This is a genomic window from Sphingobium scionense (assembly GCF_014197035.1).
Taxonomy (GTDB): Bacteria; Pseudomonadota; Alphaproteobacteria; order Sphingomonadales; family Sphingomonadaceae; genus Sphingobium; species Sphingobium scionense.
On the sequence record NZ_JACIEU010000026.1, the window covers coordinates 1 to 55,722 of the forward strand.

The 55,722-nt window shown below is 63.0% G+C and carries 58 protein-coding genes (1 of these 58 only partly in view); 20 read left to right on the top strand and 38 right to left on the bottom strand.

All coding sequences use genetic code 11. The annotated features are described in order from the left end of the window. Both GGQ90_RS29415 and GGQ90_RS22715 read left to right on the top strand, forming a co-directional pair. The coding region (locus GGQ90_RS29415) for a hypothetical protein (RefSeq protein WP_246428388.1) at positions 1–212 on the top strand (212 nt) is incomplete at its 5' end. Continuing rightward, positions 212–466: a hypothetical protein gene (locus GGQ90_RS22715; RefSeq protein ID WP_246428389.1), complete on the top strand. Its 255-nt coding sequence runs from the start codon at positions 212–214 to the stop codon at positions 464–466. The genes GGQ90_RS29415 and GGQ90_RS22715, both read left to right, overlap by 1 nt. A gap of 2 nt (positions 467–468) precedes the next feature. Here GGQ90_RS22715 and GGQ90_RS22720 read toward each other — a convergent pair whose 3' ends face one another. From GGQ90_RS22720 to GGQ90_RS22825, 22 genes are all read right to left on the bottom strand, one after another. After that, the gene (locus GGQ90_RS22720; protein WP_159365833.1) at positions 469–4,212 is read right to left on the bottom strand and encodes a conjugal transfer protein TraG N-terminal domain-containing protein; all 3,744 of its coding nucleotides are present in this window, start codon (positions 4,210–4,212) and stop codon (positions 469–471) included. Between the two features lie 8 nt (positions 4,213–4,220). Then, positions 4,221–5,660, bottom strand: a complete 1,440-nt coding sequence (locus GGQ90_RS22725; RefSeq protein WP_159365834.1) for a conjugal transfer protein TraH — start codon at positions 5,658–5,660, stop codon at positions 4,221–4,223. Positions 5,661–5,706: 46 nt separating this feature from the next. Next, a complete protein-coding gene (locus GGQ90_RS22730; RefSeq protein ID WP_188084070.1) occupies positions 5,707–6,312 on the bottom strand; it encodes a hypothetical protein in 606 nt (201 codons plus the stop codon). Beyond that, positions 6,309–7,205, bottom strand: coding sequence for a conjugal transfer protein TraF (locus GGQ90_RS22735; RefSeq protein ID WP_159365836.1), 897 nt, complete (start codon positions 7,203–7,205; stop codon positions 6,309–6,311). The genes GGQ90_RS22730 and GGQ90_RS22735 overlap by 4 nt, the downstream gene beginning before the upstream one ends. Further along, a complete protein-coding gene (locus GGQ90_RS22740) occupies positions 7,202–7,798 on the bottom strand; it encodes a S26 family signal peptidase (RefSeq protein WP_188084071.1) in 597 nt (198 codons plus the stop codon). The genes GGQ90_RS22735 and GGQ90_RS22740 overlap by 4 nt, the downstream gene beginning before the upstream one ends. Beyond that, complete coding sequence (locus GGQ90_RS22745) at positions 7,770–8,600, bottom strand: type-F conjugative transfer system pilin assembly protein TrbC (RefSeq protein WP_246428390.1); 831 nt, start codon at positions 8,598–8,600, stop codon at positions 7,770–7,772. Before GGQ90_RS22745 ends, GGQ90_RS22740 begins: the two co-directional genes overlap by 29 nt. Positions 8,601–8,649: 49 nt before the next feature. Beyond that, complete coding sequence (traN, locus tag GGQ90_RS22750) at positions 8,650–9,711, bottom strand: conjugal transfer protein TraN (RefSeq protein WP_380766425.1); 1,062 nt, start codon at positions 9,709–9,711, stop codon at positions 8,650–8,652. Between the two features lie 29 nt (positions 9,712–9,740). Then, positions 9,741–11,672, bottom strand: a complete 1,932-nt coding sequence (locus tag GGQ90_RS22755) for a hypothetical protein (RefSeq protein WP_159365839.1) — start codon at positions 11,670–11,672, stop codon at positions 9,741–9,743. Next, a complete protein-coding gene (locus GGQ90_RS29420) occupies positions 11,669–11,857 on the bottom strand; it encodes a hypothetical protein (protein ID WP_234893134.1) in 189 nt (62 codons plus the stop codon). The genes GGQ90_RS22755 and GGQ90_RS29420 overlap by 4 nt, the downstream gene beginning before the upstream one ends. Positions 11,858–11,994: 137 nt before the next feature. Continuing rightward, a complete protein-coding gene (locus tag GGQ90_RS22765) occupies positions 11,995–13,008 on the bottom strand; it encodes a TraU family protein (RefSeq protein WP_159365840.1) in 1,014 nt (337 codons plus the stop codon). After that, positions 13,005–13,613 (bottom strand): conjugal transfer protein TraW, encoded by a 609-nt coding sequence (locus GGQ90_RS22770; RefSeq protein WP_159367926.1) that lies wholly within the window; start codon positions 13,611–13,613, stop codon positions 13,005–13,007. Before GGQ90_RS22770 ends, GGQ90_RS22765 begins: the two co-directional genes overlap by 4 nt. 25 nt (positions 13,614–13,638) lie before the next feature. Then, positions 13,639–13,875: a hypothetical protein gene (locus tag GGQ90_RS22775; RefSeq protein ID WP_159365841.1), complete on the bottom strand. Its 237-nt coding sequence runs from the start codon at positions 13,873–13,875 to the stop codon at positions 13,639–13,641. After that, positions 13,872–14,225: a hypothetical protein gene (locus GGQ90_RS22780; protein ID WP_159365842.1), complete on the bottom strand. Its 354-nt coding sequence runs from the start codon at positions 14,223–14,225 to the stop codon at positions 13,872–13,874. Before GGQ90_RS22780 ends, GGQ90_RS22775 begins: the two co-directional genes overlap by 4 nt. Beyond that, on the bottom strand, positions 14,222–14,551 hold the full coding sequence (locus GGQ90_RS22785) for a hypothetical protein (RefSeq protein ID WP_159365843.1): 330 nt from the start codon (positions 14,549–14,551) through the stop codon (positions 14,222–14,224). The genes GGQ90_RS22780 and GGQ90_RS22785 overlap by 4 nt, the downstream gene beginning before the upstream one ends. Next, a complete protein-coding gene (locus tag GGQ90_RS22790; protein WP_159365844.1) occupies positions 14,548–17,094 on the bottom strand; it encodes a TraC family protein in 2,547 nt (848 codons plus the stop codon). The genes GGQ90_RS22785 and GGQ90_RS22790 overlap by 4 nt, the downstream gene beginning before the upstream one ends. Then, positions 17,091–17,693, bottom strand: a complete 603-nt coding sequence (locus tag GGQ90_RS22795) for a TraV family lipoprotein (protein WP_188084073.1) — start codon at positions 17,691–17,693, stop codon at positions 17,091–17,093. Before GGQ90_RS22795 ends, GGQ90_RS22790 begins: the two co-directional genes overlap by 4 nt. A gap of 24 nt (positions 17,694–17,717) precedes the next feature. Beyond that, positions 17,718–19,064 (bottom strand): TraB/VirB10 family protein, encoded by a 1,347-nt coding sequence (locus GGQ90_RS22800; RefSeq protein WP_159365846.1) that lies wholly within the window; start codon positions 19,062–19,064, stop codon positions 17,718–17,720. Further along, on the bottom strand, positions 19,061–19,837 hold the full coding sequence (locus GGQ90_RS22805; RefSeq protein WP_159365847.1) for a type-F conjugative transfer system secretin TraK: 777 nt from the start codon (positions 19,835–19,837) through the stop codon (positions 19,061–19,063). The genes GGQ90_RS22800 and GGQ90_RS22805 overlap by 4 nt, the downstream gene beginning before the upstream one ends. Further along, complete coding sequence (locus tag GGQ90_RS22810; protein ID WP_159365848.1) at positions 19,821–20,456, bottom strand: TraE/TraK family type IV conjugative transfer system protein; 636 nt, start codon at positions 20,454–20,456, stop codon at positions 19,821–19,823. The genes GGQ90_RS22805 and GGQ90_RS22810 overlap by 17 nt, the downstream gene beginning before the upstream one ends. A gap of 5 nt (positions 20,457–20,461) precedes the next feature. After that, positions 20,462–20,728 (bottom strand): type IV conjugative transfer system protein TraL, encoded by a 267-nt coding sequence (locus tag GGQ90_RS22815; protein ID WP_008827576.1) that lies wholly within the window; start codon positions 20,726–20,728, stop codon positions 20,462–20,464. Positions 20,729–20,860: 132 nt separating this feature from the next. Continuing rightward, positions 20,861–21,175: a hypothetical protein gene (locus tag GGQ90_RS22820; RefSeq protein ID WP_029547519.1), complete on the bottom strand. Its 315-nt coding sequence runs from the start codon at positions 21,173–21,175 to the stop codon at positions 20,861–20,863. Positions 21,176–21,371: 196 nt separating this feature from the next. Then, positions 21,372–22,160, bottom strand: coding sequence for a DsbC family protein (locus tag GGQ90_RS22825; RefSeq protein WP_223178404.1), 789 nt, complete (start codon positions 22,158–22,160; stop codon positions 21,372–21,374). Here GGQ90_RS22825 and GGQ90_RS22830 point away from each other — a divergent pair. The 7 genes from GGQ90_RS22830 (at position 22,159) to GGQ90_RS22860 (ending at position 26,953) form a co-directional block, all read left to right on the top strand. Beyond that, positions 22,159–22,461, top strand: coding sequence for a hypothetical protein (locus tag GGQ90_RS22830; protein ID WP_169859719.1), 303 nt, complete (start codon positions 22,159–22,161; stop codon positions 22,459–22,461). The genes GGQ90_RS22825 and GGQ90_RS22830 overlap by 2 nt on opposite strands. Positions 22,462–22,629: 168 nt before the next feature. Beyond that, entirely contained in the window at positions 22,630–23,052 is a 423-nt protein-coding gene (locus GGQ90_RS22835) for a hypothetical protein (RefSeq protein ID WP_159365851.1), read from the top strand. 141 nt (positions 23,053–23,193) lie between these two features. Next, positions 23,194–23,604 (top strand): helix-turn-helix domain-containing protein, encoded by a 411-nt coding sequence (locus tag GGQ90_RS22840; RefSeq protein ID WP_159365852.1) that lies wholly within the window; start codon positions 23,194–23,196, stop codon positions 23,602–23,604. A 3-nt stretch (positions 23,605–23,607) separates the two neighbouring features. Next, positions 23,608–24,240 carry a GntR family transcriptional regulator gene (locus GGQ90_RS22845; protein ID WP_234893135.1) on the top strand — a complete coding sequence of 211 codons (633 nt, stop codon included), beginning with the start codon at positions 23,608–23,610 and terminating at the stop codon, positions 24,238–24,240. A 166-nt stretch (positions 24,241–24,406) separates the two neighbouring features. Then, on the top strand, positions 24,407–24,541 hold the full coding sequence (locus GGQ90_RS22850; RefSeq protein WP_146037182.1) for a benenodin family lasso peptide: 135 nt from the start codon (positions 24,407–24,409) through the stop codon (positions 24,539–24,541). Between the two features lie 58 nt (positions 24,542–24,599). Next, a complete protein-coding gene (locus tag GGQ90_RS22855) occupies positions 24,600–25,274 on the top strand; it encodes a lasso peptide biosynthesis B2 protein (RefSeq protein WP_159365853.1) in 675 nt (224 codons plus the stop codon). Beyond that, entirely contained in the window at positions 25,271–26,953 is a 1,683-nt protein-coding gene (locus GGQ90_RS22860) for an asparagine synthase-related protein (RefSeq protein WP_159365854.1), read from the top strand. Before GGQ90_RS22855 ends, GGQ90_RS22860 begins: the two co-directional genes overlap by 4 nt. Positions 26,954–26,964: 11 nt before the next feature. On the opposite strand, the gene GGQ90_RS22865 is transcribed toward GGQ90_RS22860, so the two are convergent. From GGQ90_RS22865 to GGQ90_RS22900, 8 genes are all read right to left on the bottom strand, one after another. Beyond that, entirely contained in the window at positions 26,965–28,995 is a 2,031-nt protein-coding gene (locus tag GGQ90_RS22865; RefSeq protein WP_159365855.1) for an Atxe2 family lasso peptide isopeptidase, read from the bottom strand. Between the two features lie 44 nt (positions 28,996–29,039). Further along, positions 29,040–31,643 carry a TonB-dependent receptor plug domain-containing protein gene (locus tag GGQ90_RS22870; protein ID WP_246428391.1) on the bottom strand — a complete coding sequence of 868 codons (2,604 nt, stop codon included), beginning with the start codon at positions 31,641–31,643 and terminating at the stop codon, positions 29,040–29,042. 43 nt (positions 31,644–31,686) lie between these two features. Next, a complete protein-coding gene (locus GGQ90_RS22875) occupies positions 31,687–32,724 on the bottom strand; it encodes a FecR family protein (RefSeq protein ID WP_159365857.1) in 1,038 nt (345 codons plus the stop codon). Then, positions 32,721–33,281, bottom strand: coding sequence for an RNA polymerase sigma factor (locus GGQ90_RS22880; RefSeq protein WP_234893136.1), 561 nt, complete (start codon positions 33,279–33,281; stop codon positions 32,721–32,723). Before GGQ90_RS22880 ends, GGQ90_RS22875 begins: the two co-directional genes overlap by 4 nt. 565 nt (positions 33,282–33,846) lie before the next feature. Next, on the bottom strand, positions 33,847–34,191 hold the full coding sequence (locus GGQ90_RS22885; protein WP_159365858.1) for a MarR family transcriptional regulator: 345 nt from the start codon (positions 34,189–34,191) through the stop codon (positions 33,847–33,849). A gap of 5 nt (positions 34,192–34,196) precedes the next feature. Continuing rightward, a complete protein-coding gene (locus GGQ90_RS22890; RefSeq protein ID WP_159365859.1) occupies positions 34,197–35,108 on the bottom strand; it encodes a phytanoyl-CoA dioxygenase family protein in 912 nt (303 codons plus the stop codon). 12 nt (positions 35,109–35,120) lie between these two features. Next, complete coding sequence (locus GGQ90_RS22895; protein ID WP_159365860.1) at positions 35,121–35,747, bottom strand: acyl-homoserine-lactone synthase; 627 nt, start codon at positions 35,745–35,747, stop codon at positions 35,121–35,123. Positions 35,748–35,834: 87 nt separating this feature from the next. After that, a complete protein-coding gene (locus tag GGQ90_RS22900) occupies positions 35,835–36,590 on the bottom strand; it encodes a helix-turn-helix transcriptional regulator (protein ID WP_159365861.1) in 756 nt (251 codons plus the stop codon). Between the two features lie 173 nt (positions 36,591–36,763). Between GGQ90_RS22900 and GGQ90_RS22905 the strand changes: the two genes are divergently transcribed. Continuing rightward, a complete protein-coding gene (locus GGQ90_RS22905; RefSeq protein WP_159365862.1) occupies positions 36,764–37,042 on the top strand; it encodes a hypothetical protein in 279 nt (92 codons plus the stop codon). A gap of 137 nt (positions 37,043–37,179) precedes the next feature. On the opposite strand, the gene GGQ90_RS22910 is transcribed toward GGQ90_RS22905, so the two are convergent. The 4 genes from GGQ90_RS22910 to GGQ90_RS22925 are packed head-to-tail and all read right to left on the bottom strand — an operon-like array spanning position 37,180 to position 39,198. Further along, positions 37,180–37,812 (bottom strand): JAB domain-containing protein, encoded by a 633-nt coding sequence (locus GGQ90_RS22910; protein ID WP_159365863.1) that lies wholly within the window; start codon positions 37,810–37,812, stop codon positions 37,180–37,182. Beyond that, positions 37,755–38,249 (bottom strand): hypothetical protein, encoded by a 495-nt coding sequence (locus GGQ90_RS22915; RefSeq protein WP_234893137.1) that lies wholly within the window; start codon positions 38,247–38,249, stop codon positions 37,755–37,757. The genes GGQ90_RS22910 and GGQ90_RS22915 overlap by 58 nt, the downstream gene beginning before the upstream one ends. Next, positions 38,246–38,590 carry a hypothetical protein gene (locus GGQ90_RS22920; RefSeq protein ID WP_159365864.1) on the bottom strand — a complete coding sequence of 115 codons (345 nt, stop codon included), beginning with the start codon at positions 38,588–38,590 and terminating at the stop codon, positions 38,246–38,248. Before GGQ90_RS22920 ends, GGQ90_RS22915 begins: the two co-directional genes overlap by 4 nt. Continuing rightward, a complete protein-coding gene (locus GGQ90_RS22925; RefSeq protein ID WP_169860748.1) occupies positions 38,491–39,198 on the bottom strand; it encodes a LuxR C-terminal-related transcriptional regulator in 708 nt (235 codons plus the stop codon). Before GGQ90_RS22925 ends, GGQ90_RS22920 begins: the two co-directional genes overlap by 100 nt. 442 nt (positions 39,199–39,640) lie before the next feature. On the opposite strand from GGQ90_RS22925, the gene GGQ90_RS22930 reads away from it, so the two are divergent. Next, complete coding sequence (locus GGQ90_RS22930) at positions 39,641–40,519, top strand: DUF7146 domain-containing protein (protein ID WP_169860749.1); 879 nt, start codon at positions 39,641–39,643, stop codon at positions 40,517–40,519. A gap of 57 nt (positions 40,520–40,576) precedes the next feature. On the opposite strand, the gene GGQ90_RS22935 is transcribed toward GGQ90_RS22930, so the two are convergent. Beyond that, positions 40,577–40,852 carry an HU family DNA-binding protein gene (locus tag GGQ90_RS22935; protein ID WP_159365866.1) on the bottom strand — a complete coding sequence of 92 codons (276 nt, stop codon included), beginning with the start codon at positions 40,850–40,852 and terminating at the stop codon, positions 40,577–40,579. Between the two features lie 153 nt (positions 40,853–41,005). Here GGQ90_RS22935 and GGQ90_RS22940 point away from each other — a divergent pair, with 153 nt between their 5' ends. Beyond that, the gene (locus GGQ90_RS22940; protein WP_185706771.1) at positions 41,006–43,036 is read left to right on the top strand and encodes a ParB/RepB/Spo0J family partition protein; all 2,031 of its coding nucleotides are present in this window, start codon (positions 41,006–41,008) and stop codon (positions 43,034–43,036) included. A 42-nt stretch (positions 43,037–43,078) separates the two neighbouring features. Here the strand turns inward: GGQ90_RS22940 and GGQ90_RS22945 are convergent, their stop codons facing one another. Continuing rightward, positions 43,079–43,744: a UPF0149 family protein gene (locus tag GGQ90_RS22945; RefSeq protein ID WP_159365868.1), complete on the bottom strand. Its 666-nt coding sequence runs from the start codon at positions 43,742–43,744 to the stop codon at positions 43,079–43,081. A 112-nt stretch (positions 43,745–43,856) separates the two neighbouring features. On the opposite strand from GGQ90_RS22945, the gene GGQ90_RS22950 reads away from it, so the two are divergent. After that, positions 43,857–48,152, top strand: a complete 4,296-nt coding sequence (locus GGQ90_RS22950) for a strawberry notch family protein (protein ID WP_159365869.1) — start codon at positions 43,857–43,859, stop codon at positions 48,150–48,152. A 96-nt stretch (positions 48,153–48,248) separates the two neighbouring features. Here GGQ90_RS22950 and GGQ90_RS22955 read toward each other — a convergent pair whose 3' ends face one another. Then, entirely contained in the window at positions 48,249–49,319 is a 1,071-nt protein-coding gene (locus tag GGQ90_RS22955) for a Ros/MucR family transcriptional regulator (RefSeq protein ID WP_185706774.1), read from the bottom strand. 192 nt (positions 49,320–49,511) lie between these two features. Between GGQ90_RS22955 and GGQ90_RS22960 the strand changes: the two genes are divergently transcribed. The 4 genes from GGQ90_RS22960 (at position 49,512) to GGQ90_RS22975 (ending at position 52,249) form a co-directional block, all read left to right on the top strand. Further along, positions 49,512–49,997 (top strand): hypothetical protein, encoded by a 486-nt coding sequence (locus GGQ90_RS22960; protein ID WP_159365871.1) that lies wholly within the window; start codon positions 49,512–49,514, stop codon positions 49,995–49,997. Continuing rightward, the gene (locus GGQ90_RS22965) at positions 49,990–50,604 is read left to right on the top strand and encodes a hypothetical protein (RefSeq protein WP_159365872.1); all 615 of its coding nucleotides are present in this window, start codon (positions 49,990–49,992) and stop codon (positions 50,602–50,604) included. The genes GGQ90_RS22960 and GGQ90_RS22965 overlap by 8 nt, the downstream gene beginning before the upstream one ends. 97 nt (positions 50,605–50,701) lie before the next feature. Next, the gene (locus GGQ90_RS22970) at positions 50,702–51,400 is read left to right on the top strand and encodes a hypothetical protein (RefSeq protein WP_159365873.1); all 699 of its coding nucleotides are present in this window, start codon (positions 50,702–50,704) and stop codon (positions 51,398–51,400) included. Positions 51,401–51,463: 63 nt separating this feature from the next. Then, positions 51,464–52,249 (top strand): N-6 DNA methylase, encoded by a 786-nt coding sequence (locus GGQ90_RS22975; RefSeq protein WP_246428392.1) that lies wholly within the window; start codon positions 51,464–51,466, stop codon positions 52,247–52,249. On the opposite strand, the gene GGQ90_RS22980 is transcribed toward GGQ90_RS22975, so the two are convergent. Continuing rightward, on the bottom strand, positions 52,231–53,988 hold the full coding sequence (locus GGQ90_RS22980) for an ABC transporter ATP-binding protein (protein WP_188084074.1): 1,758 nt from the start codon (positions 53,986–53,988) through the stop codon (positions 52,231–52,233). The genes GGQ90_RS22975 and GGQ90_RS22980 overlap by 19 nt on opposite strands. Positions 53,989–54,210: 222 nt before the next feature. Between GGQ90_RS22980 and GGQ90_RS22985 the strand changes: the two genes are divergently transcribed. From GGQ90_RS22985 to GGQ90_RS22995, 3 genes are all read left to right on the top strand, one after another. Further along, on the top strand, positions 54,211–55,389 hold the full coding sequence (locus GGQ90_RS22985) for a DUF932 domain-containing protein (RefSeq protein ID WP_425506122.1): 1,179 nt from the start codon (positions 54,211–54,213) through the stop codon (positions 55,387–55,389). 84 nt (positions 55,390–55,473) lie between these two features. Further along, positions 55,474–55,689: a hypothetical protein gene (locus tag GGQ90_RS22990; RefSeq protein WP_159365877.1), complete on the top strand. Its 216-nt coding sequence runs from the start codon at positions 55,474–55,476 to the stop codon at positions 55,687–55,689. Then, on the top strand, positions 55,686–55,722 hold the 5' portion of the coding sequence (locus GGQ90_RS22995; protein ID WP_234893139.1) for a PRTRC system ParB family protein. Its footprint extends 1,706 nt past the window's final position; only the first 37 of its 1,743 coding nucleotides appear in the window; it begins with the start codon at positions 55,686–55,688; its stop codon lies off the right edge, out of view. The genes GGQ90_RS22990 and GGQ90_RS22995 overlap by 4 nt, the downstream gene beginning before the upstream one ends.

Sequence of the window (55,722 nt, forward strand, 5' to 3'; positions counted from 1 at the left end):
GGGCTTCATCTTCGTTCCTTCGTCACTACGACGAAGCCCAGATCCTCCTTAAATCACAACCTCAAATCTGTGCCATTGGTGCTGACGGCGGACAGAACCGGCAGAAGAGGCACCACCACCATCGCCGCGCGCCGCCGACTGGTTCTGGCGCCCTTGGTACGCCAAGCTCTATCTGGCCTTGGCTGTGCTTTACTGGATCGGCCTCGAACTGATGATCACCCTCCCGTATGACCAATGGAACATTCCCTTGGCCAATACGATGGTCCTGCTGATCTTCGTGTTCAATCCGGTCACGGTGGTTGCGGTCCTGGGATATGGCTTCCTGAAGGCCAAGGTCGCGTGCGGGGAATGGGTGATTACGCCGGGACCGCCGTCGCAACGGCCGATCCTTGACCCTTACACCGATCCGTCCGATCCACGATCGGGGGAAATTCATCTTCGACACATCGGAGTGATCCAGGATTAACATCATGGATCCCGTCGCTCTTTGAAGTTTGAATCCCCGTCAGCCATCCCGTTATCGCGATCGAACATCAGTCGTCCCGAACTGAGGATCGACGACTGCTCCATGGATGTGATCGGACCGGTTACATCGACGGTACCGCGACCAGCATCTGCCTGATTCAAATACCGGTTACGCAGGCCGTTATTGCCAAGCACACGTTCGCCCAGTTCACGGGTAAAAACGTCCTCTGGACGACTAGAGCGAGCGGCTGATTTCTCGGCGGACGCGATTGCCTCCCGAACATCATAGTTCACGATGTCGATCGAAGAGCGGGCCGAGACCGCCGCAATTCCTCGATCCGAAATGTCGGCGCTCAACTTGCCCGTCAACGAGCCTGTAGCGCTACCTTTGGCGTCACCTTTTTCCTCGCCGCCTTTGCTGCCCGAGCCAATTCCGCGCGAAGTTGAAGCTGTTAGATCGCCAGAGATACTCTGGCTGTCGGCTGTGGAATGCTCAGCCGACCGCGACAACGACCGTTGCCATCCCGTCTGCGCGATGATCGCGGTGACGTCGCGTTCCAGCGTATCGGCTACCTGCGGCTTCAGCCGCCAGTTGCCGCGCCGGTCCATCTCGAACCCGCCACGCAGCCAGTTGGCCATGGCAGCCTGACCCTCCGGGCCACTGCCGAGGAAATGCTCGATCGTGTCGGGGCCCGCCTGTTTGCCGGCCTCGAAGCGGGTGCTGGTGTCATTGCGCGCGGACCGGCTGAACCCGGTGCTGCTGGAGACGAGCAGGTCGTTGTGCGCGAAGCTGAACCTGGCATGCCCGCCGCCGGCGATGGCGCCAAGCTGGCTCTCGTTGATAAGGCCACCGCGCCACATCTGCCCCGCGAGTTCGGGCGTCAGATTGAGGCTGAGATCCCCGTTCTGGTCCATGGCAATCTGGCGCTTCGACATCTCGACCCCATGCGCCCGCAGCAGCGCCTGGGTGCGGGTAAGACGCTCCCGCTCGACGATCCCGGTCAGGCGTTCGTTGCGCGCGCGATCGGCGATGCCTTCCGCGCCGCCCTCGGCCATGTCGACCTGGTTGCCGGCGGTACCGGCAAGCGCGCGGATGAAGGAATCGAGACGCGCGGCTTCTCGCACCGATACACCGGCCGCCGCCGCCCCTTCGGCAAAGCCCGCATTGTCCGCCTGCCGCCGCTGTTCGCCGATCTGCGCGTTATCGCGCACGCCCTCTGGCCCGATCTCGCGCTGGGCGTCGAGCTTGCCCGATCGCTCGGCGAAGTCGTAGCCCGCGGCTTCGCGCGTGCGCCCATAGACACTCGTGCCCTCGCGCGCCGCCTCGGCGCTCGCACCATCGGCGGTCCCGACCTGGACGGCGGCATTGTAGCTCTCCAGTCCGCGCAGCACCTGCGCTTCGCTCCGCCCGGTCGCGCGGGAAAGCTGGCTGATCGCCGTCGAACGCGCTTCTCCCGAGAGGGCATTGATGAAGCCAATGCGCCGACTGGTCTCGGTGACGGACAGCCCGAGCATGGCTGCTGCCTGGCGCTGGCCCTGGTTGCCGCCGGTGCGATGCGCCTGCTCGGTCGCGACATTGCCGCGCTCGATGGCGGCGACCCGGTTCCCCGCATAATCGCGTCGTCCCTCCATTGCGCCGACCTGCTTCTCAGCCGCGGTCAGGTCGTTGCGCAGCATCTGCTCCTGGTCGAAGGCGTTGGCGGTCAGCTTGGCGAAGGTCGGATCGGCCCCGGCCTGGGCGATCACGGTCGATGCCTTGAGCGCCGCGTCCTTCGCGTCATAGCCGCTGCGCTCAAAGTGCCGCTGCGCGCCCGACTGCATCATGTCGTAAGCGCGCTGGTCGCCGAACGCCTTCCACTGCACCATGTTCTGCGCGAAGGCGGCAAAGGCCCGTTCGCCCGACTGGCCTTCCCCGAAATACGTCGTGCCCAGCTTTCGCAAGGCATCGCCCTGGGCGAAGTTATGGATGGCCGATGTCGCGGCATTGGCGCGAACGGCGCGGGCCGTCGCCGGATCGCTGAGGTCCCGCCCGGCGAGAGCAGGGGAGAGACCACCCAGTTCGCGCGCGGCGTCGGTCCGGCCAAGCCCGAACGCGGCTGTCCCGCTTGCACCGCCACCCTGTTCGCCGAGCACGGTGCCGGAGGAGGCGAATGCCCGGTCGAGACCGAAACTGCTGCGCTCGCCGAAGTCGCCGAACCCGGAGGATGCCGACCGCCGTGCAGCCGTCCCGCTCGCCGACGCCTGCGCTTCAAGTGCGGAGGCGTAGCCCTCGCTGGTCCCGACCGTCGCCGCTGCCATGCTGCCCTGGCCCTGAACCCCGAGCATGCCTGAGGTGAAGGCGGTGAACATGTTGCCCGAGAAGCGGAACACCGTGAACACGAACGCGCCCGCCAGGCCAGCGGCAGCAGTGCGGAACGAGCCGAAGATGGCGAGCGCCTTCATCGCCGCCGAGGGCGCGAGAATCCAGCTGTCGGCGGCGACATTGGTCGCGCGCAGTTCGGCCAGAACATCCATCGCCCGTCCCAGGGTGAGCTGGTAGATGCCGGCATCGATCACGCCCCACAGCGCGACGAAGACGAAGAGGCCGAGCGCGAAGCTTGCGACCCTGAGGTTGATCGGCGTCAGGATGAACAGCAGCGCGATCGGCATCATCATCAGCATGATCGCGAAGACCGAGGCGCGGATGGTCGGCATCCACTCGTTGGCGGTCGAGAGCGTGGCAAGCCCGTTGGACTCGATCGCGCGGTTGGCCATCACCCGCGCGGTGGCCGCTGGCGAATCCTCGAACAGCACGTCGCCCACGGTCTGGCCGAGCAGGATGTTGGTGAGGAACTTCTGCCGGCTCATCGACTGGCCCAGCATCATCTCGCCCAGGCCGTCGATCTGCTGGCGGCAGCGATCGCGCTGGGCCGTCTGGGTCACATCGAAGCCGGTGCGCGCGCAGACCTGTTCGCTGTAGGCATCGAACAGCGTGGAATCCGACAGGCGCTCGGAGATGTGGCTCCACGCCGCCTCGCAGCTCACCGTCGTTCCCGCCTTGTCGCTCGCCGTGAACACCGTCGAGAAGGTCGCAGGGCCCGCCATTGCCGCGAAGGATGCGGGAAGATCGGTGGAGGTCCGGAAAAGCTGATCGTCGTCGACGCCGTAGGCCGGGGAGACGCGCGCCACCGGATAGCACTGGCGTACATAGTCCTTCACCGTCGCATCGAGGAAGGTGTCGACCATCGGGCTTCGCGGAGAGACCGCGTTCAGGAAAAGGTCGAACGCGTGACCACCCGCTCCGAACTCGAGCTTGGCGTTGGGATCGGTGGTGTTGTCGTCGATCGTCTCGGCAAGCGCCCGCTCCATCAGGTTGGTGACGCCGGCGACCAGTACGATGAGATTGGGGACATCGCCGACCGGCTGGTAGGCGTTGCGCACCCGGTCGTAGACATGGACCGTGCCGGTCGTGGCTATCATCCCGGCGAACAGGCCGATGCCGACCAGCATCTGGAAGCCGAAGGCGACGAGCCCCATGCCCGAGCCCCGGATGCTGGCGATCACCGCGCCGAAGGCGATGCCCGTCACCGCGATGATCACCACCAGCGTCTCGTAGCGCGGATCGCCGAAGATCATCGCGATCAGGTGAAAGGCATCGACCGTCTCGGAAAAGCCGTCCCAGGTGTAGTAACTGGAATCGATCGCCAGCGCGGGCGTCGCGACAAGCGAGCCGGCAAGGATGATCAGCAGGCGAAGAAAGGAGCGCATGGCGGGCCTCACCGGTTACGATTGGCGTTGGCGCCCGCGGCATCGCGGGCGTCGCGGTCACGCTGGCGCACGACACCGGCATAGCTGGCGGAGAGGTTCGCCTGGTTCATCGCGGCCATGTAGGACTGGCGCATCTGCGCGCGCTGGCGCAGCACCTCGTCACGCAGTTCGCGAAGCTGCTCGATGCCCTTGGTGAGGATGCGCGTCTGGCACACGTTCGTATTCGCCGAGTCCGCCGCGCCCGCCGTAGTGACGCCGCGCTCGGCGTTCTGGAGGGCGAAGTCGATCGAGCGGGTCAGGTCATTGAGCATCTGGTAGGCGAGGGTGAGCGCCACCAGTTCGTCGGTGTCGGCGATGACGCTGTCGGTAAGGCCCTGGCGAACACCCCATTCGAGCAGGCGATAGACCGGCAGGGTCCGCACGTTGGCGACAAACTGCTTCTCCTCGCTCGTCAGCGCCGAGCGGGTGCGGATCTTGGCGGCGACCGATTCCATCTTCTCGCGCGCCAGTACCAGCGCGCCGCGACCGGCGCCGTTCACCGAGCAATCCGCGGCGGTGGCGGGAACGTTGAGCGCACGGGTCGGTACACGCCCGGTCAGGAAATCGTCGGCGCTTTCGGTGTCCTGATGCGGGCAGGCGGGAATGGCCGAGAAGATCGGCGCCTTGTCGTTCGCATCCCAGCGCATGTAGACGTCGCCGACCCGGGCCCGCATGACGCCCGCCCAGTCCGAAGCGCCGACCCGGGCGGCGGCATGCGCGAGGAGCGAGCCGGTCTTGAAGATCTCGGTCACTTCCGCCGGGCAATTCTCGAGCGCGTCCTTCAGGTCTTCGGTCGGATTGCCCTTGTTCGCCTGGAGCTTCTCGCGGCTCTGCTGCCAGCTGTTGGCATAGCCCTCGCGGATCGACTTGTAGCCGGTCATCTCCTCGAGGATCCCCGACATGTTGTCGTCGCCCTTGGCGATCTGCACCATGCGGTTGGCGAGGCGGCAGTCGTTCACCTGGATCGAGTTCAGGTAATTGGTCGCTGCCTCCATCTTCGAGATGATATTCCCCATCTTCTCGTCGAGGGTTTCCAGGAGATACTGGAAGGCGACCGCCGGCGCCGCCTGGAGGATCGTCTCCAGCTTTTCGACGAGATATTCCGGATCGAGGAACGACATGCCGCCAAGGAACATGTCGATGCCGCCGCAGCCCGCCTTCACCTTGGGGAGCGTCAGGCTCATGAGATAGTCGTCATGGACATCGACCCGGCCCGACATCCCGCCCGCGGTCACATAGCCGCGGGTCTGGTCCTCGAAGCTTCCCGGCGAGGTGTAGGTGACATTGTCGAACCAGCTTTCTGCCCAGCTCTGCGCATGGGCGGGAACCGCGTGGCCGCACGATGCGACCACCAGGAAGAGCAGGAAGGCCGCAGCGCGACGGTTCAGACGGTGTGGATTACATTCCATGGCGGGCATCCCGGTGAAGTGGAAAGGTGACGCGGCCCCGCCATGATCAGCGTCCCTTCGGGTTGGAGGAGGCCGGCACCCTCACGCCGACGATCCCGGTGAATTTGGACATGGCGCGCACACCGACGGTGGTCCGCGCCCCGGTCAGCATCCGGGTCGCGAGCCAGGCATTGCGCGCGATGTTGGGTCCGTGGTCCGTACCGATCGCGATCGGGACCATGCGGTTCGAATCCGTGGCCGCGCGAACCCACGCGACCGGGTTGCCGACCCAGGGGAGCCCCAGGCGCCCCGAGCGCAGCATCGCCTCCTCGGCGCCGATGGTACGAACCTGCCAGCCATAGCGGCCGCGGAATGCGAGAAGCTTCGTCCAGAGATCGCCGCAGGGCAGGCATCCGGGCGCCGTGCTCATCTCGATCACATAGAGCGATGCCTGACCACGCAGCATGGTCTCGAAGTCGGGCGGAAAATCGCGCGTCACCGGCACGCGCGATAGCCACCGGCGCATGTCGGCGGCCGTCGATACCGGGTGAATGGCGGCCCGCCTGGCGATGTCTCTGTTCGCCGCCTGCTGCGCTGAAGCCGGCTTCGCCGCGCAAAGCCCTGCGGTGATCAGCAGGGCGTATCCGAGGCGAACTCTCCCCAAGCAGTTCATGGCCGCGGCTCCCGTGCATCGACGAGATCGCCGCCGATCACGCGCGGATCGGTCGAGGAGACCGGACCGTTGGCGAGCGCATCGAAGAAGCCGTCTTCCTCGCCCGCAGCGGTCAGCCACTGCTCGGGGCGGATATCGCCGCTGAGCAGCCGGACCGCCTGGTAGGCCATCTGCGCGATGTTGGGGTATGTCTCGACGCCGGCGGCGATGACCATGCGCTGGGCGCTGTTCCGGCGGATGACCATGGTCGTCGGTGTCACCTCCACCCCGAAACGCTGCCCGAGCTCAGGCTTGCGGTCGAGATCCATGAGGCTGACCTGCCAGCCCATCTCGTCCTGGAAACGCTGGACGATCGGCCACTGCACGCGGCAGTAGCCGCAGGACGCGCGCGCGAACATGACGAGCGCGAATTCTCCCGCCTTGGCGCGCAGATACTGCCGGCGCAGTTGGTCCTTCTGCGCGCCGAGCACATCGCGCGCCTCGCCGACCATCGGGTTCGCCGCCCTCGCATTGAGCTCGGGATGTGTGAGCATGGCGAGCTGGGTGACCCCTGCGAAAGCGCGGGCCTTGCGCCGTGCGAAATCCTGCAGCCGCCAGAAATCCGATACGGCCTCGACGGTAAGCACGGTCGCGGCATAGTCGCGCTGCTGTTCTATCAGCGTGCGGATCTTCGGCGGCGTCCAGGTCGCCAGTTCCGCCATTGGCGGGATCACCGGTTTTACCAGCGCGTCCGGATCGGGCTTCTCCTCCTTGGCCTTCTCGACCTTGGGCGGCGCCTGATACCACCAGTAGCCGCGGCTGCCACTTTGCGGGCCGGTACGCCCGGCCGCCTGCGCCAGCGCTGCCTGGGTGGGCAGAAAAAGGGCCGCGGCGAGGGCAAGCCGCCGCCTCACAGCAGCTTCTCCATCCGCGTCAGACGATCGATCGCGACCGGCCCGTAATAGCGGCTGTCATATCCATCGGGATGTTTCGAGCCGACGAAGATCATGCCATCGGGAATGTGCGTGACGCCCGGGCGCCAGTGCGTCAGCGCCTTGCCGCCGCGGCCGACCGGCTTGCTGACGCCCATCAGGCGACCGTGGCAATAGTACCAGCCATTGCCGGGCTGGCCCAGGCGAACGGTCTTCTCGATCATGACGATCGGCTCGCCCGGCATGCAAAGCGCATATTTGGTGACATTTACCGGTCTGGGACCCGCCACCGGGTCTGACAACATGAACGATACGAGATCGCCGCGCCCGATCGGGCCGGGCGCGCGATGCACCACCCAGGCATCGATCGACGGGGTCATCACCAGCGTCATGTGCGGCATCGCCCACCAGGCGAAGAGACCGATCGGGAGGACGATACCGTAGGCTTTGAACAGCTGCTCGGGCCGCGCCGGCTGGCCAAGGCCACTGGCGCCGAGCGCCACGGCGGCGCGCAGCGGCAGATCCATGGCCTCGCGCCAGAGCCGCTTACCGGCGCGCCAGGCGAGCGAGAGCATCCCGCACCTCCTCTCCGCCGCCGAGGCGGCCATATTCCTCGAGCAGCCCGTCAAGCGCCGCGTCGCCGAACACGAGATGCGGCGCGCGCGGGGCCGCTTCGTCGCGCTCGCAATAGGGCTGGGTGGGATCGCCGGGGACCATCGCCAGTGCCGGCACCCGGGTGACGCCATGCTGGCGGAAGACCAGCGGATCGACGATCAGCTGCACGTTACGCATCGCGCAGCCGGGCCCTTCGCAGCCCGGATCGATGCGCAGGATCGCCGCCGACAATTTCGCCATCGGCGCGACCTTCCGCATCCCGCCTGGCATTCCCCGAAACGCCATGACGCCGCCGGCACGCTCAAGTTGGCCCGCATAAGTCCGCAGCGTCGCGACCGGCATGGTGGACGACACGAACAGCACCGGCACCCAGCGCGTCTCACCACCAGCGGAGACCACGCCGGCCAGAGCCGCGGCTTCGGGCTGCTCGAGTCCCAGCGCCTGCGCGACCCGGCGACCGGCCGTTTCCCGCTCGGCGGCGAGCGCTTCGCGCGCGGCCGCGACGTCTCCTTCCGCGCGTTTGACCATGGCGGGATCCGTCTTGCGGCGGCGAAGCCCTTCGAAAGCGCGCCGCTGCGTGGCGGTGTCCGGCTTCGTCGGCAGAACGGGCGAGGGGATGGTGCGGTCCTTCGCCTTGCCGGCTGCGCGCTTTACGCGCTCCATCGCGTCCGCGCCATGGTCCTCGATCCGTGTGCGGGCGTTTTTGTGCTGTGCCTGTTCAGTCGCAACCGGCGGCTCGTTAGCCTCTGCGACGGTCGCCAAACAGGTGGACCCGACCAAGTAGACAGGGCAAGCCACGAGGAGGGCGCGCCTAGTTGCTGATCGTCTGCAAATAGGCATCGATCTTGTCCTTCATGTCGATCTGGATTTCGCTCTGGGCGCGCGCTTCGATCTCCTCGTAATATTCCGAGAGATCCATCCTGCTGAAATCGAGCGCCTGGAATTCTTCCGCGGTGAACCCGCGGCAGTAAGGCTTCTTCGCCGTGCCCCAGCCCTTCTCGGCGAAGCTCTTGAGCTGGGGCCGTCCCTGTTCCTGGATGATGCGGCCAAGCTTGGTGTTGAAGCAGCAGTGGCCTTTCGCCTTCTGCACGCAGATGCCGAGGATCTTCGAGGAGCAATAGCTGCCCACCTCGTGGCACATTCCCGAGCCGCGCAGCATGCCTACTTCCATGTCCTCCTGGTCGCAGCCCTGCAGCAGCACCTCGATCATGAAATTGACGGCAAGGCTGATCGCGATCGAGGTGGGATCGAGGCCGACGATGATCGCATTGGCGCCCGCGCTTGCCGCCTGGCTCGCGGTCGCCCCCGCCTTGAAGGCGGTGTAAGCCGCTTTAAGCCCCGTGAAGACGCCCTTGGCGACGGCGATCTTGGTCGAGATCGACGAGATCGAACCGCCCATGCCGTCCTTGACGATCTTCCCCTTGTCCTTGCAGCAGTTCTGGAACGTGGTGCTGAGACCTGCGGGGCGACAGCGCGCGGCGCGGCCCGAAAAGATCTCGATCGTACCCAGGCAATTGCCGTCCGCATCGACGCCGCCGTCGGCCTCGACCCCGGGATCGTCGAGCGCCGCGTCCTCGACGACAGGATTGGCGCTGGTGTCGATGCAGGTGTTGGCCGAGCAGGCGGCCGCGCCGCCGCTCGCGGGAACCTCGCATGCGTATTGATCGCCGAGCGGGCAGTGGAGCGCGCCTGCCGTGTCCGCCTCGCACGTCGTCTGGCCGATCGGGCACATCCATCCACCCGAAGCGGTCAGATGGCAGGCGGCCGTTTCGCCTTCGTCGGCCGCATCGCCGTTGCCGTCGAGATCAACGGCGCAAAGCTGCTGCGCGGCCGCGCCTGCGGGAAACACCAGCACGCCGGTCATAAGCAGCATGGCCGCTGCAAGGTGGGACCGCACGGCACTCATCGCACGCTGCTCGTGCAGACCATGTCCGCCCCGCCAAGGCGCACCGTCTGCATCATCACCGCCGCCTCGGGAAAATCATCGAGACAGCCGCAGCCCTCGACGAGCTCCTCGCCGTCCCCGGCCGGGCAAACGTTGCTGTCCTGGCAGGTGCGGTAGTAATAGTCCCAACCTGTCGGATCGGTCTGCTTCGATCCGGTTACGCCATCGGGGGCGACTGCCGTGTTCCCTTCCGCCTTGCGGGTCTTGCAGATCGGCTCGCAGGCGCTGACGCTGCCGCGATCGGGCATGGAGAAACTGCGGGTGGTGAGGCTGTAGCTGCCGTCGGTATTCGCCACCCGGTCGGCTAGCAGGGTCTCGGTCGAGTGGTCGATGATATAGGCGCCGCGCGAGAGATCGGGCTCGGCCGATGTTCCCAGATCGACGGTGCACCGGTAGGTTCGCTCGCGCAGGAAGAAATCGCGAGCGACCTGCGCGGTGCAGGCGCCGGTCCCGAACACCCGCGTCTGCGGCAGCGGGGATAGGCCGGTGTTGACGCCGCTGCGAAACGTCGTAACCCCGTCGACCACTTCATCCTGCAGCCGGCAGGCATCGTTTGCCCCATAGCCGGAACAGGTGTCGACGAGCTGCTCGCTCGTCTTGCATCCGGTATCGACGCTGGCATCGATCGCGGCATAGGCTTCGCCGCCTTCGGCCACCGCAACGCGCAGCCAGATGTCATGATCGCCTTGTGTCATCCGCGAGGTCAGATCGAGCGCGGGGTTCAGGTAGAAAGCGCCCTTCTTCTCGCATTTGCCCGGCGGCAATCCGGTCCCGGTCCAGCTCTGCGGCCCGGAACCCAGCAGTTCGCCGTCGATGCGGATCTGCGCCCAGTCATCCGCGCCGAAGCGGGTGAGGAGGACCTGGCGCAGGCGGTCGCTGTCCTTGACCCGCAGTGTCATGTGGAAATCGAAGATCGAGCAGGATCCGCCCGAGAGGCTGTTGTCGGACGGCGAGCCCATGAGGAAGGTGACGTTCTGGGAGCCCGTGACAGAGGTCGCATAGCCACCCGCGACCCGGTCGATGATCTTCTCGATGGTGATTTCTTCCTGGGTGATCTGCCGGGTGATGGTGCAGCTACGGCTGACTTCGGACGTGCCGGTGCCGGTCGAGGAGGCGGCGAGTGCCTGGAATACGCTGCTGGCCTGCGCGGCGGCGGAGGCGTCGCTCGAGATGGCGCCCGGATTGCTCTTGTACGCGGTGGCGCCGACATCGGACTGCGCTGTGCACGAGGTCGTCTGGGCGCCGGTGTAACGGATGACCGGCCCCTCGATCGACGCTTGCGAAACGGCGATGCGCGCGTCCGACGTGGTGAGCGCGCCGACGACGCCGCCGCCGAGGTCCTTCAGCACCGAGGCGATGTTGCCCCACACCAGGTTATTGCCGCAGCTGTTGTTGACGCAGTAACAGCCGGCAAGCTCGGTCAGATCGACCTCGCTGAGCTTGAGCGCTCCCGAAGTCGCGGTATCCCAGCGGAAGAACCGGCAGGCATCCCACGTCCCCGGGGTGCAGGAGATGATCCCGTTCGCGCAGATGCCCGAGGTCACGACGGGTACCGTCAGCGCCTCGTCGAAGCTGCCGTCGAGATCGCTGTCCCGCGAAATGCTGAGCGTCCCGATATCGCCGGTGGTATTCGGCTGCGCGAGCAGTTCCAGATAAGTCGCGGTTTTCTGGCAGGCGAGATCGGGAGTGAACGCTTTGGAGGAGTCCACCGTGGTGATGCTCCGGCCCGCCAACCCCGGCGTCACGTAGTTATCGAGCAGCGCATCGCTCTCAGCGCTTTTGGCGCGCGCGGCGGCGGCCGCGGCGCGGGCGCGGTCCTCCGGCGTCTGCGCGTGCAGCGGCGCGCAAAGCCCGAGTACCGTGACAAGGAGCAGGGCGCGCGCCTTCATGGCTGGATCTCGCCTGGAACCACGCCGCGCGAGCCGCGACGCAAACGAAACAGCAGGACGCCGCCGTCGCTGACCGGCCTCTCGGCCCTGAACACGGCCTGCCCCTCGAAGACGGTCAGCGTGGCCGCGACGACAGACGGCGAGGAGGGGAGCACCGCCTGTCCATCGTCTGTGTTGAAGGCCACGCCGACCGTCCGACCGACACCGCAGGGGGGAAACGGTGCCGGTCTGACCGCGATGGAAACGCTCGGGCTGAGGGGCTGACGGGCAGGCCACCGGCTGATCCCGGGCGTTTTCACGCGGTTGTCGGAAGGCGACCTGCTCACGGCGTCGATACTCCCGCGCAGCAGATCGTCTTTTCAAAGAGCATGAACTGGGCGTTGTCCTTGCCTGGCGCGTGCTTCGCGCTGGTCCAGAGCGCACCGGGCCGGCCGACATTGACGCAGCTGCCGCCCTTGACCGGCTCCATCAACTGGAACTTGTAGCGGCTCTTGGTCCACACCGGTTGGGGGATGAAGGAGCAGCCGTCGGCCGAACTGATTGTGAGCGCGCCGAGCCTCCCCATCATGAAGAGGCCGCGCGCGGCAAGTCCCGCCCAGGCCTCGACGCTGTCCCCGAAATGAATGTCGCCCGCAACCGGATAGGTTGCGCCCCACGAGCCCATGCACCAGAACAGCGGATCGACGACCTTGCCCGCGGCTGCCGCAGCGCTGTCGGCCATGCAGGCAAGTCCCGCGGCCGGATTGCCGAACAGGATCGCCTCGGGCTGGATGATCGCGCCGAGCGTTGCCGATTGCCAGGTTGGCAGGACTTCGGTGATGAGGGCGACGTCGAAGCCGTCGTCCTCGATGCACGGCAGGTCGGTGAACATGTCGAGCATCTTCCAGACCGGCGAGATGTAGTAGTGCATCTGCGCGAACATCTTGCGCGTGTTGGTGCCGTCGGCGAGGCTGCTCTGGCTCCCCTGCAGCTTGCCGCCCGTCGGCATGATGTCCGCGCCGAGCGCCATCATGCAGCCCGGTTCGGTCACCACATCGACCATCCTGTTCGGCGACCAGAAGCTGACTTTCACCCCGAACCAGAAGGTCACGCCCTTGCGACAGGCGCAGAGCGGCTTGGAGGCCGACTGGGCGTCGAGCGCCTTGCCGAGCGGTTCACTGGGGCCGACCTTCACGCCGCCGATGGTGATCGGGAAGATGCAGTTCCAGCGCACCTTGGTGATCGGGTTGAACGCCGTGCCCGCTTCGCATTTGGACGCATGGGCGGGAGCCGCGACCGCCAGTGCGGCAAAGCCGCAACCCAGCGCGAGCAATCTGCGAAGCGACAATAGTTTCATCGCACTGCGCTCCGGTCGGTTTTGCGCCTGTCGACTTCGGTAAGCACGAGCTTCTGGCCGTCCTGCGCGACGATCACCGGCGCGACGGTCAGGCCGAGCCGCGCCTTGACGCGTTCTTCGAGTAGGAACAGCGCGCGGCCGTGCCGTTCGCCCAGGGTGATCACATCGGCATCACCGGGGCCTCCTGCTGCAAGCAGGATGAAATCGGCCGGTCTTGCGGTGCGTAGCGCCCAGTCAAGCTCGCGCGGATGCACGACGATCAGCCGCTGGGGCAGCGACACGTAGGCGAGCGGGTTGAAGCTGTAGCCCTTGGCATAGAGCAGCTTGCCCTCTGGCAGGCGGATATCCTGGTCGAGCGTATAGAAAGGGACCACCGTGCGGGTCCGATCCGCGTGGGCAATTCCGAGCGACGCCGCCTTCATCGCCGACCAGCGCTCGCGCGGGCCGAAGGCCCTCGTCATTTCGGGAACGCGCGCCGCCTGGCCCTCGATCTCGCGCAGCGCGTCGGGTTCTGCGATCGGCCAGGTCCGACCGATGGTGCTGGTCTCCGCAAGGGCCGCTGTCGAGGTCGCGAAGGGAAGGGTCAGCGTCGCCAGCGCGTACACGACTTGGTTGGGGCAATGTGTAGACCTAGCGACCATGACGACGTCTCCATCCAGGCTGGCCGCCATCGCGATCCTCGCCGATCGCCGCGCTGATCAGCGCTGCAGTCGCAATGATCGCGGTAATGACGACGAGCAGGCGGAACCGATCGGGCACGGCGGGCAGCTGCCAAGCGATGCAGGACTGCACCAGCAGCAGGCCCTGGCTGCCGAGCACCAGACGGATAGGCCCCGGGGCCGGTGTCGAGGAGAAGATACCGTTCACCGCTGCCTCCACTGCCGCACCTGCGCCTTGAGGCGCTCGCCTATCTCGTGCCAGGGGACGAGGGTGAGACCGGAACTCGCTGCGCCAAGACCGGCGGTTACGCCGATCGCGACGGCGCTTTGGAACGGAGCATCGAGGGTTCCGGAGAGGGCAAAGGCCAGAAGCGAAGCGTTCGCGATGCTAACACCCAGAAGATTGATGTAGCTCAGCCGCGCATAGCGCCGTTCCGCTGCGATCACCGTCACGATAGCGTTTGCCACCGCTTCCATGCCGATCACCTGGTTCTCCAGGCTTCGCGCACAGGCGAGAAGGTCGCGAAGATCGTGGGCCGGATCGCCCTTCGCGCTCATCGTGCCCTCCACGGCCGCAGGTGCGACACCAGCTTGCCGCAGGCGCCGGAAAGACCGATCAGCAGCATGCCGCTCGCAAAGCAGGCGGCCGCGACGATGATCCCGGCGCGCAGCGCGGGCAGGACCGGCTGGTGAAGCGCGAGGCCGGCGATCGTGACCAGCGCGCCCATCATGAAGGTTTCGATGGCGACCAGCCGCAATCGCCAGCGGATAGCTGCTGCTTCTGCTCGCTGGGCCACGCGCGCTTCGATGGCGGCCTGCACGGCCGGGTCCTGCTCCCAGTCGAGCAGCAGCTGGTCGGGATGCGGGGAGGGCGCGCGTGTCATGCCGAGGCCCCATCCGATTGGCCATCCCAACAGCGCTCCCGGCCGCCGGCATCACCCAGGATTTGTACAGGATCGACGCCGGCCAGTTCGCACACCGCTTCCAGCGGGCTGCGCCCGGCACGCAGCAGAGCCTCGAAGGCGGCGACCTCGCCTGGCGCCGAGGTGTTGATCCAGTAGCTGAAGGGATCGACGACCAGCCGCGCGATCCCCAGGCCAAGCGGCGAATCTATGAACACTTCGGAATAGTTCGGCTTGGCGTTGCGCACCGATTTGAGGAGGTCGAGGACGAAGCCCGAATAGTCGAGGATCTTGTTGTCGACTGCCTTGTCGTAAGTCGAGCCCTGCAGCAGGAATTTCGTCGCCGCATTCTCGAGGATCACCTGGCCGGTGCCGCCGAAGAGCGTCAGATCGTTCATGCTCTGAAGGACGATCCCGAAGCTGCCCTGGTATTTGCGCGCCCGGCGATAGCCCTGGCCGAAGGCTTCGGCGAGACGCGAGAGATCCTGCCCGTCGCTACGCGTCATGAACTGGGCGGCCTCGTCGCACAGCACGAAGCGGGGACGGCCGCGGTCGGAGAGATAGAGCTCCTGGGTGACGGCATTGACCACCACCATGACGATGACATTGAAGAGGTCCGGCAGCGCTTTGAGCCGTTCGAGCTCGAGCACGACGAATTCGTCGCTGCGGATATCGAAGGTCGAAGGCCCGTTGAAGAAATGGCCGTAAGCGCCCCCGGACCCGAAATCGCGCAGGTTGAAGGCGAGCTCGCGCGCGACGGGCACGAGATGCTCGACGCGGTCGAGGTCCGAGACGGCGTTCTCGGGATAGCGGCCGAGCCACTCGCGCACCGCATCGATGCCGTCCTCGCCGCGCCCGCCATCGACTGTCCACTGGACAGCGGACTTGAGGAGATTCCACTGCGAGGTGGTAACGGGCTTGCGGGTGGCGGCGTTGGCCATTTCCGCGACGATCGCGACCGCCATGGCGATCGCCGACTGCTTGTCCTCGCCGTCGAGCGCGAGCCCCATGTCGAAGGGGTTGAGGACGAGCCGTTCCTCGCCGATGTCGATGTAGCGGCCCGAGCACAGCGTGCAGAGCTTGCGATAGCTGCCGCCGATATCGATGATCCGGATCAGCGCGCCTTGCGCGTAATATTGCTGGCACAAGTTGTTGAGCAGGAAGCTCTTGCCCGCGCCGGACTCGGCCGAGACGATGAAGTTGTAGTTGTTGATCCTGGGATCGAAGAGGTCGAGGGTGATAAGCTGACCCTTGCGGCCCACGTACAGCAGCGCCGGGCGCCCGCCCCCGCGAAAATCGGTCTGCACCGGCGCCATCAGCGTCGCCGCCTTGACCGGCATCCGGAAATCGCGCTCGAGCAGCTTCATCGTGCGCTTTTCGGGATAGAGGCCGAAGGGCAGGCTGGCGGCGAGCAGCACCGGCAGCAGATAGCTCTCCTCCTGGACCATGAAGGGTAGCGGTTCGGACTCCCACAGTCGCTTGGCGCGCGCGGCCATGTCGCGCGCGTGCGCACTGTCGCGGCCCAGCACCCACATCGTCGGGATCACCGCAACGAACCGGCTGTTCGAGGCCTCGTCGAGGATCCAGCCGATCTCCTCGATCTGCTTGCCGACCTCGACCGCGAAGCTGCCCGCTGCCTTCTGCGCGGAGAGGATCTGCGCGCGCTTGTGAATCTCGAACTGCGAATGGTCGAACAGCACCGAGAGACAGGAGAGGAATGGCCCGCCGATCTGGTCGCTGTCTTCGGCGCTCCCGCGCATGCCGCCCATCAGCCGGTTGGCGCGCTCGGCGGTGATGCGCCGCGCCGGCGCCTTGGGCGTCAGGCAACGTGCGACCTGGTTGCCGAGGAAAACTTCCGGCCCCTCGAAAAAGAGGTCGGGCCCCGCCTCGATGATCTGGCGGGCCACCGAGGGTGCGGGCATGCCGCCGACCCCATCCTGTAGGAAAACGCCGGGCGCAGACGCGAACACGCCGTTGAATATCCGCCGGTAGAAGCTGACAAGCTCCGATGGCGGCAGACGGCGGATGCCCATCTTCGCCAGTTGCTCCTCGACCTGCCGACGAAGGTCGGCGCCCAGCTTCACCCGTGTCTTCACCGCGAGGAACAGGCGAAAGTCGCGCACCGGGATACCGTGCAGGGAGGCGAGCCCGCGGGTTCCGGCGCGCAGATAGTCTGCGGTCCGCCGCGCCGAGGCCTGCACCAGCGGATCGGGCCGGACCTTGAGGTCGAGATAGGCGTCGAGCGCGGGGTCTATCAGCGGATCGGCGAAGGTGATGAGTTGCAGCACCGTCCCTTCGGGGAAATGGATGTTGAGCAGTCCGAGCAGCGCCTGCTGGACATGGGCGAACATGTAGGCGGCGGGAACGAGCTCCCAGGCCTGGCCCCAGCCATCGTCGATGCACAGGAACGCCTCTTCCTCCTCGACCCAGGCCAGCATCGGCAGGAAGTCGGAATAGGCATCGCGCGTCACCGTCGCGCGCAGGCGCTGGTAGCTGAGGCCGCCCCGTGTATTTCGCGCGCTCATGGCCGGCTCTCCGGTTCGAGGGCGTCGCGGCGTGCACTGGTGGCCAGCTCAGCGGTTCCTGCAGGATCGCTCTCGCGCGTGGTGCGCAACACCGACGGCGCGGGAACCCGGCCGCCGGGTTCGACCAGATAGTCGCCGACGACCCATATGGCCTTGTCGACGATCGAATAGATGTAGCGCGGCATATAGAGGCGACCCGGCCGCTGCTTGTCCGCATAGGGAAGGATCAGCGTGCGCACCGTTCGCGATGGCCGCAGCATCGGCGAGGAAGGGCTCTCGACCACTGCGCCGATGTTGGTGACAGCGGGTTCGGCAAGGGCAGGGGTCTTTGCATCGCGGCGCTTGGGCTCTGCTGCCCCTGACGCTTTTCCCGTCTGGAGCAGCTTGCGGTCGTTGGTAACGGCCGGATCGGACTTGGAAGATCGTCCGGCCAGCGCGTCGGCATAGGCCTGATCGGGATGGATGCACTGGCCATGGTCGCTGTTCTTGCAGGAGAACTTCTCGCTGTAGGGCGACATCACCGAACCGACCGCAGCGCAGCTCGACAGGGACAGACCGATGAGGGGGAGAGCCAGCAATGCGGGACGTAGCGTGGTCATGTTCCTGTCTCCGGTTGGCGAGTGTCAGAATTTGGCGGCGGCGCCGGGCTTGATCTCGAGGGTCACGCCCTCCTGGATCACCACGACAACGTCCTTGGCGGCGCCGACTTCGACGATGGGCCCCGCTTGCCGGGCGAGATCGAGGTAGAAGTCGGTGAGTTTGTCCGAGGACTTGGAAAGGCCCCCGGCGATGCCGGTCTTGGCGGCGTCCGCGGCATCGAGCGTGCGTACCGAGCCCAGCGCCGAGGTCGACGTGCTGCCGAAGGTGCTTTCGACCGATTGCGAAATGCCGCTGATGGTGCCGGCGATGAAAGCGCGGGCGAGCGTGGCACCGGCGCGGGTCACCACCTTGCCCGACAGGCCCTTCTTGCCGTCGGTATCGACGAAGAAGCCTTTGACGGGCTGATCGACCACCGAATGCTCGTCGAAATCGACGCAGGACAGCGAGACGAGCTGGATTTCCACCCGCTCCTTGGCGAGGCTGCCGGTGGCGTTGCCGATGACGAAGCAGCCGGCAAGGTTCGCCTTGACCTCATTGGGCAGGACTGCGGGCGCCTGGACTCTCGCGATGATCGGCTCGGGATTGCTCGTGGCGTCCCGGCTCGCCAGCGCGTCGATCCCGGTCAGGAGCCGCGCCTTCATGAAACCAGGCGGTAAATAGATCGTCCGATTCTTTTTTTTAGACGACGCCGAGGCATCGGCGGTGCCCTGAGGCCCACCCGTGCGAATGACCGCACCCGTGGCCGAGCCGATCGCGCCGACCGTCTTCTCGACCGGCGGTGCGGGCGGCGCTACAGATACGGGAGCCGTCGGCGGTGCGGGCAATCTGTTGGCGTCCGCGGAAATGTCGCCCGTCTCGGGAGGATAGGGCAGGGCCGGAACGGTATCCGGCAGTGCAGGCGGCAGATCGCCATCGCTGCCCTGGTTACCCGCAGCCGCCTTGCTGCCGGGAACCACCTTGCCTTCCTCGATGGCGCTGACGCGGTCTCCGAGCAGTTGCTGGCCGTCGAGCACTTTCTTGAGGTCGCCGCGCAGCTTCACCTCGAGGCTGTCGCCGCGTAGGCCCGCGCCCATGTTAAGCGAAGCGGCGGGATCGGCGCTCTTCACCTCTTCCTCACGCCCCGAGGCCATGTAGAGCGCGAAACCGAGCGCACCGACGGCGGCGGCGACCGCGAACTGCCGCGCGCGCAGCTTCTGCTTCGCGGACAGCCGGTCCCACTGTGCTTTCCAGTCAGGAAGACCAAAGACCGCGCCAATCCCGGCACGAGCCAGCGCATCCTCGCCTTCGCGCGCGGCCTGTTCGGCCAGGTGCGCCTGGTAGGCCGAGTGCTGATCCGGCGCGCCCGCCGCCCTGTCGTCCGGCCCGTTCATTGAACCGCTCCCCGGCGTACGACCACGAGGCGGGCGGTTTCTCCGGCCGCCAGGCGCACCCGGTCGAGGGTGATCGCGAAGATACGCTCGCCGAGACCGGCATCGACCAGCTGGCGCTCGTCGAGAACGATGGGCGCGGCGGCCTGTAGCCGGTATTCCGAGGCGGAGAGCCCGGTGCCTTCGATGGCGATCCGGCGCTGCTCGGTCAGCGAAAGGGCGGGCAGAGACGCAAGCCGTATCGCCACGCCCGATGGCGCGACCTCGCTGAAAGTCGCCGGGACATGATCGTCGAGGAGCGCCATCGTCACCGAAACCGCGCGGTCCTCGTCGGCGAGCGCGGCAAGCAGATCGCTGTTCGCCTGCGCGCGCTGGCGGGCGCCCGGCACAAGCAGCACGGTCTGCGCCGGGATCTCGGCGGGCTCGGCATAGAGCGGATAGGTCGCGCCGTTGCAGGTGACGAAGAATTCCGCAGGCTGGGTCACATAGGTCCGCGTGACCTGGCCGGCGTCGTCGACCTCGCGGGTCAGGAACTTTATCCAGGCGTCCGCGCCGCCCTTCTCGACGGCGAGACCCTTCTCGGCCGAGAACTTGACGTCCTCGATCTCGCCGCCCTCGCATACGACATGATTGATGTCGCGGTTGGAGAGGCGGATATGGCTGGTCTGGTCCGGTAGAGCCTGGATACCCTGTGCCGATGCCGGCGCTGCCAGGAGCAGCAGGCAGAGCATCGGGGCGCGGCGCAGCGACGCGCAGGGGTCAGCGTGTTTCAGCATCGAACTGCTCCTCGGAAAGACGGGTCAGCCAGAAGCGGCCGTTCTCGATCCGGTAGCCGATCCGCAGAACGCCCCGGAATTTGCGGATCACGCCGCCGATGACGCGGACTTTCTCCACCGGCACGAGGATCTCGTGGGGCGTCCAGCGCACCGGCTGGTCACCCCGGATGTAGGTGGCGATCGACAGGGTCGGATTATCGGCCAGTTCGTCGAGCACGCCGTTCAGGCTGTCGCGCATCGCGCCATAGGCGGACGGATGGACAAGCCCGAGAAGCTCCTGGAACTGGCGGTCGGCCGAATAGGCCGACCAGGTTCCCGATAGCGCGACGATGTTGCGCGTCATCGCGACGAGATAAGCTTCGGACGGTTTGCTGCCCGAGACGTAGAGGTCACCGGACGCGCCAAAGGGAACGACCACGGTGCGCGCGTTCTGGTTGGTCGTGTAGATGACCGCTCCCAGCACGACCGTGACGCCAAACATGCCGACGACCGCGACCTTGAGCAGCCGGTTCTCCTCGAAGAGGTTGGCCGAACCCTGCAGATAGCGATGGATGCCGAAGCTCGCCGGTTTACCCAGCAGCGGATCTTCGGCCGCCCGCTTGCGTGAGAGGATACCCATCGCGCCTACTCGAAGAAACGGGTCTGGGTCGGACCCGGATAGTGGGGGAAGGAAACCAGGCCCCAGCGCCAGGCGAGGTGGGACAGGTAGCCCCTGGGCTTGCTTCGCTTCCACGGGATGAAAAGGAGAAGGGCGGCGATGAGTGCCCAGCCGACAAATCCGCCCACGATCGCGGCCACGAACACGCTCGAGGTCGCGAGCAGGAACTCGTCTGATCCGAACCACAGGATCTGGACCGGCCGATGCAGATATTGCGGAAGGCGCTCGTCCATGTGCCCTTCTCCTCCTGCTTCATGACACCTTGCGAAGGTGTCGGTTTCCGGGGGCCGACCATCGGCCCCCAGCACGGTGCCGGCGCGGGGCGGGCCTGGCGGATCAGCCAGGTGCGCTCCGCGCCCGGCGTCTCAGACGACCATCCCGAAAGTCTGGAGGATGGAATCCGCCTTGATCAGGCAGACGGCCGCGACGATGGTCGGGATGCCGATCATGATGTTCGAGAAGAGGCGCGAGACGCCGAACAGGAAGGCGGCGACGCCGCCTACGAAGCCCAGCGGGCCCTTCACGCCCTTGTTCACGACGATATCGTAGATGTCGTAGCCGAGATCGCCCTGGGCCGGCGCCGAGAAGGCATGGGCCGGGCCGGCGATCAGGGCCATCACGCCCAAAGGGAGGCCGATATTCGCCGCCGCGAGAGCCTTGTTACCGAATGTACGCATCATGGCATTGCTCCAAGAAGGAGCCGTCCGGACATTCGCCTGCCGGCATCGACTGGGATCGGTGTCGGCCGGGGCGTCGGTGGACGGCTCCATGAGCCCGCCGCCGCCGGCATCCTGGTTCACCCGCCCCGCCGGGATCGGCGCAGGCTGGATGCCCTCCGGAAAGAGATCGTCGCTTTGCGCGACGGTGCGTCTGAACTCAGCGCGGCGCATCGGTTGCGGCCTTCGCCAGGGCGGGCTTCGCGTGCCGGTCGAGGAACGCCTCGAGTTCGGCCTGCTGGAAGCCCGAGATGAGCTTGCCGTCCGCGATGAGGGTCGGCGTTCCCGAGACACCCACCCTGGCGACCAGTTCGGCATCGGCGGCGACCTTGTCATGGCCGGCCGCGCATTGGCGCAGAACCGGCGGGGTTTGGCCCGAATAGGCGGCCTTGAAGGCAGCCTCGCGATTGGGCGAGCACAGGATATGCTCTGCCTTGGCCGCTGCGGTCGGGTGGATGCCGCTCACGAAGAAGATGAGCCGCCGGACCGGCTTGCCTTCGGCTGCCTTGGCGTTCCAGTAGCGGTCGAGCGCCTGGCAGTAGGGGCAGTCGGGATCGGTGAACTCGATCACCGTCGGCGCGTCCACCGGACCGATCGCCAGGGCCTTGGCCGGATCGATCGCCTTCAGGCGCCGGCTTGCGCCCCGTTCCTGGGCAAGCGCCGTCAGGTTCACGCCATTACGATCGTAGACCGTGGCGAACAGAAGATGCTCGGTCTGCGGCGCGAAATAGATGATCTTGCCGCCTGCGGTGGCCTGATAGAGCGGTCCCTCGACCGGTGCGGGACCAAAGTCCTCGAAGCGCAGGTTGGTGAAGGTCTGGTGCAACTGCTGCTCGGCTTCAGCCTGCGCGTTGGCCAGCGGGTCACCGTGAGCCTGCGCTCGCGCAGCGTCTTGGGGCTGGGCCGCGACATGCTCCGGCTCACCGGCATGGGCGGGGGCAGCCGACATGAGCGCCAGCGCTGTGACACCAGCCACGCTTGGAAATAAACCCGGCCGCTTCGGCCATGTTGATTTCGCGAGCAGGCCTTCCCGCTGCGCCGTAGGGTGCCCGGTTTCGAGCACAGGAGCTAACCTGGCGGCCATCGCCAATTCACGAGGATTGTGGAACATTGGCACACGCCTCCTTCTTCCGGCGCGTGCGATTCCGCGCGCCGGCTTTCGTCATGCGGTTCTGGCTGGGAGCGTGGTTTGGGCTGCGCTCGCCTTCCCCGTGGTGATCGGATGGATGAAGGATGAAGCGAAGAAATAACCCGCACAATAGGCAGGGTACTGAGATGCCGGTTCGGAAATACAGTGCCGGAATCGGCACGTCAGTTCCGCTTTTCGTGCCCTGCGACGTCGATTTTACCGTCTTGTCTGTGGGAGCGCTGTCGCACGACGGTTCGCTTCGATTGCGAATCAGCCAGGGAGCCTCGGCATGAGGACTTCGAGAACATACAAGCTGCAGCTCTCAGGGCAGGGCATCGACCAGTTCCTCGCCTGCCATTGCCGGGTTGCACGCCTGGCGAAGGAATTCATCCCCTATGGCATGACCCTCTATGTCGCCATGAGTCTACTCGAAGCGAGCGACCCGGCCGATATCGCCGCCGAACTGGAATCCCCGATGTGCAATGCGCTCGGTGGTTCCTCGAACCGCTTCGTGGGGACGACGTCACACCTTGCCGATCTCGTTGAACAGGTTGGCATGCGCCTTGCCGATAGTGGCCACTGTGGTCGATCCATAGCGACATGGCGCCTTTATAATGCCGGGCTCAGTCTGCTGCTGAGTTCCGAGGACGGGGAGCTACAGGCCGCCTACCGAAGAGCGGCCCAGACCATTCCGGTCCGGCGATCGCGCTGATCCCTACTATCTGTAGGGCTTATTTGAATAATGCTTTCACCATGAAAGCGTTACTGGATTGACGTTTGGCGTAACGAACAACATTTTCCCCGAACTGGGCTGTGCACGGGAGCTTTGAGCCATTGGCAGGGAGTTCTTGTCATGCCGCTTCAGGCGATACCCACTGCACGCGATCCCTCGGTGCTTGCGACGATCAAGCTGATGTCGGGGAGACGGATAGAAATGCAACGGCGTACCGAAAAGATTACGCAGGAAGACTTCGCGGCCCGCGTCGGCATCGGCGCGCGCTGGCTGCGCGAGATCGAGGCCGGCAATCCAAAGTCGCGGCTCGACGATCACTTCCGCTGCGCGCATGCCCTGGGGCTTTCCACCGGGCATCTCGTTATTCCGCTGCTGTTCATGGAACATCAGCGGGTTTTTCCCCGCGGCCTACTCGAAGGAGACCTCTCAAAGCTCGAAACCGTCTGCATAGATGCCATTGCCCGGCACAACCTCGACACGCTCTCGCACCAGCTCTTCGCACGCGATGCCGACCAAACGCCCGACGACTGAACGATGATGTCGCCGGGAACGCGCCAGGGTGAGAAAGTCTATGCGGACCTTAAGGAAGCCGTGCTCTCGGGGCGCTATGCGTCCGACACGGAGCTGTCGATTGCGGCTATCGCCGACGATATCGGGACCAGCGGCTCGCCGGTCCGCGACGGCTTGCATCGTCTTTATGGTGAGCGGCTCCTGCAGATGGGCCCGCATCGGGGATTTAGAGTGCCCAGCTGGAATGCCGACGCGCTGCGGGACTGCTACACATGGCACGGTCATCTCATGCGCATGGCCATCAAGGCGATCGGACCAAAGGCGCTTCGGGAACCGGTGGCGCCCGAGGGATGGCTGACCGATTACAGTAATCCCGATCGCATCGTCGCGACCGCCGAGCGTATGTTTCTCACGCTGGCGAACAGGTCCTCTTCCAATGAGCTCGTGGCTGCTGTCGCCAACGCGGGTGAGCGTCTGCGCACTATCCGACTCGTCGAAACAGAGCGCTGGTCGGACTGCGCGGACGAGCTTGTCTCTGCCAATGTATTGGCAAGATTTGAGCCCGGAAGCAGGCTACTGGAGGCTATCTGGAACTACCACCGTCGCCGAATTCGGGCTGCGAATATGCTTTCTGAATCGCTAAAATCGCGGTTATAAAGCTGAAATCACTACATTAAATGACGGCCAATGCGTGCGAAAGATTATTTCATAATATAGTTCATTTATTAGTTTCACCATGAAAGCAAAAGTGGCTGAATATATTAGGGTTCCGGCATAGCCTTTCTGTCGCCACGAACAGTGTGGCGAATAGAAGGAGGCAAATATGGAACGCGAATATGAAACCACCGATGACCGTGTGGTCGAACTGGGTGTCGCCAGCGAGGTGACGAACGGCTTCGGCGGCTCGGGTGCCGACAATCCCGACCAGCAGCCCAATCCGGGAATCCTTGAGGGCTGAAATCAACTGTCTGTCCCGGTCTGCTGCACCGGGACAGACATTCTCGTTAGGTGCGAGGATGACCATCGTTCGCCTCAAGGCTGATGTCGGCTATTGCGAGCTCAACAGAAGCTTCATCTTTCTTGATGTGATGCGCGATCGCTATGTCTCGATCACGCCCGACTTGGAGGCGGCGTTTCGGCGCATTTGCGCTTCAGGCGAGGGTGTCGAGCCACATCTCGCTTTGTTACTGCTACAAACGGGCCTGTTCGAGGCCATTCCAAAAAACTTTGCCGCACAGCCATCGAGGAAGCTGATCACTCCTTCACGGGCGATCACGGTGCCAGACGTCTCCAAGGGCGCGACCTCTAAATTCATAGTCCATTGGGCCCGTGCGATATCATTGCTCGCCGTGTTCCATGGCTTCGCCAGGAGGAAATCGCTCAAGAACTCGATCGACTTGGCACGATCTCTGTCCAACCATCCCCTATTGCGCATAAAAAATGGTAATAAAGAAGCTCTTCTTACAGCATTTGGCTTCGCGACACTTCTGTTTCGAAGGAAAGATCGCTGCTTGCCGGACGCGCTGGCTTTGTTTAGCCTGCTTGCGGCGAGCGGCTATCCCGTCCAGATCACCTTTGGCGTTCGCCGCCTTCCATTTCAAGCACACTGCTGGGTACAACAGGACGACGTCGTCCTTGGGCAAGACATTGAAAATGTGCAGGCTTTCTGCCCAATATTGGCTGTCGCATGAACACGGCGTTTTCAGTCGCTCTGCGTAGAGGCGCCTGCGAGCATCCGAACTCGAAAAATGAGCAAGTAGTTGACACTTGGGAGATTTCCGCGAGCGAAGATCTATCTGTTCAATGGCTTCGCCAAGATCAATGTCTGGTGATAGGCGACTGCTTCCCGTCACTAAGCGAGCGAGGTGACGTTAGTGAAGATCCGATCCAGACTGTACGCTCAATGGCGGAAACATATTGGGGTCGCTTCATTTTTATAGCGTGGAACCATTTGACAGGTGCAGTTACCATCTATCGTGATCCGTCCGGCATGGTCCCCTGTTATTATAGCTTCAACAGCGAAACCGTGGCCATCGGCACCGATGTTCGCTCACTTGATGCCATCGGGCTCAGACAGCACCGCATTGATTGGGACGAGATCGCAAATTCGCTCATAATGCCAAATTTGAGACGCCATCAAACATGCCTGAAAGGCATCTTCGAGGTTGCTCCCGGTGAGATGGTCGTCATAGATGGTGACCGCTCTTGCCGTGACCAGATATGGAATCCGGGCAATTTTATTGGGCGAAACCGACTATGTACTTTCGAGGAGGCCGCCGAACTGCTCGAAGCCACCATGATCCAAACACTGAAGACGTGGTGCGATCGATACGCCCACCCGCTGGTGTCCGTATCAGGCGGTTTCGACTCTTCGGCCGTAGCTGTCCTCGCAAACAAATTCGGATCGACGGAACTCCTGCACCTTTACACGAGATCACCTCTGGGCGATGAAAGGCGGTATGCCGCGATGCTTGCTGAGCATCTGGGCTGCGAGATGAGTATCTCTTTATGCCAGTCAGACGCTGTCACGGTCCAAAAGAATCTGTCTTCCGGGCGCCCGCGGCCATCTGCACGGGCATTCACACAGGTCTTTGATGAGATCTCCGCCGGCTATGCGACCAGGGTCGGAGCCAGCGCTCATTTCAGCGGAGGCGGTGGAGACAATGTCTTTGGAAAATTGCACTCTGCCTATCCGTTGGCGGATCGATATCGAAGGAACGGATTTGGAAGAGACCTGATTTCGACCGCCCTTGATGTTTGTCACACCACTGGAGCCTCAATGCCAGCAGTATTGGGCCAGGCGCTACGTGGACTGAAACCTACTTCAATTCCCGAAGCGTGGAGTGTGCGGACCGATTTGCTGACCCCGAAAGTCAAGGCGACTATCAGCCAGGAACCGCATCCTTGGCTAGTTCGCTGTCGAAATGTCATGCCTGGCGAGTGGCAACTTGTCCGGAATATTGCTCGTGCCACGGCCTTGACCGACCATCTCAACATTGAAGGCGACTTGCCGACAATCTGTCCGCTTCTATCTCAGCCGATAGTCGAACAATGCTTGTCGTTTCCTACCTGGTATTGGTTGTCAGGGGGAAGAGACAGGGCACTCGCACGGGCCGCTTTGCGCGCATATCTTCCGGCGTCGATCCTTGACCGAAGAGGAAAAGGTGCATTCACTGGGCTATTGGCTGAGATTCTGCACAACAATTGGGACCGGATTTACGACGACCTTAAAGAAGGGCTTCTAGCGCAGCATGGCTTACTCGACATTGCCGCAGTCGGCGAGGTTGGGGCACAAAGCGCCGATTCAAGTAGGATATTCACTGTTCTGTATATCCACGAAACCGAAATGTGGTGCCGAAACTGGCACTGATTGCAGATCGCTCACCATTCTGGAAGGCCAATTTTCCGAGTGAGCCATTCTATATTCCTTTGATAAATGGTCAATCGATGCGCGGGCCATATCTTGATGTGCCCTTCGTCAGGATAAACGTACATCTCGATTGGCCAACCCTGGTGACGCAATTCGCGATATGTACCTAAGGCCATCCTGTACTCCGCAGATGACGCTTGAATGAGGAGGGGGACCGCTTTCGCACGAGGCGCATCAGACAACGAATCGAGTTCCCAGAATTCCCGATCTCCGCGCCGAGTGGAGGGATAGCCGCCCTTGATGTAGTGATCATCGAGAGCCACGCCTGCGATTTCAAATCCGAATGGCCCTTCGCAACATGTGCTTAGAATGGCTGCGGAAAACAGCGGAGAATTTGCCAGCGCGAACGTGGCGGTAACCGCGCCGTCGCTCAATCCCGTGATCGCGACGCGTTCGGGATCAACTATGCCGGCATCAACCAGCCTGTGGATGATTGTTTCGATGGAAGAAAGGTTACTCCTGCGATCGGCGAACCCCTTGTTGTTATACTGGTCAAACTCCGTCCCGGTACGCGGTGCGCCGCTCAGCGCGAACCACGGGGGCCGATTGAAGCTCAATACGGCGAAACCGCGTGCAGCAAGTGCTTGAATAGGATATTCGTCCCCGGTTCCTCCGCGCAGGAAGCCCCTAGATTCATATTGCACGATTACAAGCGGAAGCCGGTGATCATGTCGATAACCCGGCGGCAGTACGAGATCTCCGAAGGTGCTGATCCCAAAGGCGTTCGACCATTCCAGACGCTGAATAATTCCTAAAAGGCGTCTAGAGAATTCCGGATTGGGATCGAATATTCGGTGGCGCGTCCCATCGCCAATTGAGATTGCGATGACGGACCGAGGTTTGGTGGCCGTCTCTTCCGCGCAGAACAGATTGTTGCCAGTCAGTTCGCAGCCGAAAATCGCATCGGCCGTACTGAGCAATGCGCGCGGAGATGTTTCGCCGGGTTTCCACGTATAAAATTCGGTACGACTATCGGCCACGCCCGCGCGGCGCTCGAAAACCAATGTCCGACCGTTGCCCGACCACCAAACGCCATGGACATTCGTGCATACAGCATTGTCGCAGCCGATCACCCGTCCATTCATGCGAACATTCAGTGTCGGTTTACTACCATGGGCATTCACCAACGGTGCCGACCACGCAACTTTGTCGTGGTAAGATGCGTAGGCAACAGCCTTTTCGGGCCATTCTGTCGTCGAAGCAAGCCGCTGTCCTTCATCGGACGGAAATGGAATCGCTTTGCCATGCGCTGAATCTATGGCGCGCTCCACGAGCGGAACGTCTGCGGCAATAAGTGGACGGTCGCTGTATAAGGGGCGAAATCGCTCGTCGTACAGATACCCGGTCCGCCCCTCGTTCTTGATCTTCTCCAAGGCTTCGATCCGTCCGGGGCGACTGGAATAAAGAAGTGCCGAACCATCAGATGACCAGGCAAGAGCCTCAATATCGACCGGGGTTGTCATGAGCCGCCTGATGGAACGGTCCTGCAGGTCGAACCGCCATAGTTCCGAATGATCGGGGAACGACTTGGTATAGGCCAGCGATTGCCCATCGGGCGACCATCGGAATAGGGGGCTTTTCGGCAGGCCCTGGGGGACCTCCGCCGCTCCATAAGCCGTGCTATAGGTGGCAACGATCTCGCCACCGGAATCGATTACGAACGGTTTTCGGCGTGCATCCGTGGGAACGAGAACGACCGCCGTGCAATAGCTGTTGGCAACAGGATCGGCCTGACGAATTTGAAGTGCCAGTAGTTTGCCATCTGGCGCAAGCTTGAAAGGCTGAGAGGCGATGGCAACACCAAACCCCCCAAAATCCCTGAGGCGCAGAAGGTCATCCGGTGTAACTGACTGCTTTCTTGCCGCAGGTTCAACGGCGGTGCGTGGTAATTGACAGGCAGTATCTTGTGATTTGGCACTAACAGGAAACGGGAGCACCAGCAGCGCGCAGCCAACATAGCCCGCCAGACGGAAAAGCTTCATGTCGAGAAACTCGCAAAGAGGGGCGGTTCGATGCCGCCCTATTTTCACCAATCTTTGGAAACCGTCAGGCTAATGAAGCGTCCGATCGGCGAGAAATTGGTCGAATCGTAACTCACATAGTCGAGGCTATTGCTCGTCGGTGCGGCATAAGGTGGACGTCGATTGAGTAGGTTTTGGATATTGAACAGCAGACTTGCCTGGGTGAGGACGCCGGACTGTTCCGGAAATCTGTATCGGATAGAGGTGTCGAACGTCGTCTGCGACGCGACCTTCGCTATGGTGGTCGAACGGGTATCTTCCAGCCTGCTGACGTGATTGACATAGAACATCGAGGTGAGGCTTCCATCCGTCCAGCCGATGCTTGCGCGTGCTTTGAAGCGCGGCGGATTGAAGATGATACCAGCCATGTCGACATATGCGCTGGTTGATGACAACTTTTGCTTTGACCACAACCAGGCGCCATTGGCGTTAAGTAGGAGAGAAGAGGCATCACCGGTCGAGATTTTGTAATCGACCGTGAGATCTATGCCGTCAATTTTCTGTCTGGCAGCATTCATGTAACTGTTATTTAGAATGGCGATGACGTTATTAAGTCCGTCTGCGCTCGCATAATTATAGTATAAGTCGGCATCCGACACCGTTTGATTGATAAGCTCCTCGCTGGGGCTGTACGTGACGTATTGGGCGTACGCGGCATTCGATAGTGCCTGATAAACCGCCGTTCCAGCTAGAGGTTGGACGACTCGATCCTTATATTTGACGTTGAAATACGTCGCATGGATATCCAGGTTGCTGATAAACTCAGGATGGAACACCAGCGAGGCAGACCACGAAGTTGCCTTCTCAGGTTTGAGGTCCGGATTACCTCCAGAGGCGATGAGCAAGGTCGAGCCGGTCGGGAAGCGCTGTCCCCCGAAAGTCGCTGCCGGATACAATTGAGCGTAGGTAGCCGAGCGCAACTCGTTGAGCGAGGGAACCTTGAAAGATTTCCCCCAAGTCCCTTTCACGTCGATAGATGGCGAAATTCCGTACAAGAAGCCAAATTTTGGCACGGCAACTGCACCAATTCCTGGATAGCGTTCGTATCTCACGGCAGCGTTCGCCGACAGGCGGTAGATAAGGTTGCTCCCTTGACCAGGTTCAACAAAAGGCAATGAAAGTTCGGAAAATCCGTAGTAACTCTCGGCTGATCCCCGGGAGTCGGCTCTTGTGGCTGAATACCGAACCGACGTAAGATGATTATATCGATATCCGGCCCCGAACACGAGGTCGACGGGGTTTGACAGTAGTCCAAATATTTTTCCGGAGGTAAACGTCTCTACATTGGCCAGTTTATTGCAATAGCATCCTCTGATGTGGCTGGTCTGGGTGCTATTATAAAGTCCAATCTGGTCAAACTTGGTGTCGCTCTGTCCGTATGTCCCCATGAGATTAAAGCGCCACTCAGGCGCTATCGCGATATTGACAGACGGGGAAATCGAGTATGACGTCGTTCTCGGGCGATTTTCGTAGACATAGCCGGAGACGAGGCCCATTGTCTGGAAAGATTTCCTATGGCTATAGGTAGCGTCGATTACGAACTCTGCGGAATCCGAGATAGATTGCTGGCCTGAAAGCACTGCATTCGTCTGAATTATCTTCGGATATAACGTGTTGTTGACTGGCATGTATTTGGTATAGGCGCGCTGATCGCTATAAATTGCGGAATTGTAATCGTGACTGACCGCTGCCAAAATGCCGCCGCGTTGCCACTTTTTTCCCGCAACCAGGCTGTACTGTTGCTGAAAATCGCCACCCGAAGTTGCGCTGCCTAATCGCGCCGACAATGAAGCGCCATCATAATCACGCTTGAGGATTACATTAATGACGCCGCCGACAGCATCGGACCCGTAAATTGCTGAGGCTCCATCGGGAACAACGTCAATTCGGTTTATGGCAGCCAGCGGGATAGCATCTATATCTACCGCTTGCACAGTAGACCCATAGGAAAGACGATGGCCGTTAAGCAGTGTGAGTGTCGCATCCCCGCCAAGACCTCGGAGATTCGGCGACGAGCCCGAGGTGGCGTTGATCCCGCCTCGGCTCGTGACCCCTCTTAATACACCCGGGTTCTGTCCGCTGCCAAAATTTTGAGGAAGGGCGCGCAGCGCCTCTCCAAGATCCGCTTGGCCAGCCAATTGAATGGAATCCGCGCTAAGCCTGATTGTTGAGGAAGATGTTTCCCCAGATTGGATGCGTGATCCTGTGACAATGATGTCGTCACCGTTTCCCGCAGTTCTCGCGCTGGCTGACGCTTCGACAGCCCTCACGATCAATGCGCCTTCAACAACTTCGGCAATCAGACCGGTGCCTTTCAGCAATCGCTTGGCAGCTTCCGCGGGTAAGAAGTGACCCTTGAGGGGTTTTGAAGTTTTACCGCGCAGGGGATCAGCTGGAGCTGAGAACTCTAGGCCGCTTTGCCGTGCGATTGCTCGTAACGCGTCCGTAAGGGACTGAGCCGGTAAGTTGAAATTCAATACCTTGTCGGCTTGCGCTAGTGCAGGTGTGGCGCCGATTAACGCGCAAGCGCAAACACCGACGAAAAAGCCGTTACGAACCACTCGCATTTCATCCCCCATTGCCTGGATGGCGCGTTGCGTGACGCGCATACAAAGCTTGACGGGAGAAATTCAGCGGCGAGCATTCCGCCGATTATTTTGTCAGTACGAGCCTGTTCGAGGCCTGGTTTTCAACGGTAAGGCCGAGCGCGCGGGCAAGATGCTTCGCCACACTTTCGGGATTGCGGATATGCAGTTCTGCACTTACCCGCATTGCGGCAATTTCTGGAGAAGCTGCCTCCAACTTGACGTCGGAATAGAGGTTCACCTCAGCGAGGATCACACTAACGGCCTCATCGTCGTAGCTCTTCACGCCGGTTGTCCATTGCTCGTCGTTGGCCGGCGCCGGTTCGGTGACAGCATTGCCGGATACCGTGGGTGTGCCAGAGTAGCGTATCCGTTCGCCTGGTTGAAGGTAGCTCTTCGCTGCCGGTGCCGATGGCTTGCGTGTCTCGCACGGTGGAGTGACTGCGACCCGTCCTTCGTACAACACCACATTCATCTGGCAATGTGCACGCCGTTCTACACCGAACCGCGTGCCGAGCGCTGTGGTGGTGCCGCCATCAGCGGTGACGGTGAAAGGGCGCGAAGCGTCATGAGCAACGGCGAAGATGGCGCGGCCGTGATCGAGCGTGACGTCCCGGCGCTCTTCATGCAACCAGACAAGCAAGCGGCTATCGGTATCGAGCGTTACGACCGACCCATCGGCAAGCGTGATCGTTCTCACCTCGCCTTTCCGGGTGGTAAAGATCTGTGGCGCATCATCGGTTTTCGCGCCTGACGATGCAATTGGGGGCAGAGTGGAGGGCGAACGCACATTCTGGCCCGGCACGAAATGCGCTCCCAACAGCAGGATGGCGGCCAGCGAAGCTGCGATCGCCAACTTTGCCCAGGGCACGCGTGGGCGGTTCTCTTGTGGACTTCTGTCGTGGCGCTCGTGAACATTCACGGATGCGGGATCAACGACGTCCGAGATCGCGGCATAGGCAATGTCGAATTCCGCCTTGTGTTCGGGCGACTGAGCGCACCAATGCATTGCGGCAGAGCGCAGCGCGGGATCCGTGTGAACCTCCATCGCCCAGCGCCGTGCCTGTTGCTTGACAGTGAGCGAGCCCGGCTCTTCGTCGGTCATCGGCTTTCCATCCTGTCCAGCAGATGGTCCAGCACCTTGAATATCTTCCTCTTCACCGCCCACTCATTCAGTCCCTTAAGCCGACCGATTTCGCGAAAGCTATATCCTTCCACACGGTTTAGCAGAAATAGTTCGCAGTCGAAGGGGTCCAGTGCTTCCAGCAATTGCTCGCAAAAGGCGATGTCGTCACGCGCTGTGAGGATGCGGAGCGGGTCGAACGGGGTCGGGAGATCTTCAGCATCGGACAAGGGGCTTTTCAGATTATCGACGCGCGTTGACGACAGATCGGCCCGGTCGCGCAGCAAGTTCGTGGCGATCCGGCGTAGGTAGGCCTGCGGTGTCGTAAGCATTTTTGCGGTGCCGCTCCGGAGGAAACGGAAGAAGGTTTCCTGAGCGAGCTCGTCCGCTTCTGCATGGGGTACCGAGTTGCGGTGGAAATAGCGGACCAGCCACCGGGTCTCCTCGCGGTACAGCCGGACGATCACATCATCGCCGCGATCTTCGAATTCCTGACCCGCATCGGTAGCGGCGTGGCCTTCACCGGGCATGACGGACATTTCGGTTCGAGAGGCCGCGCGGATTCCCGGTCGAATAAGGGCACGTCGCCAGCGCGGCGCTCGCGCCGCTGTGTTTTCCCGTCTGTCGTCTTGGCTCCATGCGTCGCACCTATGTCCACTCGGGGCGACGGCCGAAGCCGGATGTTGGAAACCTGTCTCGCGGCAGGCGCATGCGCCTTTACCGTAACCGGCTGGACATACGCGCATGCCACCCGGCCCAAAAATCGACCGAGTCTGCGAGATAAAGAGGTTTCCACGCCCCACTTCCGGATTTCACGGAAGCGAGGCCATTTGCACATGGAAGCCGTTGAGTGGCAAGAGGGAATTGACACCAGGTGCAATCAACAACGCCCTGCGCAGGGATCGAACGCCCGTCCGGCTGGCAGTTGGCGATCTATCCGTGAACGAGGATCACACGTTCGCACGTTCATGCGCAGCGGACCTCAGCAAGCGATGTGCGTCGGTATACGGCAGTGCAGAACGGTGGGAATGAATGCCAGGAGAACACACGATAATCAGTGGAGCTCTCACTGATCCTGCCGTGAATGCGGTGTCGGGAAGCTCGTCAGTTTTTCAAAATATCTCCCAGCTCATCCATAATGTGATCCATCCGGCACCGGGTCCTGTCCGATAGCGAAACAAGGCTTCGCCTCCGGTCGTCTGGATCGGCCTTACGGTCCAACATGCCCGCATCGATCATCTCCACCGTGCGGCGGAAGGCCGTCGCGGTTGAAAGCCCGGATGTCGCGGCGAGTGCCTTGAACCCCTCCCTCATTCCCTGCTCCCTCGCGCGATAGAGATCGATCACCATGAGCCATTCGGGCCATTGCCGCCTTTCGAGCCCGAGCTTGAGCTCAGCCAGGCGGTGCTGCTGCTTGAGCGCTTCGCAGATGCGCTGTCGCTGATCCATGGCGCTTACCCAGCCCTGGCCCGGAGCGGATCGTCGACCGGCATGAGCCCCGACCGATAATTGGCGATCAGCGCCTCCTGATCCGGGCGTAGCATGTCGATTGCGCCGACTGGGCCGTTCTCCGCTTCATCCAGCAGTAGCGAGGGGCAGCGGCCCTCGTAAGTGCCGAGGTTGGGCCGATGGGCGCGGTAGCCCGCAAGGCCCATCACATCGCGCGGCAGTGTCCGGGCGACATGTGGCGGATAGGCAAGCCACGGCAACTCATAAGGCTTGAGCCATCCGAGGCTGTAACTGATGATCATCCCACGCCGCGGCATCGCAGTCACGTTGGCCCCGCCTGCATGTAGGGTGGATCCGAGGAACAGCAGGGCATCACCCGGCTCCATTTCTGCAGGAACCGCCTCCTCCATGCCGATGAATATTTCGTCCTGGCGCCGGTGACTGCCAGGCCATACCAGCGTTGCGCCATTCTCGGCCGTGTAAGCGGAAAACGGCCACATGACGTTGAGAAGATATTCGACGCCGGGCGCATGGATGGGCCACATGTCCTGGTCCCGGTGTGGCGGCTGGGCGAGACCGCCCGGTTCGATCTCGATCGCCTGGGTGAGGTTGAGCTGGATCGTATCGCACCAGGGCCGGAGAATTCGCTCGGCAACGCCATGGATCAGGGGATCGAGAACGAAACCGGCAGTGCGCGGCGAACGGTGCAGAAGCCCATGAAATCGCCGCGTCGTCTCGCCGTAGAAGGGCCCCTGCGAGAGCGGTGTGGTTTCGAAACCGGCCCGCAGATCATCGCCCAGCTTTTCGACCAGAAGCCGCGGCGCGGCACCGCGGACGATGCAGTAGCCGTCCCGGTCGAGCTGATCGCCATAGTGCGCGATGTCCTGCTGCAGGCTGTCGATAGCAATGAGGGTCATGACTATCTCCCTTCAGGCGGCTTCGCGATCGATCGCGGCGGTGGGAAGGATGCGCATCGGAACGTGGGTTCCGGCCGCCCGCAGCTTGTCAGGCGTGTCGGCATCGATTTCGATGAGGAGGGCGCCGGTCGGCAGACCCGAGATCATCTGCGGTATACCCAGTGGCCGAACCGTCCAGCCCAGCGAGAGGATCTGGCTGAGCCAGCTGGAATCGGCAACGCAGCTATACCCTGCAATGCCGCGCTGGAGGGCGAACTGAACCACGGCTGTCGCGAGCGCGTTGCGGACTTCCAGCCTCCTGGCGGCCCGCAGGCCGCGCGAAAGGCATAGCCGGCTCAGTTCGAAGATTTGCGGGCCAACGGGCACGCTTGCGTCGCATAGCGAAGGAAAGATCGTCCCCAGCACATGCGGACGGTTGGTGTGCAACAAGCGGATGGATCCCTGATGGGCGCCGCCGTCGTCGCTGGCGACGATGTAGATCGCGTGGTCATCATCGAACTGGTCGATTTCGAACGCTTCGGCGACCACCGGGACGTCCCAGCCTAGCAGGTCCACGAACACCCGCTTGCGCGCATGATGCATGGCGTCGAGAACCGGGTTGGCGCCCGGTGGTTCGTGTCCTTCGAAAATCCGGATCATGGTGATGCTCCCTGTCTGGCCGGAATCGGCAGAGAGCATCATCGGTGTGAGGGACACCGCGAGTCTGTACCCGGAACTGGGACTTGATCAGTGCATCGACAACAACTCGGGGTACGTGACGATGCCGTCGAACAGGGCGCGGGCGATGAGGTTGTTGCGCTGGATATTCCCATAGGCCCGCATGATCCGCTTGGCATATTCATGCGTCGTATGTTCCGAGAGATGCAGGATGTCGGCGATCTCGCCATAGGTCTTGCCGCGCCCGAGCAGGATCAACACTTCCCGCTCTCGGGGTTTGAGCTTGGGCGGCGCGGGGAGTTCAAGACCTGCCCGGAGCCTTACGACGCGCCGCATCGCTTCAAAGGCAAAGGACACCGCGAAGAAGGCGGCAGGCATCGCCTCGGATGGCACTGTGTCGAGCCGGGACGTGGCGAACGTGCAGCTTCCGGCATATTCGCCCGGGAGGTGCATCGGTACCGTATAACCGCCGCGCAGGTTCCGCTTCGCACCCTGTTCGAAGATGTAGCGCTGACGCGGCGTGAGCGTTTCCAGCATCCGGGGGTTGGGCCAGAGGAAGCCGGTGTTTCGCCCGTCGCACGAGATCTGGACCGGGTCGTCGAGGAAATATTGCCCGGTGATGATCTCATTCAGCCAGTCGCTGTCGTAATTGGTGAGGCCATAAGCGCCGACCGGCGGGTGCAGCAGATCGACATGATGGCTGATCGCGAATCGGTCGAATCCCAAAACGAATGTCAGGCGTTCAAGGGCTTCATAGACCCGGTTATCGTCTGACGTCTCCCCCAGAATACTGACTATCTGCTTGTAGTCGTCCCTGTCGAACATCGTATGCCTCCTTAATTCATGTTCGGAAATTTCCTTTCAGGCATCCATTGGTCGCGCCATGTTCGGCGTTATGTTTGAGGGCGAACGTAATATTTTCGGCGTCTCGCGAAGTGGAGCGGGAGGAGGAAGACAGATGATCTGTAGTTTTCCTCATTCTCAGCGTGGAGCCCGCCATGCCCACACAAAAAATCCTGACCGCGTTTCGCGAACTTCTTCGTCGTGCGCGTGGTGCGCATGCCCGTTGGCAACGCAAGCGGCAGCTTGTGCGCCATACCCGCAAGCTTGAAGCGATACTGCGCGAAGAGCCGCCCTATGTCGCCGAGGCCGTCGACCTGTTTTTCCGCCAGAAACAGCCTGTCCCGGTCATTGCCGAGACACTCGGCATCGACGCCGAAGAGGTCCGGGACGCGCTTCTTCGTATTGTCGAACACTTCGAAGCGGATGTGCATTGATATGTCCATCTGCTTTCCGGGTTCTGGAGCAAGGCTCAGCCAATCCGCCGGACCAGCGTATCGCGCAACGAAGCCCGTGATTGTGGATTGTCCAGCCCCCGGCCCGTAGAGCGCGCAGTGGATTGGAGAGATGAGCATCATTTCAGCCACCCCGCCTTGCGAAAGCTCACGATCCCCCGGCGCGCGACAACGAGATGATCGTGCACGACGATACCGAAGCACCGGGCCGCGTCCGCGATCTTCTCCGTAACATCCCGATCGGCTCGCGACGGTACGGGCGACCCTGAGGGATGATTATGTGCGAGCAGGATAGCCGTGGCATCCAGTTCAAGGCACCGCTTGAGTATCTCACGTGGCCAGACCTGGACACCGGAAACCGACCCGACGCCCATGATCTCGTCGGCGATCAGTTCGTTGTTCGCGTTGAGGAACAGCACGCAAAAATGCTCCGCCCGCTCATAGGCTATTTTGCCGCGCAGATAGGCGTGGACGGTCCGATCACTCGACAATATCGGTCGCTCGGCCAAAGGTGCCCGCAGCACCTGCTCCACGACGCGCTGGAAGCAGCGGAATGTTCGCTCGACATCCATGGCGTGGTCGAGCAGCTCGATCCGCTCAGCCGGACAGGCCGCCAGCGCACCACCCAGTGACCCGAACCGGGTGAAGAGACGATCGGCCAGTTCGCGGGCCCGGTCGGGCCGGGTGAGCCCGATCAGCTCTTCCAGGGCGCGTCGGCACCCCGGCGCTTCAGCCGGTCCTGATGACGCCATGTCGCGGCGATCAGGACGATCTGCGCCAGCCAGCTCCATACCGCTATCGCATGCATGTAAGCGCGCGGCACGACATTCGGCACAGTCTGCAGCATGACATGGACGATGACCTCGTCCGCCAACATGGCTGCGACCCACATCGGCCAGAAGCGATTGCTCCGAAGGGATAGCCATAGGAATATTCCCAGGATAGCCAGGTCGGTCAGAAGAATACCTGTCTCGACGTGCTCAAAGCGGTGAATGGCGGGCGATGCAGCCAGAACGCTGAGACCCGCGCCTCCAAGGAGGGTTGCCGCCCCGATCTGCTCGGGACGGCCCCCTTTCACGAATGCATAGCCGCTGCTGACGACCAGTAGAGCGGAGAACAGGATTTGTCTCGTCATGACCCATGGCAACATGATTTGTGAAAGCTCGTCAAACACGACGCGGGCGATCATACCGCCCGCAGGTGCTGGCTGGCGGGCTCCGAGATAGCGCCCCTGACCTTGAGCAGGTCGCCATAGCTCACCTCGGTCAGGCCCATGTCGTCGCTGGCCCGTTTGAGATTGGCGTGGGTCGCGACGATCCTTTCGCGCGTTTCGGCCATAAGCACCATGGCTGAGGCGGAACTGGCAAAGGCGTCCTGGCCGATGGCCGCCGATAGACGGGCATCCAGGCGAGCCAGGGGGAGGGCCGCATTCAGTTCGGCAATCCGGGCGGCAGCGATATCGAGGGCCGCTTCAGCGGCGAAGAGACGTTCAGCGACGTTTCGGGCGATGGTCTGGCGTTGAGCGCGCATGGTTGCTCCTTCCCATCCTCACGGACAGGTTCAAGAATATGGTTTTTGGGATAGATGCTGCCGTACTGGCTCACGAGAGTGTTGAGCGCCGAGAGCAGCGACACTGCGGAACCTATGATGACGAGCAACGCCGCCATCAGGAACACAAAGATGATCAGCGTATAAGATCCGGTCAGGTCATTGTCTTGCCTCCCTGCTGTACGGACGGGAGCCAGATCACGCAGGGCGCGTAACGAGCGAGCGCGGTTTCCATTGGCCAAAGGCCGTTGTTCCTCCGCGAAGCTGTCGACTGCCTGTGCTACTTGCGTCTGTGTGTCCGTAGGTTCGTCAACACCCACATCAGGGCAGGAATCGCGGTTCTCGCCTAGGGGCAATAAATGAGGGGGCAAAAAATGTTGGAATTCTGATGGGGCATTTTGTGCCTCCCAGGCCACGAACATCTGGGCTGCGACCCTGCGGGAAACCCCGCCCAATATCTGGCGCGCCTCGAATATGAGATTGTTCACGGTGCTGGGCGACAGACCCAAAATCAGGCCGATTTCCTTGGCGGAATAGCTCTTTGCCGCCTCGCGCAGACAGTCGCCATGCCGCCGGCTGAGAAGCTTCATCTTGTCCGAATGGTCTGTAACCAAGGGCATTTCCCGTCGCCCTCCTCGGGCAATATGAAGTCGCACCTTTCCTGCTGCGCGTCGTATCCGATCTTCCGGCTATGCCTGCCGGTAACGGTGTCGAATTCGATCACATGCCGCTTCAGACTATACCTCTCCGATCCGCCTGGTGACAGGTCAAACAGGCGATTGGTCAAGGGAATCAACGATATGTAGCCTTAAGGCAACGGTAGACGGTTAAAATCTATTAACCCGGTTCGTACCGGCGACGACTCGCTTTTTCACCCCGACGCCAATCCGAGTCGGGCGCGAGCGGGATGCGGCGAAAGGGAGGGGGAGGGCGAATGGCGAACGAAACGAGGTATCGTCGTGCGAAGCTCCCACTGGATATCGCCCGTTGCCGACATCCGCATATCCCCCGCCCATGTAGGGAGCGAGCACCATGGCCCCAGCACCTGACCTCGAGATCGAGGGTGAACGGTTGTGCCGACGGCTTAGCGGCAGATGGACGAATGGGCAGGGGCTCTGCCTGTGTCCTGCCCATAACGATCACGATCCGAGCCTGTCCATCCGCGTCGGCCGCCGCGCCCTGCTGTTCAAATGCTTTGCGGGCTGTGACACGATCGCCGTCCTCCATGCGATCCGACGGCTGCATCTGCCTCTTCCCCGCCCGGCTCCCGATGTTCCATTATCGCGCTCGAACCAGACCGCACCGCGACCGGGGCCAGCCTTGCGCCTCTGGGATGCATCTGCTCCACTCATCGGGACGCCCGCCGACACCTATCTGTCCGGGCGCCTGCTCCAGCCGCCGTGGCATGACCTGCGCTTTAACGCGCGCACACCGCTCGGACGCGGTCGCGACGTGGTATTCCGCCCGGCGCTCATCGCCGCGGTGCGCGAGAGGCACCGGATCGTCGCTGTCCATCGGTCCTTCCTCGATCCGGTGTCATTCACTCTCGCGAACGACCTGACCGATGCTCGCATGATGCTGGGACGACCCGGTCGCGGCGCGGTCCAGCTGGCCCCCGCAAACGACATTCTGGGTCTCGCCGAAGGGATCGAGACCGCGCTTGCTGCCATGCGGCTGCACCGGCTTCCGGTCTGGGCCACGCTCGGCGCCGAGCGCGCCGGGCATATTCTCCTGCCCGACAGTCTCGAACGACTCGTACTCCTGTTCGACAGGGATGGGCCCGGGTGGTCCGCGCACCAGCGCGCTTTGGAAGCCTATGCCCGGCCTGACCTGGAGATTCGCAGCGCCTGGCCGCCTGCAGGGTATAACGACTGGGCCGATGTGCTCGCCGCCCGGCTGCGCGCGGCCTGAGGGGATGCCAACGAGAGGAGGCTGCCCCGCGTCACGAGACGCGGGGCAGCGAACCCATCAGCCGTTGAGGCGATCCTTCACCGCCTTGGCCGGGGCGAAGCTCAGCTTCTTCGAGGCCTTGATCGCGATGGTCTCGCCGGTCGCCGGATTGCGGCCCTCGCGCGCCGGGGAATCCTTGACCTTGAACTTGCCGAAGCCGTTCAGCGAAATCTCCTCGCCCTTCGCGGCGGCATCGGTGATCAGATCGAAGATGCTGTCGACGGCCTGGCGTGCATCGGCTTTCGTGAGGCCGAGCGCCGCCGCCAGCGCTTCTGCGAGTTCGGAATTGTTCATGAAGAGTCTCCTGGAAAATGGCGAAGCTCGTTTCCTTAGTCGCGCAGTAGCCCATGGTCACGACCCAAAAAGGCGCGACCGGAAAGGAGAGGGGGAAGGGGGCAGCGCGCGCGGCCTGATTGTGCGGGCCGTCTCTGCTCCAGGAGTTATCCTATGATCAAACCAGCCCTTCTCATCCCCGCGAGCCATCTCGCCAAGTCGCCCATCAACGTGCGCAAGCGGACCGATCCGCGCGCCGATGCCGAGCTCGAAGCCAGCATCGCCGCGCACGGCCTCCTTCAGAACCTCGTCGGCGTGCCGGTGTCCCGAAAGAAGGGGCATTACCGCATCACCGCCGGTGGCCGGCGCCTCGACGCGATCCACCGCCTGATCGAGAAGGGCCGACTGCGGCCCGATCATGAAGTGCCTGTCCTGGTCCTTTCCAATACGAAGGACGGTCGCGAGGTCAGCCTCGTCGAGAATTTTGAACGGGCGCCGCTTTCTCCCGCCGAAGATTGCCTCGCTTTCCGCGACCTTATCGAGGTCGAAAAGCTGAACCCCGCGGACATCGCCCGGCGCTTCGGCATCGAGGAACGCTTCGTGCTCGGCCGCCTGCGCCTGGCTAATCTCGCCGATCCGATCTTCGCCGCGCTCGAGGGCGACGAGATCACGCTCGACGTTGCCAAGGCCTATGCCACGACCGCAGATACGGGCCGGCAGATGGCGGTGTGGGAATCGCTGCGGACCGGCTATTCGCGCGATAACGTCAACGAGATCCGGCGCGCGCTCAAGACCTACAGCTACCGCGCCGATGATCCCAGGGCGCTGCTGGTCGGACGCGACGCCTATATCGCCGCCGGTGGGCGGGTCGAAGACCAGGATCTGTTTTCGACCGCTACCGATGAGCGCTGGATCGATACCCATATTCTCGATGACCTCGCCGCAGAAAAGCTCGCCGCGCAGGCTGAGGTGATCCGTCAGCGTGAAGGGCTGGGCGAGGTGCGGGTGGTTGCCGCCGAGCACGTTCCCTATATGGCGACCTTCGCGCTGCAACCGCTGAGCGGAAGCATCGAGCCCCTCACCGAAGACCAGGAAGCACGTAAACAGGAGATCGAAGCGGAAATCGCCGGGATCGACCTTCGCGCGGGAGATGAAACCTGTGAGCCCGAAGGCGATGAGGCGCAGCGCTATGCCGACCTCCAGGCTGAACTGGGTGCGATCACCGAACGTGAACCCGTGCTCGACGCCGAGCAGAAAGCCTCCGCGCTCGGCTATGTCGTGTTGAAACCCGATGGAACCCCGCAGATCCATCATCAGCTCTACCTCGCACCCACTGCCGACACGGGTGCCGACGAGAGCGATGACGAAGACGCCGAACCTGCCGACGGGCTCAGCGGCTCCGGTGCGGCGATCGATACCGCGCCCGCCATGAGCCAGCGCCTGCGGGAGATGCTGGCGATGATGAAGACCGAGCTCCTCGCCGTCCATGTCGCCAGCGACCCGGCATTCGCGCTCGATCTCGGTACCTTCCTCATGGTCGAGCGGGAATGCCGGCATATGCCCTGCATCGTGCCGTGCGATCTATATGCCACGGCGCCCCAACCGTTGCTTGCCGATTTCAAGCCCGAGACCCCGGCTGCGGCAGAATGGCGCAGGTTCGAAGAGGCGCTCGATCGCAGCTGGACCGGCTACTCGGGGCTTGAGGAGCGTTACGATGCCTTCTGCGCGCTTGGCGATGAAGCGCGGGCGGCCTGGCTGGGCTGGGCGATCGCGCGCACGCTCCATGCCGTTCCCGATGGGCGCGAGGGCACCGACTTCCTCAACCATCTCGGTCGCAAGCTCGGCATCGACGTCGCCGCCTGGTGGCGCCCCACCGCACTGACCTTCTTCGACAAGCTGACCAGGCCCGGCATCCTCGCTCTCTTCGAGGGGATCGGCGGCGAGGAATTGCGCGTGCGCTATTCGGGTTCGAAGAAGCACGACCTTGCCGCATCGGCCGAGCGGCTCTTTGGCGGAGACGTGGTCATCGAGCCCGAGATCCAGGAACGGGCACTCGCCTGGCTGCCCGAGCAGATGCGATTTGGCCCTTCCGAAGGGGAAGCCGATGCCGATGCTAAAGCGGCGAATGCCGATGCGGACATGCCCGTCCGGTCGGTCGACGCATCCGATAATGCAACCGACGAAACTCTGCCGCACGCTGCGTGAAGATCGTGGGGACCGGGCCTGTCCCGGTCCCGCCTCGTCCCCTCAGTTCAGGCCACAGCACTTCTTGTATTTGCGCCCCGATCCACAGGGGCAGGGGTCGTTTCGGCCAATCTTCTGGCGTTTGATGCTGGAAGGCCGGTGTGGATCATTCTCCAGCCGCCACTGATGCAGCATCTCCACCCAGATCGGGATCAGGTCGGGCGCCTCGGTATCCCAGCGATCCTCCTCGGCGCGCGTGAGCTTCCGCGTCCCGTCGGCAAAGGCGCGCAATGTCCGGATGCCCTCGATCGCCGCCCGGCATCCGGCGTCATCGTCGGCCAGAACCCGTAGCCATCCGGCCGGCGAGATGTCCATCGCCTGCCCGAACCCCTCGATCCACATCTCCCACAGCGTCTCGTCGGTCCGGGTGTCGATTTCCAGCACCGGCTCGAACGTGCCGGGCTGTGCCAGCGATGCGAGGATCTCATGGTAGCGATGCATCACCAGATCGATGAAATGCTGCATGCCGCCGGCATCGACGAAAGTGGGAATGCCCTCGCCGTCGTCTCCCGCCCAGACCGTCTTAAGCCATTGGCTGGGCACGATCAGGTCCGGGCTGACGATGACGCCGGTGAGGAAGCCGTCGAGCTGGGTGAGCAGCATGCAGTCGTCGCCCTGCGCGAGCAGCAGCTGATCGAGTTCATCGAGATAGTCGAACGAGAAAGCCATTTCCCTTTCTAGCCCGCCTTCGCCCGCTCGTCATCGTTCGGGACATCTCCAATTCTTGGCATCCGCACCGGGACCAGCGCGCAAGGAGCGGAGGGGGGGAAGGGAGCGATGAATGATCCCGTTGTCTGCCGAGGTGTCCAAGCATATGTCCCAACTCGCCTTCGCCACCATGGATGCACCAGCATCCTTGCATTGCGTCGCCATATCGCTCGCCCAGCACATGCGCCGCGGCGCGCAGATTACACGACAGGCTCTCAAGCGCTTCATGCTGGAGGCATTCGGGGCCGACGACGCCGATGGCGCCTGGACCATGCGCGATGCCTACGATGCACTCGAAGCCGCGCAGGTGATGCTGCTCCAGGACGCCGATTGCCCGCTTCTTCAGGGAGAGCCACGGCAGATATTCACGGCACTGCGGGGATTCGAACATGCGCTCCCGACCCAGACCTATCGTTCCGAGCGACAAATTGAATTTCAGCAGTTCAGCACGCCGCTGAGCCTCGCCTGGCTCGCAGGCCTTGCCGGGCAGATCCGGCAGGATGACCTCGTGCTCGAGCCGTCGGCGGGCACGGGGATGCTCGCGGTCCATGCATGGCGAGCGGGTGCGTGCCTGCAACTCAATGAATTAGATCCGAAACGGGCCGACCTGCTCGGCCGGATCTTCGATCGAACCGTTACTCGCCATGACGGCGAACATATCGGCGATCTGCTCGCGAGCGCTCCGAGGCCGACGCTGGTGCTGATCAACCCACCCTTCAGCCGCAGTGCCGGGCGCGGTGTCGATCGCCACGCCGGCGCCCGCCATCCGCGCGCCGCGCTGGGCCGCCTCGCCCCCGGCGGCCGCTGCGTGGCGATCATGCCGCCGAACTTCGCGGCGGATGGCACCGCCTCGCTCGGCTACACTGCCGTTGCCGAGATGGCGCCGCCGCGCGCCGAGATCACCATCCGCGGTAACCCCTATGCCAAGCATGGGACCAGTATCGATGTCCGTCTCTTCGTTTACGACAAGGGATGGACAGGAGAAGCCCAGCGTCATGTCGCGGACACGATCGAGGCTGCTCTCGATATCGTGCTGGCTCTTCCCTCCCGGCTTGATCCTTTCGATCCACCCCCGGCGCCCGCACCGGTGGCCAAGCCCTGTCCCGCGCCCGAACCCAAGCCACCGCTGACTGCTCCCCTGATAACGCGGCCTTCACGGAAAATAGCGCCGCCAGTCCGCATTCCCGCGAGCGAACCGCCCGAACCGGTATCTTACAGCGTACGGGAGACGCCGCTCGCACCGGGACAGGCGATCGGCATCTATTCCCTGTGGCAACCCGCTCGGCTTGTGATCGACGACGCCTGCGCGCATCCGGACGAACTCGTCGAATCCATCGCGATGGCATCCGTCTCGCTTCCGGCCCCTCGCTACCACCCCCGTCTCCAGAAGCGTGCCTTCAAGGCGCTCTCCGACGCGCAGCTTGAGACCATCATCCATGCAGGCGAAGCGCACGAACGCGATCTTCCCGGGCGCTTCTCGGCCAATCTGGCCGGTGATCGCCTGCTCGAGGACGAGGAGGGCAGCGCCTACCGGACCGGCTTCTTCGTTGCCGATGGGACCGGCGTCGGGAAAGGGCGCGAGGCAGCAGGCATCATTCTCGATCAATGGAACCGCGGCAATCGCCGCGCGATCTGGATTTCGCTGGCCGATCTCATCGAGGACGCGCGCCGTGACTGGACAGCGCTTGGCGGCCTTGCCATCGATATCCAGCCGGTCGCGAACTTTGCGCTGGGCACACCGATCACCATGGAAAGCGGCATCGTCTTCCTGACCTACGCTGCGCTGCGCTCGAGCCGCCATGATACGGCATCGCGCCTGCAGCAGTTGCTGGACTGGACCGGTAAGGATTTCTCCGGGGTGATCGTCTTCGACGAATCCCACGCCATGGCCCATGCAGCCGGGACCGAGACGGATTTCGGGAAGGCGCACGGCTCGGAACAGGGGCTCGCCGGCGTCCGCCTGCAAAATGCGCTCCCACGCGCCCGCATCCTCTACATGTCGGCGACCGGCGCGGCGCGGCCGGAAAACCTCGCCTATGCCGTTCGTCTCGGGCTATGGGGAGCCGGTACGGCCTTCGCCACACGCGACATGTTCATGAAGGCCATGGCAGAGGGCGGCATCGCCGCGCTCGAAGTCGTTTGCCGCGATCTCAAGGCGATGGGTCTCTACACCGCGCGCGCCTTGAGCTTCGCCGGCGTCGAGTATGAACCGCTGGAGCATGCGCTCACGCCGGACCAGATCTCGGTATACGATGCCTACGCGGACAGTTGGGGGATCATCCATCGAGGCCTCCGAGAAGTTCTCGCCGAGATCGGCGTGGTCGATAGGATTTCCGGCAAGACCCAGAACGGCCAGGCGCGCGGGTCAGCGCTCAGCTCCTTCGAGGGGGCGAAGTTGCGGTTTTTCTCCAGCCTGCTCGTGAGCCTGAAGATTCCGACGCTCATCGCGGCCATCGAGCAGGAACTGGCGGCGGGTAATGCCGTGCTGGTGCAGCTGGCGAGCACGGGCGAAGCCATCATGGACCGGCGACTGTCCGAACTCTCGCCGGAGGAACGGGCGATGATGGATGTCCAGGTCTCTCCCAAGGAGACCCTCGTCGATTATCTGAAAAATGCCTTCCCGGTGCGCCAGATGCGGGTCTTTCGCGCCGATGACGGCACGGTTCGCTCGGAACCGATGAGTGACGCCCAAGGCAATCCCGTGCTCTGCAGGCAGGCAATTGCTTCTCGCGACGAACTGATCGAGGACCTGTGCGCTCTGCCTGCCATTCCGACCGCGCTCGACGCGCTGATCGCACATTTTGGTACGGAGCGGGTCGCCGAGATCACGGGCCGTTCCCGGCGCATCGTCACCGACAGTACGGGCCGGCAGAAGATCGAGAGGCGCGGCGCCCGCGCCAATGTCCTCGAGGTCCAGGCCTTTCAGAACGGCAATAAATCGATCGCCGCCTTCTCTCTCGCGGGCAGCACCGGCCGGTCCATGCATTCGGATCGGAACTGCCCGACCGCGCATTGTCGCCGGACCCATTTTCTCCTCGAACTGGGATTTCGCATCCTTTCGGCAGTACAGGGCTTCGGTCGCAGCCACCGCACCAATCAGGTGACGCCGCCGGTCTATCGCCCGCTCACGACCGATTGCCGCGGCGAGCGCCGGTTCCTCAGCACGATTATCCGGGGCCTCGAAGCGCTCGGCGCGCTGACCCGGGGCCAGCGTCAGGCCGGATCGCAGAATCTTTTCGATCCATCCGACAGTCTGGAATCCGAGTTCGCGCGCGATGCGCTCGTCCAGTGGTTCCATCTTCTTTATGAGGGCAAGCTGCGCAGTGTGACGCTCGCCGATTTCCAGGAGATCACCGGATTGGAACTGTGCGACGAGGGCGGGGAACTGAAGGAGCGCCTGCCGCCGATCCACCGCTGGCTCAATCGCATCCTGGCCTTGCGCATCGCCACGCAGAACCGCATCTTCGAAGAATTCCTGGGACTGGTCGAGGATCGCGTCGAGGCGGCGCGGGCCGCCGGGACGCTTGATCTGGGGATCGAGACGATCCGCGCCGAACGTGTGCATGTTCTGTCCGACCAGCTCCTGCGCGCCGACCCGGTGACCGGCGCGGAAACGAGGCTGTTACGGCTCGAACTTCATCGAAGACCGCCGGTCACCAGTTGGGCCGCGTTGCAGTACGAGTTGCGCGGTTCGGACGACGTGCGGTGGCTGCACAACACGCGCTCGGGTCGGGTGGCGCTCTATGTGCCGACATGGCCGGGGCAGGACGACGAGGGCCAATGGATCGAACGCTGTTATCTCATACGCCCTGGTGGCCGGGCGCGAATGGACGTCGCGGCACTTGCCGGCAGCCACTGGGAGGAGATCGAGCGTGATAGCTTCCAGGCGCTCTGGGACGCGGAAGCCCGCGATGCTGGGGAAAGGCTTGTGGTCGAAACGATCACGCTGGCGACGGGCCTGCTCCTGCCCGTGTGGAAGAGGCTACCCGCCGATGACGTGCGCGTATGGCGGATCGACGACGGCACCGGCATGTCCATTCTCGGGCGTATCATCCATCCCGGCGCCCTCGAGCGGCTCGAACAGGCATTCGGGCTTGCCGGTGGCGTGATTCTAGGGCCTGACGAGATCATTGCCGGCGCGCGCATGGCCGGCGGCGTAGCGATTCCGGGCCTGGGCCCAGCCAGGCTGGTTCGGGTCCAGGTCAACGATAGTCCCCGCCTCGAAATCCGCGATTACCGGCCGGAGGATCGCACCTGGCTCAAGTCCTGTGGGGCATTCTCGGAGGTCTTGAGTTTCAGGACCAGATTGTTCCTGCCACCCGATTGCGCGTGCGACATATTGACGAGGATCATTGAGGATCGGAGTTGATCCACCGCTGCCGCGCGAAGCTATGCCGCTCCAGATCCCACTATATTGCAGAAGGAAAGGGTGAAGCGCGGCAGCATCGCACTTCACCCTCTCCAATCATTCTGCGGATGCCGGTGTATCAACCTTGGCCGCATCTTTCTTGGCGGCATTCGTACGCTTGCTGGAAGTCTTGGCTTTCGGCGATGTGGTGGACTTAGCGTCAGTGACGATCCCGAGCTTCTTCTTCTTGGGGGCAGGCGTGGACGATTCCATTTTCGCAGCTTCAGGAGTCTGGGTTTCCGGAGTGGTCGACGGGGCGGCAGCTTCCTTGGCAGCGGCGGGCTTCTTCGCACCGCTGGATGCTTTCGGGGATGCCTTCTTCGCCGCCGGTTTCTTTGCGACAGACTTTGTGGCTGCACCCTTCGCCTTTCTGGGCGCGGGTGCTGGCACAGGCACAGGCACAGGCGCAGGTGCGGCCGCAGCCGAGACAGCCGGTGTGACCGATGCCATGGGTGCGGCTTCCGGCGTCTCGACGGCGATCACGGGAGCCTCGATGGTCGGCTTGGCGTTAGCCCCTTTCGCGCGCGAGCGCTTGGGCTTTTCCGGCGCCGATGCAGGCGCTGATTCCGGCGTTTGCCCGGATGTAACACCAAGGGCCTCGTCACCCTGCTTTACCGCGCTGGCCTTGCCGGGCGCGCGTTTCGGCTTCTGTTCCTTCACCGGGGCCGGCGTCGGCGCTGCCTCCTGTACGGCCTGTTCGGTGACGGACGCTTCCTTCTGTGCCGTTTCGCCAGCCTTTCTTCCCAGGCCCAGCTTAGCAGCGACAGCACGGCGGTGCTCGGAATAGGCGGGAGCCACCATCGGATAGTCCCGCGGGAGCTTGTAGCGCTCGCGATACTCGGCCGGGGTCAGCCCGTTGGTCGCCAGATGCCGTTTCAGCGTCTTGTATGGCTTGCCGTCGATCATGCTGATGATGTGCTCGCGCGAGGCCAGGCTCTTGCGCACCGATACGGCAGGAACATGCTCCACCGGCGCGGGCGCTTCGGCTTCGGCCTTTCCTTCGAGGGCGCCGCGTGTCGCTTCGATGATCCCGGCGATGTCGCCGGCCGGCACCTGGTTGTTCGAGAAATAGGCGCTCAGTAACTGCACGGTCATTGCAGTGAGATCGGGCTGCTCGGTATCGGCCACGCAAAAACTCCAGGCTAAGGCAAGGCAATAGGGAAGTTGGCTCTTGCCGAAAAAGAATTGCCGGAAAGCTAAGCCTGTTCCCACGCCTCATGCAAGTCGTCAGTGAAACAAGCCCGTCAGTCCGCGGAAAGGGGAGGGGGAGGAGTAGAGCAGAAGACCAGTTCGAGGTCTCGCTATTCCATGAGGTGCAACATGGCGAACTGCGTATCCGCGCACATCCTGATCGGCGGCAGACTAGCCCGGTCCTGCTACCCCGAACTGATCAACGCGATCAGAGCCGATAATCCGGCGGTCGATTGGGACGGCACGCCGTTCGATCCCGACGATATCCCGGTCGGCAAGCCACTCGCGCTCATGGATCATGATGTCGCCAACGGCTGTTTCGAAGAGATCGAGGAAATTTGTCGCCGGCACGGTCTCCACTATATTCGCTGGTCTGGCGCTTCTCCTGGAAGCTTCCCGTCGGTTCGCATCGTTTACACGGGTAACGGCGAACCACAGCAATTTCTGACGACCGAGGAAGACGAGCAGGTCTTCTCCATCGAACGCATCCGGGAACTGGGAAGCATCGAAACAATCGAAGCGGACTACCAGCGTGCGCGCAGGAATCCGCCTGCCCTGCTGATCGTGGACGACGAGCCCACCGATGTCGTCATCTCGGAGATCCCCCATGGCTGATCACCATGTTCAGGGCTCGGTCGCATTCATTTGCACGGCGAAGGAAGCCGCGCTGATCGAAGAGGCATGGCAGCATGCCGCTGACCTCGACGACGAGCTGGCACCAGGCAACCCGAGCGCAGAATTCCTCGCGGCTTTCCCGCCGGTCGAACTGGGCAACCCTTTCAATGGCCTGCTCGCGATCTTCGACGATCCGCGGTTTCCCCAGTTCAGCGCCGAGCTCCGGGTCACCGGAGCCGATCCGTGCAGGGTGTCGATCTATGGTGACAGCGATTTTAAACCCGACGCCATAGCCGCGTTGATCCAGCGCTGCTGCCGGCAGACGCTGGGCGAAGCGCCGATCGGCTTTACGTGGAGCTATGGGTCTTCGCGTCCCCGGCCCGAGGATACGGGCGGTGGATGGTGCGCCATCTTTGCCGATCGGATCGAATTCAGCGAGACTGCCGAGGGACTTTCGAAAGCGCTGCAGCCCGCTGCCGATCCCTGGAGCGATCACCCGTTCCATCCCGTGTCCGACTGGAGAACCGAAGTCGCCAATGACGCGACCCGTCTCGGCTATCTCGACTGGATCGCCGTACGGCAAAGCTCGGCCGGTGCGGCACCTTAAACCTAATCCCTTCGGCATCTACATGCCGTGAAACGGCGGTCGGCGAGACGCCGCCGCGTCCCGTCGCGACCTTCTTCCGCAAAACAAGGATAGACCCATGACCGACGTCACCGCGCCGGGTGCGCCCGCGCGCCTGTATAGCCAGACCGATTACGACGAACGCGGCAATTTCCAGTACCAGGGCGATCTGTACCGCTCGGGGGAGGATCTGCCTTCCCTTGCGTCACGGATGGGACGGCATCTCGCTGATCAGTTCATCCTCACGCGCTTCGCGATCAGCACGAGTAAATTTGCGGGCGGCCGGAAGGTCACCGCAGAAATCCTAGATACGCCTGCCGACCTTACCGACCGCGATAGGCAGAACGCGTTCATCGTCGATGTGCGCGACCAGATGGAGCGGTTCGGTTTCACGTGCGCCAATGCGCTGCAGGGATTTCACAGTTGCTCTTTCTTCTGCGAAGCGTGGATCGGGCGGGCCTATTGGGCGGCGCTCGCGAAGAGGCGCGGTCCCAGAAATCCGGTCGAAGCGCTGGTGTCGCTCGCCGCGTTCAAGAAGCGGGTGAAGCCGGGCGATACCCTGAAACTCATCGATGCGCCGGCGGGCCATCGATCGCTGGGAACCACCCGCACGATCACCAAGGTACGATCGGGCGACCTGATCCTCGAAGGCAGGAGCCATCTCGATTTCCCACGCGCCGCTGCCTTCGCCTGCGACGGCAAGCTGGTGCGCATTTCCATCGGTTCGGATCACGACCCGGATGCCCATCTGCTGTACGAGTGGCGAGCAGCGGCCTGAGCGATGGCCGCCTCATTGTTTGCTCTGGATGGGTCCGCAGCCCATGCCCCGCATCTCAAGGCCATGCGGAAGCTCCTCGAGCGCTGCCAGCCGCGCCACGATATCTACACGGTGTTCGGGCACTGCACGGAGGCGATGGCGATCGCGATCGCCAACAGCGTCGATCTGCGCGAGCGTGCGCGGCGCGAAGCCCGTTACCTCGACATTATCGGGCGCTACGGCGCCGACGTCGTCGAAAGTTTCCCACGGGTCATGGCCGAACTCGCCCTCGCGCTGGAAGCGGGGATGGGCGATGTGCTCGGCGCGCTGTTCCATGATCTCGAATTGCACAACAAGGCGAAGGGCCAGTTCTTCACGCCCTATTCGCTCAGCAGAGCGATGGCGGCCATGCTGATCGGCAATCCCGCCACCCTTCGGGAAAGCATAGAAACTCGCGGACATCTTACCGCCATGGAGCCGGCATGCGGGTCCGGTAGCATGGTCATCGCGCTTACCGACGTCCTGCGATCGCAAGGTATCAATTACCAGCGCCACCTCCATGTGACCGCGATCGATATCGATCCCCGCGCAGTCCACATGGCCTATGCGCAATTGTCGCTGCTGCACGTTCCCGCGCGCCTGATCGTCGGCAATACCCTTTCCGGTGAGTTCCGCGAACAGTGGCTCACACCGGCCCACATCCTTGGCGGTTGGACGGCCCGGCTCGCGTCAGCGCCCCAGGACAAGACCCCCAACGAAATGATTCCGCCTGTTTTGGCTGCGAAAACGGCCTACTCAATCGGTGAGACCGAACCTGCGCCCGACTGCAACAAACCAGCGCCGCTACCACGTCAACTCAGCCTCTTCTGATCCGGCCATTGACCATCAGGCAACTTCGCCGAGCGTTCCTCCAACCACAATTGCCGATATGACCGGTGAAGATCCATAAGCTCCCGATGTTTCCCCAAGCCTACCAATCGTCCGCCCTCCATGAACAGGATCTGGTCCGCGTCCTGCGCCGTTGCCAGCCGATGGGTGATCATGATGAGCGTGGTGTCCCCGCCGGCTCTGCCCCGCAATTTCGCGATCGCGTTCGCCTCGCTGCGCGGATCGAGCGCGGAGGTGCTTTCATCGAGGATCAGCACCGGCACGTCCACGCCTGCCAGCCGTGCGAGCTCCAGCTTCTGGACCTGGCCTCCCGAAAGACGCTCGCCCTGTTCCCCGAGTTCCATCTCGAAGTCGATCGACCTGCCGGGCTCGTGAAACCTCCAAAGGTGCAGCAATTCCTCGACATCGCCGATCGCCTGGTTCGCCGGGGGATAGAGGATGTTCTCGCGCAGCGACCGGTTGAACAGGCCGATGAACTGCGGCGCATAGAGGATATGGCGATGCCGATCCGCCCAGGGGATCGTCGCGATATCTGTCCCGCCCACCGCGATCCTGCCGGAAGAGGGGGTAAGCACGCCTGCGAGAAGCTGGGCGAGCGTGGACTTGCCCGAACCGTTGGGACCGACGATCGCGACGAAAGAACCAGCCGGAACATGCACAGATATCCCGGCCACGCCGGGCATGCCCTCGCCATAGCGGAAGCTTACATTCTCGGCGACAAGATCTGACGACGCTGTAAGACCAGGGGACAGGGCGCTGTTATCTGTATCGATGGTCGCAAAGTTCAGGACGTCGCGAATATTGGCGATCGCCACTCCAGCCTGCGCGAGGATATACCCGAGCGAACTGAGCGGCACGGTCAGCCGGAAGGCGTATGTCTGGAGCAGGACGAAATCGCCCGCACTCATGCGCCCCTGGCCGACATCGAGAGCGGCAAGCAGCAGCAGCGCCACGAGACCGAGCCCGACCACGCAGAATTGCAGCGCGGCCATGAGCGTGAGCGAACGGTACATGCCGGCCGCCTCGTACCGTTTCGAACCGAGGGCAGCGCCGGTATGCCGCAGCTCGCGGTCGAGCGCGCCGTTCAGCACCACGCGGCGGGCGTTGCGCAGGATATCGCCGATGGTGCGCGAGACATGCGATGCCGCCGTATTCGTCGCCTCGGCATGAACGCGGTGACGCCTGGCGCCGAGCCAGGTCGCGGCGAGGAAACCCACCAGCGTCAGCGCCAGGATCAGGACATAACGCGGCCGGATCAGGCCTGCGATCACCACGAGACTGGCCAGAGCCTGGAGGATCACCGGCCCGAGCCGCCAGATCAGACCCTCGACGACCAGCGTCAGGCTATAGGGCAGGCGCTCCAGCATGCCGGGAACGCGGCCGCTGCGGCTGTCGCGCGCCGCGGTGATCTCGGGCAGGGCCGCGGCGAGCGCGCGGATGGTGTAATGCCGCGCCAGCGCATCGACCATTTTCGCGGTGCACGACAGCCTCGCGGTTTCGAGGATCGATGCGCCTGCCCAGCATCCCACGAACAGCATCACGGTGACGAACAGATACAGGCGCGATTCCGAGGAAGCTGCCAGCATGTCGATCAGGAGTTTGAGGGCGTAGGGTCCGGCAACGCCCATCGCGATCACGAGGGCTTCGAGGGTGAAGGCCTCGAACAGGCTTCGCCTTGCACCCAGCCGCGCCGACAGCATCAGCTGCGTCAGCCGCGCCAATATACCAAATGTCGTCACTGCACAGACCTCCTGGCGATCGTTGAGCCAGAAGGAGGATTTGGAACGCGGCCGCTATCCTAGCGCCAAATCAGCCGCTTTGGAATGCGCGATCCCATGACCCGGAAAGGGGGGGGAAGGGGGTGCGGGAAGGTGACGGGAGACGTGGATCGTCCCGTTACCCTCAAGCTCAAGGAGATGGTTTCCATGGCGAGCATAGCCCGCATGACCGACACGCCCCCCGCGTCCGCTCCCTATCGCATCGACGTCTCGCGCGGCGGCCGCAGTGGCCGCGTGTCCTCGGAATGGTTCTCCAGGCCCGACGACGAGAAATTCCTCTCGCTCTCCAGCCTCTACGACAGCGTGCGAGCCCGCGCCGATCGCTCGACCACCCGGACTGTCGAAAGCCGCGCGATCCGCGTCGAGGCGAGAAGCGATGCTCCCGAACGGCTCACGCTGATCGCCCCTGGCGACGAGCGTCCACTCACACCCACCAACTGGTCCTTCGGCCAGGTCGCGAGCCTCGTCGGCGCCCCGGCCTCCTATCTGCGCCAGCTGCCCGCGGCGCTCGCCGGTATCAATCTCCAGCACGGACTGTTTACCCACAGAGGCGAACAGGTCAAAATATTGCAGACCGACGATGGCCGAACAGAACTGCGGGCTGCGACCGGAAGTCAGTATGGCAGGGTGTACGACTGGGAACTGATACAGGCCATCATGGCATTCGCCGGGGACGGCGTCGGCGATACACGGTGGAAAGTCCCTGGAAATATCGATTGGGGAAGCATGCGCTATAACCCCTATGTCGATATTACTAAAGACACAACCACACTCTACGCATCGGACAGGGATGTCTTCGTATTCCTTGTCGACGACACGCATCCGATCGAGGCCGGTAAACTGCCGAATGGTGATCCCGACCTCTATTTTCGCGGGTTCTATGCCTGGAATTCCGAGGTCGGCTCCAAGACCCTTGGCATCGCGACATTCTATCTACGGGGCGTATGCGCGAACCGGTGCCTATGGGGCGTGGAGAATTTCGAGGAAGTGAACATCCGCCACTCGAAGTTCGCCGGCGCCCGCTTCGCGCACCAGGCCGCCCCGGCGCTCGAGCACTTCGCGAACTCCTCCCCGCAGCGTTTCATCACCGGCATCAACGCCGCGCACGAACGTATCGTCGCGCGCAAGGACGAGGACCGCGACGCCTTCCTGCGGCGGCGCGGCTTCTCGAAAACCGAGACGACGAAGATCATCCAGACGGTCCTCGCCGAGGAAGGGCATCCGCCCACGAGCGTCTATGATTTCGTGCAGGGCATCACCGCGCTGGCCCGCACGAGGCCGCATCAGGACAGCCGCCTCGAACTCGAAGGCAAGGCCCGAAAGCTGCTCGAACAGGCGCTCTGAGGCGCACTTCCCGATCCGAATTTCCCCGCCATCGCCCGCTCCGGTCTTCGACCGGGGCGGCTATGCTCATGAAAGGATAAGGCCATGCGTGCCCAGTCCGATGTTCCCCTTTCCGATTTCACCGTGGACGTCGCCTTCTTCAGCGACGGCGAGCACTATGCCACCCAGAGCTACACAGTCACCGCCTCGACCTGGTTCAGCGCCCGCCAGCAGGCGCTGCAGATGTCGGTGAACAGCGTCTATGACGACCCGCGCATTCCCGGTCTCAGCCGCACCGCCACCCTGCGGCCCGGCTCATGACCCGCGCTCGTACCCGCCGCCTCGGCACGGGGA

Excerpts from the sequence above, each read along its gene's own strand:
- GGQ90_RS22715 (WP_246428389.1), top strand. The coding sequence starts at position 212 with ATGATCACCCTCCCGTATGACCAATGGAACATTCCCTTGGCCAATACG.
- GGQ90_RS22720 (WP_159365833.1), bottom strand. The coding sequence starts at position 4,212 with ATGCGCTCCTTTCTTCGCCTGCTGATCATCCTTGCCGGCTCGCTTGTC.
- GGQ90_RS22725 (WP_159365834.1), bottom strand. The coding sequence starts at position 5,660 with ATGGAATGTAATCCACACCGTCTGAACCGTCGCGCTGCGGCCTTCCTG.
- GGQ90_RS22730 (WP_188084070.1), bottom strand. The coding sequence starts at position 6,312 with ATGAACTGCTTGGGGAGAGTTCGCCTCGGATACGCCCTGCTGATCACC.
- GGQ90_RS22740 (WP_188084071.1), bottom strand. The coding sequence starts at position 7,798 with ATGCTCTCGCTCGCCTGGCGCGCCGGTAAGCGGCTCTGGCGCGAGGCC.
- traN (WP_380766425.1), bottom strand. The coding sequence starts at position 9,711 with ATGCTGCTTATGACCGGCGTGCTGGTGTTTCCCGCAGGCGCGGCCGCG.
- GGQ90_RS22755 (WP_159365839.1), bottom strand. The coding sequence starts at position 11,672 with ATGAAGGCGCGCGCCCTGCTCCTTGTCACGGTACTCGGGCTTTGCGCG.
- GGQ90_RS22765 (WP_159365840.1), bottom strand. The coding sequence starts at position 13,008 with ATGAAACTATTGTCGCTTCGCAGATTGCTCGCGCTGGGTTGCGGCTTT.
- GGQ90_RS22780 (WP_159365842.1), bottom strand. The coding sequence starts at position 14,225 with ATGAGCGCGAAGGGCGATCCGGCCCACGATCTTCGCGACCTTCTCGCC.
- GGQ90_RS22785 (WP_159365843.1), bottom strand. The coding sequence starts at position 14,551 with ATGACACGCGCGCCCTCCCCGCATCCCGACCAGCTGCTGCTCGACTGG.
- GGQ90_RS22790 (WP_159365844.1), bottom strand. The coding sequence starts at position 17,094 with ATGAGCGCGCGAAATACACGGGGCGGCCTCAGCTACCAGCGCCTGCGC.
- GGQ90_RS22795 (WP_188084073.1), bottom strand. The coding sequence starts at position 17,693 with ATGACCACGCTACGTCCCGCATTGCTGGCTCTCCCCCTCATCGGTCTG.
- GGQ90_RS22800 (WP_159365846.1), bottom strand. The coding sequence starts at position 19,064 with ATGAACGGGCCGGACGACAGGGCGGCGGGCGCGCCGGATCAGCACTCG.
- GGQ90_RS22805 (WP_159365847.1), bottom strand. The coding sequence starts at position 19,837 with ATGCTGAAACACGCTGACCCCTGCGCGTCGCTGCGCCGCGCCCCGATG.
- GGQ90_RS22810 (WP_159365848.1), bottom strand. The coding sequence starts at position 20,456 with ATGGGTATCCTCTCACGCAAGCGGGCGGCCGAAGATCCGCTGCTGGGT.
- GGQ90_RS22815 (WP_008827576.1), bottom strand. The coding sequence starts at position 20,728 with ATGGACGAGCGCCTTCCGCAATATCTGCATCGGCCGGTCCAGATCCTG.
- GGQ90_RS22820 (WP_029547519.1), bottom strand. The coding sequence starts at position 21,175 with ATGATGCGTACATTCGGTAACAAGGCTCTCGCGGCGGCGAATATCGGC.
- GGQ90_RS22830 (WP_169859719.1), top strand. The coding sequence starts at position 22,159 with ATGAGCGCCAGCGCTGTGACACCAGCCACGCTTGGAAATAAACCCGGC.
- GGQ90_RS22825 (WP_223178404.1), bottom strand. The coding sequence starts at position 22,160 with ATGTCGGCTGCCCCCGCCCATGCCGGTGAGCCGGAGCATGTCGCGGCC.
- GGQ90_RS22835 (WP_159365851.1), top strand. The coding sequence starts at position 22,630 with ATGAGGACTTCGAGAACATACAAGCTGCAGCTCTCAGGGCAGGGCATC.
- GGQ90_RS22840 (WP_159365852.1), top strand. The coding sequence starts at position 23,194 with ATGCCGCTTCAGGCGATACCCACTGCACGCGATCCCTCGGTGCTTGCG.
- GGQ90_RS22845 (WP_234893135.1), top strand. The coding sequence starts at position 23,608 with ATGATGTCGCCGGGAACGCGCCAGGGTGAGAAAGTCTATGCGGACCTT.
- GGQ90_RS22850 (WP_146037182.1), top strand. The coding sequence starts at position 24,407 with ATGGAACGCGAATATGAAACCACCGATGACCGTGTGGTCGAACTGGGT.
- GGQ90_RS22855 (WP_159365853.1), top strand. The coding sequence starts at position 24,600 with ATGACCATCGTTCGCCTCAAGGCTGATGTCGGCTATTGCGAGCTCAAC.
- GGQ90_RS22860 (WP_159365854.1), top strand. The coding sequence starts at position 25,271 with ATGAACACGGCGTTTTCAGTCGCTCTGCGTAGAGGCGCCTGCGAGCAT.
- GGQ90_RS22865 (WP_159365855.1), bottom strand. The coding sequence starts at position 28,995 with ATGAAGCTTTTCCGTCTGGCGGGCTATGTTGGCTGCGCGCTGCTGGTG.
- GGQ90_RS22870 (WP_246428391.1), bottom strand. The coding sequence starts at position 31,643 with ATGCGCGTCACGCAACGCGCCATCCAGGCAATGGGGGATGAAATGCGA.
- GGQ90_RS22875 (WP_159365857.1), bottom strand. The coding sequence starts at position 32,724 with ATGACCGACGAAGAGCCGGGCTCGCTCACTGTCAAGCAACAGGCACGG.
- GGQ90_RS22880 (WP_234893136.1), bottom strand. The coding sequence starts at position 33,281 with ATGTCCGTCATGCCCGGTGAAGGCCACGCCGCTACCGATGCGGGTCAG.
- GGQ90_RS22885 (WP_159365858.1), bottom strand. The coding sequence starts at position 34,191 with ATGGATCAGCGACAGCGCATCTGCGAAGCGCTCAAGCAGCAGCACCGC.
- GGQ90_RS22890 (WP_159365859.1), bottom strand. The coding sequence starts at position 35,108 with ATGACCCTCATTGCTATCGACAGCCTGCAGCAGGACATCGCGCACTAT.
- GGQ90_RS22895 (WP_159365860.1), bottom strand. The coding sequence starts at position 35,747 with ATGATCCGGATTTTCGAAGGACACGAACCACCGGGCGCCAACCCGGTT.
- GGQ90_RS22900 (WP_159365861.1), bottom strand. The coding sequence starts at position 36,590 with ATGTTCGACAGGGACGACTACAAGCAGATAGTCAGTATTCTGGGGGAG.
- GGQ90_RS22905 (WP_159365862.1), top strand. The coding sequence starts at position 36,764 with ATGCCCACACAAAAAATCCTGACCGCGTTTCGCGAACTTCTTCGTCGT.
- GGQ90_RS22910 (WP_159365863.1), bottom strand. The coding sequence starts at position 37,812 with ATGGCGTCATCAGGACCGGCTGAAGCGCCGGGGTGCCGACGCGCCCTG.
- GGQ90_RS22915 (WP_234893137.1), bottom strand. The coding sequence starts at position 38,249 with ATGATCGCCCGCGTCGTGTTTGACGAGCTTTCACAAATCATGTTGCCA.
- GGQ90_RS22920 (WP_159365864.1), bottom strand. The coding sequence starts at position 38,590 with ATGCGCGCTCAACGCCAGACCATCGCCCGAAACGTCGCTGAACGTCTC.
- GGQ90_RS22925 (WP_169860748.1), bottom strand. The coding sequence starts at position 39,198 with ATGAAGCTTCTCAGCCGGCGGCATGGCGACTGTCTGCGCGAGGCGGCA.
- GGQ90_RS22930 (WP_169860749.1), top strand. The coding sequence starts at position 39,641 with ATGGCCCCAGCACCTGACCTCGAGATCGAGGGTGAACGGTTGTGCCGA.
- GGQ90_RS22935 (WP_159365866.1), bottom strand. The coding sequence starts at position 40,852 with ATGAACAATTCCGAACTCGCAGAAGCGCTGGCGGCGGCGCTCGGCCTC.
- GGQ90_RS22940 (WP_185706771.1), top strand. The coding sequence starts at position 41,006 with ATGATCAAACCAGCCCTTCTCATCCCCGCGAGCCATCTCGCCAAGTCG.
- GGQ90_RS22945 (WP_159365868.1), bottom strand. The coding sequence starts at position 43,744 with ATGGCTTTCTCGTTCGACTATCTCGATGAACTCGATCAGCTGCTGCTC.
- GGQ90_RS22950 (WP_159365869.1), top strand. The coding sequence starts at position 43,857 with ATGATCCCGTTGTCTGCCGAGGTGTCCAAGCATATGTCCCAACTCGCC.
- GGQ90_RS22960 (WP_159365871.1), top strand. The coding sequence starts at position 49,512 with ATGGCGAACTGCGTATCCGCGCACATCCTGATCGGCGGCAGACTAGCC.
- GGQ90_RS22965 (WP_159365872.1), top strand. The coding sequence starts at position 49,990 with ATGGCTGATCACCATGTTCAGGGCTCGGTCGCATTCATTTGCACGGCG.
- GGQ90_RS22970 (WP_159365873.1), top strand. The coding sequence starts at position 50,702 with ATGACCGACGTCACCGCGCCGGGTGCGCCCGCGCGCCTGTATAGCCAG.
- GGQ90_RS22975 (WP_246428392.1), top strand. The coding sequence starts at position 51,464 with ATGCGGAAGCTCCTCGAGCGCTGCCAGCCGCGCCACGATATCTACACG.
- GGQ90_RS22985 (WP_425506122.1), top strand. The coding sequence starts at position 54,211 with ATGACCGACACGCCCCCCGCGTCCGCTCCCTATCGCATCGACGTCTCG.
- GGQ90_RS22990 (WP_159365877.1), top strand. The coding sequence starts at position 55,474 with ATGCGTGCCCAGTCCGATGTTCCCCTTTCCGATTTCACCGTGGACGTC.